At 73.0% G+C, this 57,671-nt stretch carries 45 protein-coding genes and 1 riboswitch (2 of these 46 cut by a window edge); of the genes, 20 read left to right on the forward strand and 25 right to left on the reverse strand.

The features are described from left to right. From OG737_RS23110 to OG737_RS23125, 4 genes are all read left to right on the forward strand, one after another. On the forward strand, nucleotides 1-1,292 hold the 3' portion of the coding sequence (locus OG737_RS23110) for an ATP-binding cassette domain-containing protein (protein ID WP_405921924.1). It extends 511 nt beyond the left edge of the window; 1,292 of the gene's 1,803 nt are visible here — the last part of the coding sequence; its start codon lies beyond the left edge, outside the window; its stop codon occupies nucleotides 1,290-1,292. A gap of 136 nt (nucleotides 1,293-1,428) precedes the next feature. Continuing rightward, the gene (locus tag OG737_RS23115) at nucleotides 1,429-2,370 is read left to right on the forward strand and encodes a FadR/GntR family transcriptional regulator (protein WP_328928032.1); all 942 of its coding nucleotides are present in this window, start codon (nucleotides 1,429-1,431) and stop codon (nucleotides 2,368-2,370) included. Nucleotides 2,371-2,725: 355 nt separating this feature from the next. After that, nucleotides 2,726-4,327 carry an RNA polymerase sigma factor gene (locus OG737_RS23120; RefSeq protein WP_328928033.1) on the forward strand — a complete coding sequence of 534 codons (1,602 nt, stop codon included), beginning with the start codon at nucleotides 2,726-2,728 and terminating at the stop codon, nucleotides 4,325-4,327. 110 nt (nucleotides 4,328-4,437) lie between these two features. Further along, entirely contained in the window at nucleotides 4,438-5,364 is a 927-nt protein-coding gene (locus tag OG737_RS23125) for a serine protease (RefSeq protein ID WP_328928034.1), read from the forward strand. A 120-nt stretch (nucleotides 5,365-5,484) separates the two neighbouring features. On the opposite strand, the gene OG737_RS23130 is transcribed toward OG737_RS23125, so the two are convergent. Further along, nucleotides 5,485-5,721, reverse strand: coding sequence for a hypothetical protein (locus tag OG737_RS23130; RefSeq protein ID WP_215019552.1), 237 nt, complete (start codon nucleotides 5,719-5,721; stop codon nucleotides 5,485-5,487). Nucleotides 5,722-6,168: 447 nt separating this feature from the next. Here OG737_RS23130 and OG737_RS23135 point away from each other — a divergent pair, with 447 nt between their 5' ends. The 3 genes from OG737_RS23135 (at nucleotide 6,169) to OG737_RS23145 (ending at nucleotide 10,519) form a co-directional block, all read left to right on the forward strand. Beyond that, nucleotides 6,169-8,289 carry a DNA topoisomerase IV subunit B gene (locus tag OG737_RS23135; protein WP_328928035.1) on the forward strand — a complete coding sequence of 707 codons (2,121 nt, stop codon included), beginning with the start codon at nucleotides 6,169-6,171 and terminating at the stop codon, nucleotides 8,287-8,289. 155 nt (nucleotides 8,290-8,444) lie between these two features. Next, nucleotides 8,445-8,930 (forward strand): DUF485 domain-containing protein, encoded by a 486-nt coding sequence (locus tag OG737_RS23140; RefSeq protein WP_328928036.1) that lies wholly within the window; start codon nucleotides 8,445-8,447, stop codon nucleotides 8,928-8,930. Beyond that, nucleotides 8,927-10,519: a cation acetate symporter gene (locus OG737_RS23145; protein ID WP_405921925.1), complete on the forward strand. Its 1,593-nt coding sequence runs from the start codon at nucleotides 8,927-8,929 to the stop codon at nucleotides 10,517-10,519. Before OG737_RS23140 ends, OG737_RS23145 begins: the two co-directional genes overlap by 4 nt. 6 nt (nucleotides 10,520-10,525) lie before the next feature. On the opposite strand, the gene OG737_RS23150 is transcribed toward OG737_RS23145, so the two are convergent. The 3 genes from OG737_RS23150 to OG737_RS23160 all read right to left on the reverse strand — a co-directional run bounded on the left by OG737_RS23150 (nucleotide 10,526) and on the right by OG737_RS23160 (nucleotide 14,222). Then, complete coding sequence (locus tag OG737_RS23150; RefSeq protein WP_405678192.1) at nucleotides 10,526-11,224, reverse strand: response regulator; 699 nt, start codon at nucleotides 11,222-11,224, stop codon at nucleotides 10,526-10,528. Next, complete coding sequence (locus OG737_RS23155) at nucleotides 11,221-12,822, reverse strand: ATP-binding protein (RefSeq protein WP_405921926.1); 1,602 nt, start codon at nucleotides 12,820-12,822, stop codon at nucleotides 11,221-11,223. The genes OG737_RS23150 and OG737_RS23155 overlap by 4 nt, the downstream gene beginning before the upstream one ends. A gap of 176 nt (nucleotides 12,823-12,998) precedes the next feature. After that, the gene (locus tag OG737_RS23160) at nucleotides 12,999-14,222 is read right to left on the reverse strand and encodes a citrate synthase (protein WP_328928040.1); all 1,224 of its coding nucleotides are present in this window, start codon (nucleotides 14,220-14,222) and stop codon (nucleotides 12,999-13,001) included. Nucleotides 14,223-14,292: 70 nt separating this feature from the next. Between OG737_RS23160 and OG737_RS23165 the strand changes: the two genes are divergently transcribed. Beyond that, a complete protein-coding gene (locus OG737_RS23165; protein ID WP_405921927.1) occupies nucleotides 14,293-15,459 on the forward strand; it encodes a citrate synthase/methylcitrate synthase in 1,167 nt (388 codons plus the stop codon). Nucleotides 15,460-15,483: 24 nt separating this feature from the next. Then, nucleotides 15,484-16,593 (forward strand): CobW family GTP-binding protein, encoded by a 1,110-nt coding sequence (locus OG737_RS23170; RefSeq protein ID WP_405678187.1) that lies wholly within the window; start codon nucleotides 15,484-15,486, stop codon nucleotides 16,591-16,593. On the opposite strand, the gene OG737_RS23175 is transcribed toward OG737_RS23170, so the two are convergent. After that, complete coding sequence (locus OG737_RS23175; RefSeq protein ID WP_405678185.1) at nucleotides 16,590-18,644, reverse strand: restriction endonuclease; 2,055 nt, start codon at nucleotides 18,642-18,644, stop codon at nucleotides 16,590-16,592. The two genes, OG737_RS23170 and OG737_RS23175, sit on opposite strands and share 4 nt — an antisense overlap. 108 nt (nucleotides 18,645-18,752) lie before the next feature. Continuing rightward, nucleotides 18,753-21,206: a DNA topoisomerase (ATP-hydrolyzing) subunit A gene (locus OG737_RS23180; RefSeq protein WP_405921928.1), complete on the reverse strand. Its 2,454-nt coding sequence runs from the start codon at nucleotides 21,204-21,206 to the stop codon at nucleotides 18,753-18,755. Between the two features lie 190 nt (nucleotides 21,207-21,396). On the opposite strand from OG737_RS23180, the gene OG737_RS23185 reads away from it, so the two are divergent. The 4 genes from OG737_RS23185 (at nucleotide 21,397) to OG737_RS23200 (ending at nucleotide 26,186) form a co-directional block, all read left to right on the forward strand. Then, entirely contained in the window at nucleotides 21,397-22,758 is a 1,362-nt protein-coding gene (locus OG737_RS23185; RefSeq protein ID WP_328928045.1) for a pitrilysin family protein, read from the forward strand. Nucleotides 22,759-22,778: 20 nt separating this feature from the next. Beyond that, nucleotides 22,779-24,146 carry a pitrilysin family protein gene (locus tag OG737_RS23190; protein ID WP_328930454.1) on the forward strand — a complete coding sequence of 456 codons (1,368 nt, stop codon included), beginning with the start codon at nucleotides 22,779-22,781 and terminating at the stop codon, nucleotides 24,144-24,146. 204 nt (nucleotides 24,147-24,350) lie between these two features. Continuing rightward, a riboswitch (cyclic di-AMP (ydaO/yuaA leader) is annotated at nucleotides 24,351-24,509 on the forward strand. Between the two features lie 13 nt (nucleotides 24,510-24,522). Next, complete coding sequence (locus tag OG737_RS23195) at nucleotides 24,523-25,326, forward strand: M23 family metallopeptidase (protein WP_328928046.1); 804 nt, start codon at nucleotides 24,523-24,525, stop codon at nucleotides 25,324-25,326. A 182-nt stretch (nucleotides 25,327-25,508) separates the two neighbouring features. Further along, nucleotides 25,509-26,186 (forward strand): GntR family transcriptional regulator, encoded by a 678-nt coding sequence (locus tag OG737_RS23200; protein WP_328928047.1) that lies wholly within the window; start codon nucleotides 25,509-25,511, stop codon nucleotides 26,184-26,186. Between the two features lie 340 nt (nucleotides 26,187-26,526). Here the strand turns inward: OG737_RS23200 and OG737_RS23205 are convergent, their stop codons facing one another. Next, entirely contained in the window at nucleotides 26,527-26,808 is a 282-nt protein-coding gene (locus OG737_RS23205; protein WP_328928048.1) for an HPr family phosphocarrier protein, read from the reverse strand. Nucleotides 26,809-26,992: 184 nt separating this feature from the next. Here OG737_RS23205 and OG737_RS23210 point away from each other — a divergent pair, with 184 nt between their 5' ends. The 6 genes from OG737_RS23210 (at nucleotide 26,993) to OG737_RS23235 (ending at nucleotide 34,608) form a co-directional block, all read left to right on the forward strand. Then, entirely contained in the window at nucleotides 26,993-29,788 is a 2,796-nt protein-coding gene (locus tag OG737_RS23210) for a GNAT family N-acetyltransferase (RefSeq protein WP_328928049.1), read from the forward strand. A gap of 50 nt (nucleotides 29,789-29,838) precedes the next feature. Further along, nucleotides 29,839-30,441, forward strand: coding sequence for a DUF5998 family protein (locus OG737_RS23215; protein ID WP_328928050.1), 603 nt, complete (start codon nucleotides 29,839-29,841; stop codon nucleotides 30,439-30,441). Further along, nucleotides 30,441-31,646, forward strand: a complete 1,206-nt coding sequence (locus OG737_RS23220) for a nucleotide pyrophosphatase/phosphodiesterase family protein (RefSeq protein ID WP_328928051.1) — start codon at nucleotides 30,441-30,443, stop codon at nucleotides 31,644-31,646. The genes OG737_RS23215 and OG737_RS23220 overlap by 1 nt, the downstream gene beginning before the upstream one ends. A gap of 58 nt (nucleotides 31,647-31,704) precedes the next feature. Continuing rightward, entirely contained in the window at nucleotides 31,705-32,355 is a 651-nt protein-coding gene (locus OG737_RS23225) for a thymidine kinase (protein WP_328928052.1), read from the forward strand. A 499-nt stretch (nucleotides 32,356-32,854) separates the two neighbouring features. Beyond that, nucleotides 32,855-33,007, forward strand: a complete 153-nt coding sequence (locus OG737_RS23230) for a hypothetical protein (protein ID WP_328928053.1) — start codon at nucleotides 32,855-32,857, stop codon at nucleotides 33,005-33,007. Nucleotides 33,008-33,126: 119 nt separating this feature from the next. Beyond that, nucleotides 33,127-34,608 (forward strand): UDP-N-acetylmuramoyl-L-alanyl-D-glutamate--2,6-diaminopimelate ligase, encoded by a 1,482-nt coding sequence (locus OG737_RS23235; protein WP_405921929.1) that lies wholly within the window; start codon nucleotides 33,127-33,129, stop codon nucleotides 34,606-34,608. A gap of 88 nt (nucleotides 34,609-34,696) precedes the next feature. Here OG737_RS23235 and OG737_RS23240 read toward each other — a convergent pair whose 3' ends face one another. The 17 genes from OG737_RS23240 to OG737_RS23320 all read right to left on the reverse strand — a co-directional run bounded on the left by OG737_RS23240 (nucleotide 34,697) and on the right by OG737_RS23320 (nucleotide 55,319). Next, nucleotides 34,697-35,944, reverse strand: coding sequence for an NADase-type glycan-binding domain-containing protein (locus OG737_RS23240; RefSeq protein ID WP_405921930.1), 1,248 nt, complete (start codon nucleotides 35,942-35,944; stop codon nucleotides 34,697-34,699). Between the two features lie 41 nt (nucleotides 35,945-35,985). After that, nucleotides 35,986-36,558: a phage tail protein gene (locus OG737_RS23245; RefSeq protein ID WP_405921931.1), complete on the reverse strand. Its 573-nt coding sequence runs from the start codon at nucleotides 36,556-36,558 to the stop codon at nucleotides 35,986-35,988. Beyond that, nucleotides 36,555-38,519 carry a putative baseplate assembly protein gene (locus OG737_RS23250; protein WP_405921932.1) on the reverse strand — a complete coding sequence of 655 codons (1,965 nt, stop codon included), beginning with the start codon at nucleotides 38,517-38,519 and terminating at the stop codon, nucleotides 36,555-36,557. The genes OG737_RS23245 and OG737_RS23250 overlap by 4 nt, the downstream gene beginning before the upstream one ends. Then, nucleotides 38,519-38,941: a GPW/gp25 family protein gene (locus OG737_RS23255; RefSeq protein WP_190184825.1), complete on the reverse strand. Its 423-nt coding sequence runs from the start codon at nucleotides 38,939-38,941 to the stop codon at nucleotides 38,519-38,521. The genes OG737_RS23250 and OG737_RS23255 overlap by 1 nt, the downstream gene beginning before the upstream one ends. After that, the gene (locus OG737_RS23260; RefSeq protein ID WP_328928058.1) at nucleotides 38,941-39,258 is read right to left on the reverse strand and encodes a PAAR domain-containing protein; all 318 of its coding nucleotides are present in this window, start codon (nucleotides 39,256-39,258) and stop codon (nucleotides 38,941-38,943) included. Before OG737_RS23260 ends, OG737_RS23255 begins: the two co-directional genes overlap by 1 nt. 60 nt (nucleotides 39,259-39,318) lie before the next feature. Then, complete coding sequence (locus OG737_RS23265; RefSeq protein ID WP_328928059.1) at nucleotides 39,319-41,136, reverse strand: VgrG-related protein; 1,818 nt, start codon at nucleotides 41,134-41,136, stop codon at nucleotides 39,319-39,321. Continuing rightward, a complete protein-coding gene (locus OG737_RS23270) occupies nucleotides 41,133-41,858 on the reverse strand; it encodes a LysM peptidoglycan-binding domain-containing protein (RefSeq protein WP_328928060.1) in 726 nt (241 codons plus the stop codon). The genes OG737_RS23265 and OG737_RS23270 overlap by 4 nt, the downstream gene beginning before the upstream one ends. A 60-nt stretch (nucleotides 41,859-41,918) precedes the next feature. Further along, the gene (locus OG737_RS23275) at nucleotides 41,919-42,344 is read right to left on the reverse strand and encodes a phage tail protein (RefSeq protein WP_030664136.1); all 426 of its coding nucleotides are present in this window, start codon (nucleotides 42,342-42,344) and stop codon (nucleotides 41,919-41,921) included. Nucleotides 42,345-42,378: 34 nt separating this feature from the next. Next, complete coding sequence (locus OG737_RS23280; protein WP_405921933.1) at nucleotides 42,379-45,630, reverse strand: hypothetical protein; 3,252 nt, start codon at nucleotides 45,628-45,630, stop codon at nucleotides 42,379-42,381. Between the two features lie 4 nt (nucleotides 45,631-45,634). Then, complete coding sequence (locus tag OG737_RS23285; protein ID WP_328928062.1) at nucleotides 45,635-45,793, reverse strand: DUF6760 family protein; 159 nt, start codon at nucleotides 45,791-45,793, stop codon at nucleotides 45,635-45,637. After that, entirely contained in the window at nucleotides 45,790-46,287 is a 498-nt protein-coding gene (locus tag OG737_RS23290; protein WP_328928063.1) for a hypothetical protein, read from the reverse strand. Before OG737_RS23290 ends, OG737_RS23285 begins: the two co-directional genes overlap by 4 nt. Then, on the reverse strand, nucleotides 46,284-46,724 hold the full coding sequence (locus OG737_RS23295; RefSeq protein WP_388557119.1) for a phage tail protein: 441 nt from the start codon (nucleotides 46,722-46,724) through the stop codon (nucleotides 46,284-46,286). Before OG737_RS23295 ends, OG737_RS23290 begins: the two co-directional genes overlap by 4 nt. 41 nt (nucleotides 46,725-46,765) lie before the next feature. Continuing rightward, a complete protein-coding gene (locus tag OG737_RS23300; RefSeq protein ID WP_328928065.1) occupies nucleotides 46,766-48,331 on the reverse strand; it encodes a phage tail sheath family protein in 1,566 nt (521 codons plus the stop codon). Between the two features lie 165 nt (nucleotides 48,332-48,496). Continuing rightward, complete coding sequence (locus OG737_RS23305) at nucleotides 48,497-50,602, reverse strand: ATP-binding protein (protein ID WP_405921934.1); 2,106 nt, start codon at nucleotides 50,600-50,602, stop codon at nucleotides 48,497-48,499. Continuing rightward, nucleotides 50,599-51,303, reverse strand: coding sequence for a DUF4255 domain-containing protein (locus OG737_RS23310; RefSeq protein ID WP_328928066.1), 705 nt, complete (start codon nucleotides 51,301-51,303; stop codon nucleotides 50,599-50,601). The genes OG737_RS23305 and OG737_RS23310 overlap by 4 nt, the downstream gene beginning before the upstream one ends. Next, nucleotides 51,300-54,467 carry a hypothetical protein gene (locus OG737_RS23315; protein ID WP_405921935.1) on the reverse strand — a complete coding sequence of 1,056 codons (3,168 nt, stop codon included), beginning with the start codon at nucleotides 54,465-54,467 and terminating at the stop codon, nucleotides 51,300-51,302. Before OG737_RS23315 ends, OG737_RS23310 begins: the two co-directional genes overlap by 4 nt. A 180-nt stretch (nucleotides 54,468-54,647) precedes the next feature. After that, entirely contained in the window at nucleotides 54,648-55,319 is a 672-nt protein-coding gene (locus OG737_RS23320; protein WP_328928068.1) for a response regulator transcription factor, read from the reverse strand. Between the two features lie 168 nt (nucleotides 55,320-55,487). Here OG737_RS23320 and OG737_RS23325 point away from each other — a divergent pair, with 168 nt between their 5' ends. Next, nucleotides 55,488-56,843 carry a hydrolytic protein gene (locus OG737_RS23325; protein WP_328928069.1) on the forward strand — a complete coding sequence of 452 codons (1,356 nt, stop codon included), beginning with the start codon at nucleotides 55,488-55,490 and terminating at the stop codon, nucleotides 56,841-56,843. 221 nt (nucleotides 56,844-57,064) lie between these two features. Here OG737_RS23325 and OG737_RS23330 read toward each other — a convergent pair whose 3' ends face one another. Then, on the reverse strand, nucleotides 57,065-57,671 hold the final stretch of the coding sequence (locus OG737_RS23330) for a DUF4157 domain-containing protein (RefSeq protein ID WP_405678165.1). The gene runs 1,451 nt beyond the window's last position; the window shows 607 of its 2,058 coding nt (coding positions 1,452-2,058); its start codon lies off the right edge, out of view — the gene reads right to left on this strand; the stop codon is at nucleotides 57,065-57,067.

Consider the following 57,671-nt stretch of genomic DNA (forward strand, 5'->3'; position numbering starts at 1 on the left):
TGCGCGGCCACGCCTCGCTCGGCGGAGCGGTGCTCTTCACCACCGACGACGCCAAAGAGGCGGCCCGCAGCGCCGACCGGGTCGTCAGCATCGAGGCGGGCCGCCTCGTCGCCGACCAGGACGCCGCGGAGTTCGCCCGGACCCGGCTGCGGCCGCGCGTCGCCGTGCGCACCCCGCACGCTGCCCGGCTGGCCGACGTGCTGGGCCGGGAGGCCCGGGCGGCCCAGCGTGCCATGGAGATCGTGGCGGAGAGCGGCAGCCGCCTGTCGGTGTACGGCAGCAACTGTGCCGAGGTCGGCGAGGCGGCGTTCCGGCACGGGGTGCTCGTCCACCAGCTCGCCGACGAGACCGGAGACGCAGGCGCTCCCACGCCGCCCGTCCCGCGCGCCCGCGCCGAGGCCGCCGGAGCCCAGCCCGCCTCCGCCTCCGGCGAAGCCCCGGGCGAGGTGTCTGACGAGCCCCCCGGCGGACGGCCGCCGCGCGCCCGGTCCGGGCGGCCCGCATCCGCGGTGCGCCGCGTCGGCGGACCACTGCGGCCGCTGCGCTACGAGCTGCTCCGGGTCTTCGGGACCGCCACCCCCGCCCTCACCACCGCGCTCGTCGTCGCCGTCTCCGTCCTGACCACCCTGGTGCTGGCCCGGGCCGGGCACACCCCGCAGAACCGGCTGCTCGCCGCATGGCCCGAGCAGCTGCCGCTACCGCCCGCGGCCCTCGGCGCCGGCCTGCTCGGCGCCCTGGCCTTCGGCGAGGAGTACCGCTACCCCGCGCTCGCCGCCGATCGGGGCACCGTGCCCCGCCGGATGGGACTCCTCGCGGCCAAGCTCGGCGTCTGCGCCCTGCTCGCGCTGCTGCTGGGCGCCCTCGTGGTGGTGGCCGACGCCGGCGCCCTGGCGCTCGTCTTCGACAGCGGCCCGCTGCGCACCCCGGCGCGATGGCTCTCCCCGGCCGTGAGCTGGGCCGGGCTGCTCATCGGCTGCGCCTGGGCCGGCGTACTTGCCTCCGGTGTCTTCCGGTCCGCCACCGCAGGCCTGGCCGCGGTGCTCGCCGTACCGGTGATGGTGGTGCCGCTGGTGCGCAAGGTACTGGAAGGCCCCTCCGCGTACCCGGTCACCGGACTCGGGCCCCGGCTGCGGGCTCTCACCCGGGTGCAGTGGCCGCCCGAGGCGGACCGCCTGATCCTGGGGGCCTTGCGGGTGATGGCCCAACCCGTCGGCACCGCCCTGGTGTTGTCGCTGATGGTCCTGTTGTGCGCCTATGGGTTCACCGGACTGCGCAGCAGGGTCCGTTGGTGATCGTTTCGGTGCGTACCGGGCCCGGACGGGACCGTTGAAGTCCGCGTCGCGTGACGCGGACCGCAACTCCCCGCAAAAGGCCCGGTTCTTTACGATAAGTCGTCAATTGAGTAGGTGGCACCGATCACCCTTTCGTGTGCTTTTCACCAAAGACCTCAAGGGCGATCGAGGCGCGGCCGACAAAGGATTCGTGAGTACCCTTGCGCACACCATGATGACCGCCGCCCGCCATGCCGACTCCGGCCTCGCCGGCCCGGGCGAACTCGACCGCTACCCCTACGCGGAGGCCCCCGGGCCCGACCGCGTCGGAGCGCCCCGCTGGGACGGCGCCGACGTCGAGTTGAGCCGGGTCGGCCGCCGCGCGGCAGGCAGCCGCGGCCGCGGACTGCACGGCCAACTCGTCCAGCAGCTCGGCCAGATGATCGTCTCCGGCGATCTCGGAGCGGACCGCCCGCTGGTCCCCGAGGAGATCGGCCAGCGCTTCGAGGTCTCCCGCACCGTCGTCCGCGAATCGCTGCGGGTCCTGGAGGCCAAGGGTCTCGTCAGCGCCCGCCCGAACGTCGGCACGCGGGTCCGTCCGGTCGCCGACTGGAACCTCCTCGACCCCGACATCATCGAATGGCGCGCCTTCGGCCCCCAGCGCGACGACCAGCGCCGCGAGCTCGGGGAGCTCCGGTTGACCATCGAGCCGCTCGCCGCCCGCCTCGCCGCCGGTCACGGCCGCCCGGACATCCAGCAGCGCCTCGCCGACATGGTCGAGATCATGGGCCACGCCCTCGGCCAGGGGGACTCGATCACCTTCGCCCGCGCCGACAACGAGTTCCACGCACTCCTCATCCAGGTCGCCGGCAACCGGATGCTGGAGCACCTCTCCGGCATCGTCTCCGCCGCGCTCCAGGTCTCCGGCAGCCCGGTCACCGCCTGCGACCGCCCGAGTGAGGCCTGCGTCGCGCACCACGCGCGGATGGTCGAGGCCCTCGCCGCGGGTGACGCGACGGGCGCCGAGAACGCCATGCGTCAGCTCTTGACGGTGCATCCGGAGGTCGAGCGCGTGGTCCCCGCCCCGCGCGAGCACTGACGGGCGGACGCGCGGGGGCGCGGGGGTGCACGACGTGTCGCCGGACCCCGTCGGGTCCGGCGACACGGGGATGCGGCGCCCCGTTCCGGCCCCGCCGGAACCATGCGTATGACCCTATGACCGGCATTGGCTCATACGGGGTGTGACTCGGGCCACGAAGATTGGGCGTAACGCTCCGCGACGTCACGCGATGACCTAAGAGGTGATGGCCGACGGAGGGAAGACAGCAGCCCTTGCGGGTGCTGTGCAGCTCCCCGGCCCCTGCCCGCGCCCCCGGCCCATCCCCAGTCGGTGGTCGTCGGCTCCGGTCCAGCACCAGGCCGGGGTCGGAAGCCGTTCCCATCGTTCCGAGAGGTTGTTCGTGTCGGCCAGCACATCCCGTACGCTCCCGCCGGAGATCGCCGATTCCGAGTCTGTGATGGCGCTCATCGAGCGGGGCAAGGCCGAGGGGCAGATCGCCGGCGATGACGTGCGTCGGGCCTTCGAGGCTGACCAGATTCCTGCGACCCAGTGGAAGAATGTTCTGCGCAGCCTCAACCAGATCCTCGAGGAAGAGGGTGTGACGCTGATGGTCAGTGCCGCGGAGTCGCCCAAGCGCACCACCCGCAAGAGCGTCGCAGCGAAGAGCCCGGCCAAGCGGACCGCCACCGAGCCGGTGGCCAAGAAGACGGCGGCGAAGACGACGGCAGCGCAGCCCGTGGCCACCGCGGACGCCGCGGCCCCGGCGGCCGGGACGGCGGACCCGGAGATCGCGGACGCCCTCGCGCAGGAGCCCGGAACGGAGCCCGCCGCGAAGAAGACGGCGGCGAAGAAGACGGCGGCCAAGAAGGCCGCGCCCGCCAAGAAGGCCGCCGCCAAGAAGACGGCGGCGAAGAAGACCGCCTCCAAGAAGGACGCCGACGCGGCCGGTGACGAGGAGACCCCGGACGAGGGTCCCGACGCCGTCAAGGCCGAGGCCGACGAAGAGGAGGAGGGCGGCGAGAACAAGGGCTTCGTCATCTCCGACGACGAGGACGACGCCCCCGCTCAGCAGGTGGTCGTCGCCGGCGCCACCGCCGACCCGGTCAAGGACTACCTCAAGCAGATCGGCAAGGTCCCCCTCCTCAACGCCGAGCAGGAGGTCGAGCTCGCCAAGCGCATCGAGGCGGGTCTGTTCGCCGAGGACAAGCTGGCGAACTCCGACAAGCTGGCGCCCAAGCTCAAGCGCGAGCTGGAGATCATCGCCGAGGACGGCCGCCGCGCGAAGAACCACCTGCTGGAGGCCAACCTCCGCCTCGTGGTCTCCCTCGCCAAGCGCTACACCGGCCGCGGCATGCTCTTCCTGGACCTGATCCAGGAGGGCAACCTGGGCCTGATCCGCGCCGTCGAGAAGTTCGACTACACCAAGGGCTACAAGTTCTCCACCTACGCGACGTGGTGGATCCGGCAGGCGATCACCCGCGCCATGGCCGACCAGGCCCGCACCATCCGCATCCCGGTGCACATGGTCGAGGTCATCAACAAGCTCGCCCGCGTCCAGCGCCAGATGCTCCAGGACCTGGGCCGCGAGCCCACCCCGGAGGAGCTGGCCAAGGAACTCGACATGACCCCCGAGAAGGTCATCGAGGTCCAGAAGTACGGCCGCGAGCCGATCTCCCTGCACACCCCGCTCGGCGAGGACGGCGACAGCGAGTTCGGCGACCTGATCGAGGACTCCGAGGCCGTCGTCCCGGCCGACGCCGTGAGCTTCACGCTCCTGCAGGAGCAGCTGCACTCGGTGCTAGACACCCTGAGCGAGCGCGAGGCCGGCGTGGTGTCGATGCGCTTCGGCCTCACGGACGGCCAGCCCAAGACCCTCGACGAGATCGGCAAGGTCTACGGGGTCACCCGTGAGCGGATCCGCCAGATCGAGTCGAAGACGATGTCGAAGCTGCGCCACCCGTCCCGCTCCCAGGTGCTGCGCGACTACCTCGACTGACCGGCAGAGGGTCCGGCGGCGATGCCGACGGCGGTGGCCGCGCGGGTGCGCACGGCCACCAGGCATCCCACTCTGGGTGGAGTCATGCACACTCGGAGTCAGGAGGCCTCATGCGTCGTCCCTTTGCCCGTGCTCTGGCGGGAGCGCTGACCCTGGCGGCGGGAGCGGCCGCGGCCCCGCTGGCCCAGGTGCCGCAGGCGGCCGCGGACAGCGTGGTGATCGGCGGGAAGCCGGTGAAGGTGGCCGACAGTCCCTGGGTCGTGGCCCTCGCCAGCCGTGACCGGTTCGGGGGTACGCGGGGCGGGCAGTTCTGCGGGGGCGTCATCGTGGCACCGGCGAAGGTGCTGACCGCCGCCCACTGCCTGGGGCACGAGGTGCTGGGCGGCCCCGTCGAGTCGGTCGAGGACTTCCGGGTGATCGCCGGGCGTACGGAGCTGCGGGCGACCGACGGCCAGGAGATCGCGGTGCGCTCGGCCCGGGTGAACCCGGACTACGACCCGCGCAGCAACGCCGGGGACCTAGCCGTACTGGAACTCGCCGAAGCCGTGCCGGCGCACTACGTACTCCCCATGGCGGGAGCGGGGCACCCCGCCTACGAGGCGGGGACCGAGGCGGCCGTGTACGGCTGGGGCGACACCAGCGGATTCGGTGACTACGCGTACGCGCTGCGCGCCGCTCCGGTGACCGTTCTGTCGGACGAGGTCTGCGGGCGGGCCTACCCCGGGGACGCCGACGGGCAGTACCGCGCGGATTCCATGGTGTGCGCGGGCGACGACGGGGGCGGCAAGGACGCCTGCCAGGGCGACAGCGGGGGACCGCTGGTGGCGCAGGGGCGGCTCATCGGCCTGGTGTCGTGGGGACGCGGCTGCGGGCGCGCCGACAGCCCGGGGGTGTACACGCGGATTGCGCCGTTCGCCGACTTCGTGACAGGCCCGCAGAGGGCCGCGCAGCCCGCGAAGGCCCAGGATGTCGCGGTCGGCACCCGGAGGGCGTACGAGGCGGGTGCAGGGCCCGTGCAGGGGCCTCGCACGCAGTAGCCCCCGTACCGGCTCCGGGTGTGGACATGAGGACGGGCGGCATCCCTGGGTCGCAGGGGTGCCGCCCGTCGACCGGCCTGGCCGGTCCTGGCTCGTCGGATGCGAGGTGCAGGCCTTGTGTCAGCGGTCCTCGGGTTCGGCGGCATTGGCAGCCGGAGCGGACGTGAGCCGCTCGGTTTCATCCTGTATTTCTGCGGCGATCTTCTTGAGTTCCGGCTCGAACTTGCGACCGTGGTGGGCGCAGAAGAGCAGTTCACCGCCGCTCAGCAGGACGACGCGCAGATATGCCTGGGCGCCGCAACGGTCGCATCGGTCAGCGGCCGTCAGCGGGGTCGCGGGTGTCAGAACAGTAGTCACGTCGCCTCTTCTCTAGCTCGACGAGCTGTCGTACCAGGGTCAACATCCAACCAGGCCGAAAACGTTCCCGCTCGCGGCTTTTCCTCGAAACTTCCTTCCGAAGCTGGCCGGCTGCTGCCGGTTGGCGGCGAAGGAGCCGTATTGCGTTGCTTTACGGTTTCGCGTTGTCAGTCGTTCGCTTGTTGCAGTTCCATCCTCCCCGGCGTGAGTGCCAGGTTGTTCATGAGGACGTGCCCGAACCCTAAATGGTTCATGCCTGGAAGGGAACGTGATGTTTGCTTCACCCCCCGGGGGGATCGAACATCCGTGCGGATCTGGACTAGGCTGAGGAACGCGCGAGGGTGGCGTTGCATCGGCTCTACCTGGCCTCGGTACCCTTCGACCGGCAACCGAGCCACCCCTGCGCCCGACCGGGCCAGAAAAGAAATTCAGCGAGGAGCGAACTGCGTGACCGCCGACACGTCCGTGCCTTCCAGCGCGCTGCTGTCCGGAGCAGACCGGGACGGTTCCAACTACACCGCGCGGCACCTGCTCGTCCTCGAAGGGCTGGAGGCCGTCCGCAAGCGCCCCGGCATGTATATCGGCTCGACCGACAGCCGGGGCCTCATGCACTGCCTCTGGGAGATCATCGACAATTCCGTCGACGAGGCCCTGGGCGGCTACTGCGACCACATCGAGGTGATCCTCCACGAGGACTCCTCCGTGGAGGTCCGCGATAACGGCCGCGGCATCCCCGTGGACGTCGAGCCCAAGACCGGCCTGTCCGGCGTCGAGGTCGTCATGACCAAGCTGCACGCCGGCGGAAAGTTCGGCGGCGGCTCGTACGCGGCCTCAGGCGGCCTGCACGGCGTGGGCGCCTCCGTGGTCAACGCCCTCTCCGCCCGCCTGGACGTCGAGGTCGACCGGGGCAGCTCCACCCACGCCATCAGCTTCCGCCGCGGCGTCCCCGGGATGTTCACCGAGCAGGGCCCCGACAGCCCCTTCGACCCCGCCAACGGCCTGCGCAAGGTCAAGCGCATCGCCAAGGGGAAGACCGGCACCCGCGTCCGCTACTGGGCCGACCGCCAGATCTTCCTCAAGGACGCCCGGCTCGGCCTGGAGACGCTCTACCAGCGCGCCCGCCAGACCGCCTTCCTCGTCCCCGGCCTGACCCTGGTCGTCCGCGACGAGCGGGGCATCGACGGCGCCGGCAAGACCGAGGAGACCTTCCGTTTCGACGGCGGCATCAGCGAGTTCTGCGAGTACCTCGCCCAGGACAAGGCCGTCTGCGACGTGCTGCGCCTGACCGGCACGGGCACCTTCAAGGAGACCGTCCCGGTCCTCGACGACCGCGGCCACATGACCCCCACCGAGGTCACCCGTGAGCTCGGCGTGGACATCGCCCTGCGCTGGGGTACGGGGTACGAGACCAACGTCAAGTCCTTCGTGAACATCATCGCCACCCCCAAGGGCGGCACCCACGTCTCCGGCTTCGAGCGCTCGGTCGCCAAGACCGTCAACGAGGTGCTGCGCTCGGCCAAGCTGCTGCGAGTCGCCGAGGACGACGTGGTCAAGGACGACGCGATGGAGGGCATGACGGCCGTCGTCACCGTCCGCCTCGCCGAGCCGCAGTTCGAGGGCCAGACCAAGGAGGTGCTCGGCACCTCGGCGGCCACCAGGATCGTCGCCGCCGTGGTCGCCAAGGAGCTCAAGGCCTTCCTGACCTCCACCAAGCGGGACGACAAGCAGCAGGCCCGCTCCGTGATGGAGAAGATCGTCGCGGCCGCCCGGACCCGGATCGCGGCCCGCCAGCACAAGGAGGCGCAGCGCCGCAAGACCGCGCTGGAGTCTTCCTCGCTCCCCGCCAAGCTGGCCGACTGCCGTAGCGACGACGTGGAGCGCAGCGAGCTCTTCATCGTCGAGGGCGACTCCGCCCTCGGCACCGCCAAGCTCGCCCGGAATTCGGAATTCCAGGCGCTCCTGCCGATCCGCGGCAAGATCCTCAATGTCCAGAAGTCGTCGGTCTCGGACATGCTCAAGAACGCCGAGTGCGGGGCGATCATCCAGGTCATAGGAGCCGGCTCGGGCCGGACCTTCGACATCGACGCGGCCCGGTACGGAAAGATCGTCCTGCTCGTCGACGCCGATGTGGACGGCGCGCACATCCGCTGCCTGCTGCTGACCCTGTTCCAGCGGTACATGCGCCCGATGGTCGAGGCGGGCCGGGTCTTCGCGGCGGTGCCGCCGCTGCACCGGATCGAGCTGGTCCAGCCGAAGAAGGGCCAGGACAAGTACGTCTACACGTACTCGGACAACGAACTGCGCCAGACCCTGCTGGAGTACCAGCGCAAGAACATCCGGTACAAGGACTCGATCCAGCGGTACAAGGGCCTCGGCGAGATGGACGCGGACCAGCTGGCGGAGACCACCATGGACCCCCGCTTCCGCACCCTGCGCAGGATCAACATCGGCGACCTGGACTCGGCCGAGACGGTCTTCGACCTGCTCATGGGCAATGAGGTGGCCCCGCGCAAGGAGTTCATCACGAGCTCCGCGGCCACCCTGGACCGCTCGCGCATCGACGCCTGAGCGGGCAGGAGGCCCGTCCGGTTCCACGGCATACCGGTGCTCTTCGTTCCATCACCTGAAGGAGTGAAGAGCACCGGGACATCAGTCCGGAAAGCGACCATTGAGCCCATCCTTGGGGGCGCGCGGCCAATGCGGCAGCGGACAAGGAGAGTTCGGTGGACAAGCACGATGGTCGTGATACCGGAACGATCCGGTTGGACGACCCCTGGTACGACGCGCTGGCCGTCGGCTGGGGCGAGGGTGAGGAAACGGCCCCGCCGCGCCCGGCCTTCGGCGACCGCCCCGCGCCAGGCGCATCCGACATCTACCTCGAAGTGCAGCGCAGCGCAGCATTCCAGGAGGTCCGCAGCCGCTACCGCAGGTTCGTCGTCCCCGCGACCGCCGGCTTCTTCCTCTGGTACGTCGCCTACGTGGTCGCCGCCACCGCGGCGCCCGGCCTCATGGCCCGGCCCGTGGCGGGCGCGGTCAACGTGGCCATGCTGGCGGGGCTCGCCCAGTTCCTCAGCACCTTCCTGCTGACCTGGGCCTACGCCCGCCACGCGCGGCTGCGCCGGGACCGGGCCGCGCTGGACCTGCGCTGGACCGTCTTCGAGCAGGAGCGCGACCAGGTGCGGAACCGGGCGAGGGAGGCCGGCCGGTGACCACGGAACACCAGGCCCTCGCGCTGGTCCTGTTCAGTGTCTTCATCGCGGTGACCCTGGGCATCACCACCTGGGTCAGCCGGAACCGGCACGGGTCGGCCGAGGAGTTCTACGCGGGCGGGCGGCTGTTCTCCCCCCTGGAGAACGGTTTCGCTATCGCGGGCGACTACATGTCCGCCGCCTCCTTCCTCGGCATTTCGGGGTTGATCGCCCTCTTCGGCTACGACGGCCTGCTGTACTCGGTGGGGTTCCTCGTCGCCTGGCTGGTGGTGCTGTTCCTGGTCGCCGAACTGGTCCGCAACTGCGGGCGCTTCACCCTCGCCGACGTGGTCGCCGCCCGGATGAGCGAGCGGCCGGTGCGCATCGCGGCGGGCACCTCGTCGGTGGTCGTCTCCGTGCTCTACCTCGTCGCGCAGATGGTCGGCGCGGGCAGTCTGGTCGCCCTGCTCCTCGGCAATTCGAGCGCCGCGGCCCGGACGCTCACCGTGGTCGGCGTCGGCGCCCTGATGGTGGTCTACGTGTCCTTCGGGGGGATGCGGGCCACGACCTGGATCCAGATCGTGAAGGCCGTGCTGCTGATGGGCGGGGCGATCACGCTGACCGTGCTCGTCCTCCTGCGCTTCCACGGGAACTTCGACCAGCTGCTCACGACCGCCGCCGGCCGGAGCGGGCACGGCCTGCGGTTCCTGAGTCCCGGCCTCAAGTACGGCGGGGGCTGGACCGCCCGCGTGGACTTCATGAGCCTCGGTCTCGCACTGGTCCTGGGCACCGCCGGACTGCCGCACATCCTGTCGCGCTTCTACACCGTGCCCACCGCGCGGGCGGCGCGCCGCTCGGTGGTGTGGGCGATCGCGCTGATCGGCGGCTTCTACCTGATGACCATCGTGCTCGGCTTCGGGGCGGCGGCGCTCCTGGGCCCCGACGAGGTGCGGGCTTCCAACGCCTCCGGGAACACGGCCGTTCCGCTGCTCGCCGCCTTCCTCGGCGGCGGCGCCGACTCGGCGGGGGGCGCGGTGCTGTTCGCGTTCGTGGCCGCCATCGCCTTCGCCACGATCCTTGCGGTCGTCGCCGGGATCACCCTGGCCTCGTCGGCCTCCGTCGCCCACGACCTCTACGCCTCCCTCAAGAGGCGCCACGCCAGGCAGCGCAGCGAGGTCTCCGTGGCCCGGGCCGCGGCCGTCGGCATCGGGGCGGTGGCGATCGCCCTGGGGCTGCTCGCCCAGGACCTCAATGTGGCGTTCCTGGTGGGCCTGGCCTTCGCGGTGGCCGCCTCGGCCAATCTGCCGGTGCTGCTGTACTCGCTGTTCTGGCGCGGCTTCACCACGCGGGGAGCCGTCTGGTCGGTGTACGGCGGCCTGATCCCGGCGGTGCTGCTGGTCGTCCTCTCGCCGGTGGTGTCGGGGAGCCCCGAATCGCTCTTCCCGGGCGTGGACTTCCAGTACTTCCCGCTGCAGAACCCGGGCATCGTCTCCATTCCGCTGGGCTTCCTGGCGGGCTGGCTGGGTACCGTCACCTCCGTCGAGGAGGCCGACGAGCGCAAGCACGCGGAGACCGAGGTGCGCTCGCTGACCGGCGCCGGAGCGGTGTGAGCCCGTTCAGGACCCGTCCGACGGGAGCCAGGTGTAGCGGTGCTCGGGGCGGCCGGTCTCGCCGTAGCGCAGGGCCAGGCTGACGCGCCCGGAGCGTTCGAGGAGCTTGAGGTAGCGCTGGGCGGTCTGGCGGCTGATGCCCGCGCGGTCGGCGATCTGCTGGGTGGACAGCGGGCCGTCGGCGGAGCGCAGGACCTGGCGGACCAGTTCCGCGGTGGTGGGCGAGTGGCCTTTGGGCAGGTCGTTCGGGGATCCGGCGGCGGCGAGGGCGCCGAAGATCCGGTCCACCTCGGCCTGTTCGGCCTCGCCGCCCGTCTCCAGGGTGCGGCGCAGCGTTCCGTACGCCTCCAGCTTCGTGCGCAGGCCGGCGAAGGTGAAGGGCTTGACCAGGTACTGGAGGGCGCCGAGGCGCATGGCGGCCTGGACGGTGGCCAGGTCGCGCGCGGCCGTGACCATGATCACGTCGGTGCGGTGGCCGAGCTGGCGCAGGCGGCGCACCAGATCGAGGCCGTTCTCGTCCGGGAGGTAGTGGTCGAGGAGGATCAGGTCCACCGGGCGGGAGGTGAGGAAGTCGAGGGCCTCGGCCGCCGAATGGGCCTGCGCCGTCACCTGGAATCCGGGAACCTTCGCCACGTACGCCGCGTTGATCCGGGCAACACGCATGTCGTCGTCGACGACCAATACGTGGATCGGGGTCTCGTTCATCGCAGGGCCTCCGGGAGTACGACGGAGAACTCCGCCCCTCCGTCCGCTGTCTCGCCGGCCCGGGCGCTGCCGCCCTGCCGCTCCGCGAGGCGGCGTACGAGGGCGAGGCCCAGCCCGCGCTCGCGGTGGGCCTTGGGCTGCTTGGTCGACCAGCCTTCCGTGAAGATCTCCTCGCGGCGCGCGGCAGGGACCCCGGGGCCGCTGTCGCGCACGAGGAGCACGGCCGTGCGTCCTTCGGCGCGCAGCTCCACCTCGACCAGGGGCGCCGTCGAACCGGCCGCGGCGTCCAGGGCGTTGTCCACCAGGTTGCCGAGGATCGTGACGAGGCCGCCCGGGTCCACGACCCGGTCGGGCAGGAGCGTGGCCGAGGCCAGCCGCAGGGGGACGCCTCGCTCCGCGGCCACCGTCGCCTTGCCTACGAGGAGGGCCGCCAGCAGCGGGTCGTGGACCTTCTCGGTGACCTGTTCGGCGGTGGTGCGGTGCACCCCGACGACCTCGGTCACGAACTCCACCGCCTCCTCGTGCAGGCCCAGCTCCAGCAGGCCGAGGAGGGTGTGGAGGCGGTTGGCGTGTTCGTGGTCCTGGGCGCGAAGGGCGTCGATCAGGCCCCGGGTGGAGTCGAGCTCGCGTCCCAGGTGCTCCAGTTCGGTGCGGTCGCGCAGGGTGGCGACGGCGCCGCCGTCCTCGGTGGGCATCCGGTTCGCGACCAGGACCCGCGGGCCCTGGACGGTGACCAGGTCCCGGCCGGTGACGCGGCCCGACAGGACGTCGGCGGTGCGCCCGGCGCCGAGTACGTCGTCCAGCGGGCGTCCGGCGAGGGAGCCGGCACAGTCCGCCGTGAGGCCGAGCAGCCGGTGGGCCTCGTCGTTGACCAGCCGGACCCGGCCCTCCCGGTCGAGAGCGATCACGCCTTCGCGGATGGAGTGCAGCATCGCCTCGCGTTCGGCGAGCAGCCCGGCGATGTCGGAGAAGGCCAGGTCGCGGGTCTGCCGATGGATCCTGCGGGACAGCAGGTAGGCGGCGAGGGCGCCCGCGGCCAGCGCACCGCCCGCGTAGGCGAGCAGGCCCGGGATGGCGCCGAGCAGCCGGTCGCGGACACTGTCGTAGGCGATGCCGACCGATACCGCGCCGACGATCTCGCCGTCGGCGGCCAGGAGCGGGACCTTGCCGCGGGCCGAGCGGCCCAGGGTGCCCTCGTCGATCTCCATGACCTCGCGTCCGGCCAGGGCGTCGCTGGGGTCGGTGGAGACGGGCAGCCCGATCCGTCCGGGGCTGGGATGCGACCGCCGGATGCCGTTCAGATCGATGACGACCACGTACTCGGCGCCCGTGGCCCGGCGGATCCGCTCGGCCGAGGACTGTACGGGGCTGTCGGCGGAAGCGCGGGAATCCAGGAGGTCTGCGGCCAGCGAGGGGTCGGCCGCGGCGCTCTGCGCGATGGCCAGGGCGCGCCGCATGGCCTGGTCGTCGAGCTGCGTGCTCAGCGGAGCCAGGAACAGCCCGGTGGCCAGCGTGACGACCCCGCCTGCGATGGCCAGCTGGGTCAGCAGGATCTGCGAGACGGCCCGTCTGGGCAGCCCGAGGCGCCGAGCGCTCATGAGGAGGAACCGCATGAGCAGCAACGGTAGGTCGGCTCCGGCAAAAGCGGAATCTGTATCGTGCACGCGAAACGCTTGCGTTATTTGTGTCGGCTTGCGTAAGTGAGTGACAGTGGCATGGACGTGCGGTCAGGGCACTCGCTGCGCCATGCCCCCGGTGGATCTGGGCCAGCCCGTCACGGCATCGGCTGCGGCGGGCGCGGCCCCTGGTATTCGCCGCTCGGCCGCATCCGCAGGGGCCGCTCCTGGTACTCCTCCAGCGCGTGCGCGATCCAGCCCGCCGTGCGCGCCACCGCGAAGACCGTTTCGCCGGCCTCCGCCTCCATCCCGCACGACACCGTCAGCACCGCCAGCGCGAGGTCCACGTTGGCGTGCAGCCCGCCCTGCCGCGCCATCACCGCGGACACCTCGCGCGCCGCGGCCAGTGCGGGGCCCGCATGCGCCAGGCCTTCCAGCCGCCCGAACAGCGCCGCCGCGCGGGGGTCCTCGCCCCGGTACAGCCGGTGGCCGAGCCCCGGCACCCGGCGCCCCGCCCGCAGGTACTCCGCCACCACCGGGGCGGCTCCGCCCCGCTCCAGGACCTCCACCAGCATCCGGTGCGCCAGCCGCCCGGCCGCGCCGTGCAGCGGTCCCTCCAGCGCGCCGAGTCCGGCCGATACCGCCGCGTACGGATGGGCCCGCGCCGACGCGGCCACCCGTACCGCCAGGGTGGAGGCGGCCAGATCATGGTCGGCGAGGAGCCCCAGCGCCAGGTCCAGGACGGCCAGTGCGTCCGGGTCCGGCTCCCGCTCGGTCAGCCGCGCCCACAGTTGCCGGGCCGTCCGGCCGTCGCCGGCCCACGGGGCGGGCCCGACCACGGGCAGGGCGCCGACCAGCGTGGGGATGAGGCAGCGCGCGGAGCCGAGTACGGCTTCCTCCGAAAGGTCGAAGCGCAGGGGATCGGCCACCGCGGCGGCGGCGACCGCCACCCGCAGCCGGTCCACGGGACCGCTGTGTGCCGGCAGGGCGGCCACCGCCCGCCGCGCCGCGGCGAGCGGCTCCGGGGGAGCGGTGAACCGGGCCCCGCGCGGGAGCGTTCCGGTCCAGAGCCACTCCGCGACCTCTTCGAAGGCGTACCGCGAGGCCAGTTCCACGGCGTCCACGCCCCGGAAGTAGTAGCGGTCCGGCTCGATCAGCGTGAGGGCCGTCCGTACGGCGAGCTCCCCGGCCGGGGCCGCCGCCTCCCGCCGACTGCGCCGGGCCAGCTCCTCCACCTCGCGCGCGTCGAAGCTGCTGCCGCGCCCGACCGGGTCCCGTCGGCTCGTGAGCTGGCCCCGGCTGACGTAGGCGTACACGGTCGCGGGCTTCACCCCGAGCAGCTCGGCGGCCTGCCGGGTGGTGAGCCGTCGCTCTTCGTTCATGCACGCCACCCTACATATGTTGATTCAATCAAGATTGACAATGATTCCATCAATCATCGATGGTCGATGCATGAACACCACCGACACCACCGTCGAAGCACCCCGCGGTCTCGCGGGAGTCGTGGTCACCGAGACCGAGCTCGGTGACGTCCGGGGACGCGAGGGCTTCTACCACTACCGCCAGTACTCGGCCGTCGAGCTCGCCGGGAGCCGAAGCTTCGAGGACGTGTGGCACCTGATGTTCCGCGGCGCCCTGCCCGTGGACACCGCCGAGCGCGCCGCCTTCGCCGCCGAGACCGCACCGCTGCGCCGGCTCCCCGACGCGGTGAGGGACGCCCTGCCCGCCCTCGCCCGGGCCACCGCGCTCTCCGGACCCCTCGCCGGACTGCGCACCGGGCTCTCGCTGCTCGGCGCCTCCGCGGGATTCCGCCCGGTCTACGACCTCGACCCCGTCCGCCGGGCCGCCGACGCGCTGGCCGCCTGCGCCGCCGTACCGACCCTGCTCACCGCGCTGCACAGGCTGGGCCAGGGCCTGGAGCCCGTCGAGCCGCGCGATGACCTTCCGTACGCCGCCAACTACCTCTACATGCTGACCGGGCAGGAGCCCGACCCGGTCAAGGCCCGCGCGGTCGAGCGGTATCTGATCTCCACCATCGACCACGGCTTCAACGCCTCGACCTTCACCGCCCGCGTCATCGCCTCCACGGGCGCGGACGTCGCGGCCTGCCTGACCGGGGCGATCGGCGCGCTCTCCGGCCCGCTGCACGGCGGCGCCCCGAGCCGGGCCCTGGACACCCTCGACGCCATCGGCACGGCGGACCGGATCGGACCGTGGATCCGCGAGCGGGTCCTGGCGGGTGACCGGATCATGGGCTTCGGCCACCCCGTCTACCGCACCGAGGATCCCCGCTCGCGCATGCTGCGCGACATCGCCCGCGGGTTCGGCGGCCCTCTCGTGGACCTCGCCGTCGAGGTCGAGCGGCAGGTCGAGGAGATTCTCGCCGAGCTCAAGCCGGGCCGCGAACTGCACACCAACGTGGAGTTCTACGCGGGCGTGGTCATGGAACTGTGCGGGCTCCCGCGCGAGATGTTCACCCCGACCTTCTGCGCGGCCCGAGTGGTCGGCTGGAGTGCCAACATCCTGGAACAGGCCGCCGACTCGAAGATCATCCGCCCGGCAGCCCGGTACGCCGGACCGCCCGCGCCGCAGCCGGTGCCGGTGCCGCCGCTCGGCTGACGGAGTCTGGCTACGATCGGCCGGGTGAACAGCAGGCAGCCCATCCCCGTCGTCGTCCTCGCCGGATTCCTCGGATCCGGCAAGACCACCGTCCTCAACCACCTCCTCGCCCACCGCGGGGGCACCCGGATCGGAGTCGTCGTCAACGACTTCGGTTCGATCGAGGTCGACGCCATGTCGGTGGCCGGCCAGCTCGGCGACTCGATGGTCTCCCTCGGCGGCGGCTGCCTGTGCTGCGCCGTCGACGGCAGCGAGCTCGACGCGTACCTGGAGAAGCTCGCCGCGCCCGTCCACCGCATCGACGTGATCGTCATCGAGGCGAGCGGGCTGGCCGAGCCCCAGGAGATGGTCCGGATGCTCGTGGCCAACGAGAATCCGGGCGTCCGCTACGGAGGCATGGTCGAGGTCGTGGACGCGGCGGAGTTCGACGCGACCCGGACCCGGCACCCGGAGACCGACCGCCACCTCGCCGTCGCGGACCTGGTCGTGCTCAACAAGACCGACCGGGTGGACGCCGCCGAGCGGGCCCGGATCGAGAAGGAGCTCGCCGCGCTCTGCGCCCCCGGCATTCCGGTCGTGGGCGCCGACCACGGGCGGATCGACCCGGAACTGCTCTTCGACCGGCGGCCCTGGACCGAGACCCGCGGGCAGCTCTCCTTCGAGGACCTGCTCGCGGAAGCCGAGGACCACGGTGACGACCACGAAGTCGGCCACGAAGTCGGTCAGGGCCACAGCGGCCACGCGCACGCGGCGTACGAAAGCGTCGAGTTCGTCTCCGAGCAGGCTCTGTCACCGCGCCGGTTCATCGACTTCCTCGACCGCCGCCCCGCCGGGCTCTACCGGATCAAGGGCTTCGTCTACTTCGGCGTGCCCGGGCACCAGGAGCGGTACGAGGTCCACGCGGTCGGCCGCTTCCTCCGCTTCGCCCCGCAGCCCTGGGGGCGGGGCGAGGCACGCCTGACGCAGCTGGTCCTGATCGGCTCCGGCACCGACGGGCCGGGCCTGCTGAGCGAACTGGAGGCCTGCCGCGAACCGGCCCCGCACGAGGCGCGCCCCGAGAGCATGTGGGGCGTACTGCGGTACGTGGCCAGGCCCGCGGACCCGGAGGCCGAGGCCACCGAAGCCGTTCTCTAGGCGACCTCCACGCCGTACTCCCGCAGCAGGTCCTCCAGCCCGCCCCGGTAGCCCTTGCCGCCGATCACGAAGTCCCAGTCACCGTTCGCCCGGCGCCGGAAGGACCCGAGCACCAGCGCGGTCTCGCCGGCCCGGCCGTCGGAGACCTCCAGCTGCCCGGCCTCCGCACCGGCCGCGTCCAGGAGCCGGATCCGGGCCTCGGTGAAACCGGCCAGGTCGGCGTGCGGATCGGCCTCCGGGTCGATCGCGGCCACCAGGACCAGGCGGTCGGCCGCCTGCGGAAGCGCCTCGAAGGCGACCTCCAGCGCCGCCTTGTCGGGCGCCGCGTGGGCGCGGGTCCGTACCGAACCGTCGGGTGTCCGCGGATTGTTGAAGAAGACGAAGTGGTCCTCGCTCAGCACCCGGTTGCCCGTGCAGACCAGCGCGCACACGTCGAGCGCGACCGAGCCCGTCCAGGACATGCCCAGCACGTTGTGGTCCGCCGAAGGGGCGGGCTCGGGCGTTCGCCGCGTCGGGACGCCCGCGGTGGCACCGTCTCCCAGACGCCCCCGCAACCCGTACTGGTGAAGCAGCTCCACGAGCTTGTCGCCGGGAACCAACTCCAGGGGCTTGCCGTTGGCAAAGGTGTACGACCCCGGCCCGAAGGACGCGGTGGTGACCAGCACCCCCTTGTTCGCCCCCTTGTCCTGGACCGTCCCGTACAGGTCCCGTACCGCCGTCGGCGGCACGGTGTTGCGGTAGCGCTTGACCTGCACCACGATCCGTCCGCCCCGGATCGGGGCCGGGTCCAGCGCCTCGACGTCCACCCCGCCGTCGCCCGACCGCTGGGTGGTCACCGCTTCCATGCCCATCGCCCGGAAGAGCTCGGCGACCAGGTTCTCGAAGGCGATCGGGTCCATCGAGAAGAGATCGGGCTCGTCCTCGTCGCCGCCCGCGTGCCCGCCGTGGCTGACGACGCCGCCGCCGACCTCGTCGGGCCTGCGCCCGGGGCGTACCGCGGTCAGCTGGTCGGGCCGCGCCGACAGCTGCCCGCGCAAGCCCTCCACCAGGCAGTCCACCGCGCTGACCTGCTCCAGCCGCAGGCCCTCGAAGGCGGGCCGGGCCACCGGCACCGTGGCGAGGACGATCTGTGCCTCGCGACCCGTCACCGGATCGTGGTCGTCCACGAAACCGTTGACGACCACCGAGTCCAGCGCCCCGAACTCGTCCGCGGCGTAGAGTTCACGCACCACCAGCAGCACGCACTGCGCCAGCAGGTCCCGGTACAGCGCCCGCCGCTGCGTGGCCGGGCGGGCCGTTTCCTTGTCCTGGCCCGTACTCGGCATGTACCGCACCGACTTGTTCTCCGGCACCACCGCGTACGGCGGCAGCTCCCAGTCCAGCACCAACTGGCGAGCACCAGGGTCGTACGCTGCCGTCACCTGCCTCGGCAGCGCCTCGGGCCAGGCCGTCGAGGCGTACAGGGCGGCCGAGAAGTACTCCACCACGGCCTCGGCGTCGCCCACGCGCAGCCTCCCGCCGAGCTCGCTCAGCCCGCTGTTGTGCGCGCGGATCCCGGCCAGCTGCTCCGCGGCCCAGACGTCGTACTGCTGCCGGTACGCCGCCAACTGGCGCTGCCGCTGGGCCTCCGCCGCGTTCGCGGCCTGCCAGGCCTGCGTGTACCGGGCGTGCGCTTCGCGCTCGGCCTGCACCCGCCGGTTCGAGCCGAGTGTCCAGCCTGAGCTCTGCTGGAACTGGATCAGCTGCGGCATCGGCACGGGGTGCGCCAGGGTGCCCGGGTCGAAAGGTTCGAGCCGCTCGGACCGGACCAGCTCGGCCATCCGGAACGCCGGCGCCCGGCACCCCGTGGCCAGCAGGCTCTGCAGGGCGGCGACTTCCGCCTCGATGTGTTCCGTACGCCGTCGGGCCTCGGCCTCGCGGTACTGCCGGTCGGCGGCCTGCTGTTGGCGCCGCCGGCGCTCCGCCTCGCGCTGCTGGATCAACTGCGTCTGCTGTATCCGGCGCTGAGCCTCCGCCCAGTCCCCGATCACTCCGCCCGAGCGACGACTCATCAGCTCTGTTCTCCCGCCCCACCCGCCAGTGCCAAGAGGGAAAACACTAGTCGCCATTCAGGTGGTACGTCCCCCGTTGGGCGTACCACCTGAATGGCGTCGTACGTCCTACAGGGCGGCTCCCGCCAGCGCCGCGACGGCCGCGGGCAGCGCGGCCCCCGAGCCGTCCCGGCGCGGGTCCACGGCCGGCAGCTCGGCCGGAGTGCCGTTCGCCGACGCGGCCCGGATCGGGGAATTGCCCGCCCAGGCCAGTACCAGTACGTCCTCGCCCTTCAGGAACCGCTGGCAGCGCACGCCACCGGTGGCCCGGCCCTTGCGCGGGTACTGGTCGAAGGGGGTCAGCTTCGCGGACAGCACCGAGTCGTCCAGCGTCCCGTGCGAGCCCGCGACCGTGAACACCATCGCGTCCCGGGCCGGGTCGACGGCCGAGAAGTGGATCACCTTGGCGTTCTCGGAGAGCTTGATGCCCGCCATACCGCCCGCCGGGCGGCCCTGCGGGCGCACCTGGCCCGCCGGGTAGCGCAGCAGCTGGGCGTCGTCGGTGAGGAAGACCAGGTCCTCCTCACCCGTGCGCAGCTCGACCGCGCCGACGATCCGGTCGCCGTCCTTGAGGGTGATGACCTCCAGCTCGTCCTTGTTGGCCGGGTAGTCCGGCACGACGCGCTTGACGACGCCCTGCTCGGTGCCGAGCGCCAGGCCCTGCGATGACTCGTCCAGCGAGGTCAGGCAGATCACCTTCTCGTCCGCCTCCAGGCCGGTCAGGAACTCCGTGATCGGGGCTCCGCCCGCCAGGGCCGGTGCGGTCGCGGTGTCCGGCAGCTGCGGCAGGTCGATCACGGACAGCCGGAGCAGGCGCCCCGCTGAGGTCACCACGCCCACCTCGGCCCGCGCCGTCGCCAGTACCTGCGAGGCGATGAGGTCGTGCTTGGCGCGCTTGCCGTCGGCCTCCGCCAGCGGCTCACCGGTCACGGTGCGGGCCAGCAGGCCCGTCGAGGACAGCAGCACGCGGCAGGGGTCGTCCGCGACCTCCAGCGGAACCGCCGCGACCGCCGTGCCCGCCGACTCCAGCAGGACCGTACGCCGCTCGGTGCCGAACTTCTTCGCGACCGCCGCCAGTTCCGCCGAGACGAGCTTGCGCAGCTCGGCGTCGGACTCCAGGATCCCGGTCAGCTCGTCGATCTCGCCGGTCAGCCGGTCGCGCTCGGACTCCAGCTCGATCCGGTCGAACTTGGTGAGCCGGCGCAGCGGGGTGTCCAGGATGTACTGGGTCTGGATCTCGCTCAGCGAGAACCGCTCCATCAGCCGGGCCTTGGCCTGCGCGGAGTTCTCGCTGTCCCGGATGAGCCGGATGACCTCGTCGATGTCGATGAGCGCCACCAGGAGGCCCTCGACCAGGTGCAGGCGGTCGCGGCGCTTGGTGCGGCGGAACTCGCTGCGCCGCCGGACGACCTCGAAGCGGTGGTCCAGGTAGACCTCCAGCAGCTCCTTGAGGCCGAGCGTCAGCGGCTGCCCGTCCACGAGGGCCACGTTGTTGATGCCGAAGGACTCCTCCATCGGCGTCAGCTTGTACAGCTGCTCCAGGACGGCCTCCGGGTGGAAGCCGTTCTTGATCTCGATGACCAGGCGCAGGCCGTGCGAGCGGTCGGTGAGGTCCTTGACGTCCGCGATGCCCTGGAGCTTCTTCGAACCGACCAGGTCCTTGATCTTCGCGATGACCTTCTCGGGGCCGACCGTGAAGGGCAGTTCCGTGACGACGAGGCCCTTGCGGCGCGCCGTCACGTTCTCCACCGCCACCGTCGCGCGGATCTTGAAGGTGCCGCGGCCGTTCGCGTAGGCGTCCTTGATGCCCGAGAGCCCGACGATCCGGCCGCCCGTGGGCAGGTCGGGACCCGGCACGAAGCGCATCAGCGCCTCCAGGTCCGCGTGCGGGTAGCGGATCAGGTGGCGGGCGGCCGCGATGACCTCGCCGAGGTTGTGCGGAGGCATGTTGGTGGCCATGCCGACCGCGATCCCGGACGCGCCGTTGACCAGCAGGTTCGGGTACGCGGCGGGCAGCGCGACCGGCTCCCGCTCCTGGCCGTCGTAGTTGGCGGTGAAGTCGACGGTGTCCTCGTCGATCGACTCCGTCATCAGCGACGTGGCGTCGGCCATCTTGCACTCGGTGTAACGCATCGCGGCCGGCGGGTCGTCGTTGCCGAGCGAACCGAAGTTGCCGTGGCCGTCGACCAGCGGCAGCCGCATCGAGAAGGGCTGGGCCATGCGCACGAGGGCGTCGTAGATCGACGCGTCACCGTGCGGGTGGAGCTTGCCCATGACCTCGCCGACGACGCGGGCGCACTTCACGTACCCGCGGTCGGGGCGCAGACCCATCTCGTTCATCTGGTACACGATGCGGCGGTGCACCGGCTTCATGCCGTCCCGGGCGTCGGGCAGGGCACGGGAGTAGATCACCGAGTACGCGTACTCGAGGAAGGAGCCCTGCATTTCGTCGACGACGTCGATGTCGAGGATCCTCTCCTCGAAATCCTCCGGCGGCGGGGTCTTCGTGCTGCGGCGGGCCATCGCTGCGCGGCTCCTTAACCAAGAATGAGTGTGCTGGGGGTCTGACGCGGACCATTGTGGCCCGAGGCACCGACAACGCCGACTCCGACCCAGGGTGTGACCCGGGAACTTATCCGGCGGCCGACGCGCTTGCATACAGTGGCAGGTCTGACAGAAATCTCTGCATCGCGATCGAAGGGACCACATGCCCATGGGTCACACGGCCACAGCCCAGGCCGGCTCCGGCGGCCTGACAGCAACCGAACACCGGCTGGCCAACGGCTTGCGCGTGGTGCTTTCCGAGGACCACCTGACCCCGGTCGCCGCGGTCTGCCTCTGGTACGACGTCGGCTCGCGCCACGAAGTCAAGGGGCGAACCGGCCTGGCTCACCTCTTCGAGCACCTGATGTTCCAGGGCTCGGCGAGCGTACCGGGCAACGGGCACTTCGAGCTGGTCCAGGGCGCCGGCGGCTCCCTGAACGGCACCACCAGCTTCGAGCGCACCAACTACTTCGAGACGATGCCGACCCACCAGCTGGAGCTCGCGCTGTGGCTGGAGGCGGACCGCATGGGCTCGCTGCTGGCCGCCCTGGACGACGAGTCCATGGAGAACCAGCGCGACGTCGTCAAGAACGAGCGCCGCCAGCGGTACGACAACGTCCCGTACGGCACGGCCTTCGAGAAGCTGACCGCCCTCGCGTACCCCGAGGGCCACCCGTACCACCACACGCCGATCGGCTCCATGGCCGATCTGGACGCCGCGTCCCTGGAGGACGCGCGCGCCTTCTTCCGTACGTACTACGCGCCCAACAACGCGGTGCTGTCGGTGGTCGGCGACATCGACCCGGCGCGCACGCTCGACTGGATCGAGAAGTACTTCGGCACCATCCCCGCGCACGACGGCAAGCAGCCGCCCCGTGACGGCTCGCTGCCCGACGTCATCGGCCGGGAGCTGCGCGAGGAGATCGTCGAGGAGGTCCCGGCGCGTGCCCTGATGGCCGCCTACCGGCTCCCGCACGACGGCACCCGCGAGTGCGACGCCGCCGACGTGGCGCTGACCGTCCTCGGCGGCGGCGAGTCCTCGAGGCTCCACAACCGCCTGGTACGCCGCGACCAGACGGCCGTCGCGGCCGGCTTCGGCATGCTGCGCCTGGCCGGCGCGCCCTCCCTGGGCTGGCTGGACGTCAAGACCTCCGGCGGCGTCGAGGTGCCCGACATCGAAGCGGCCGTGGACGAGGAGCTCGCGCGGTTCGCCGCCGAGGGCCCGACGGCCGAGGAGATGGAGCGCGCCCAGGCGCAGCTGGAGCGGGAGTGGCTGGACCGGCTGAGCACGGTCGCGGGCCGCGCCGACGAACTGTGCCGCTTCGCGGTGCTCTTCGGCGACCCGCAGCTGGCCCTGACCGCCGTCCAGCGCGTCCTCGCCGTCACCGCCGAGGAAGTGCAGGCCGTGGCCGCGGCCCGGCTGCGCCCGGACAACCGTGCCGTGTTGGTCTACGAGCCGATCGGCGCGGACGCCGACGCCGACGAGTCCGACGAGAACGACGCGAACGAGAACGAAGGGGCGGAGCAGTGAGCGACACCGCAGCCGTCACGATGACCTTCCACCCGCGCCCGCAGGCCGGTGAACCGCAGCCGTGGGCCTTCCCGGCCCCCGACCGCTCGGTCCTGGCCAACGGCCTGACCCTGCTGCGCTGCCACCGCCCGGGCCAGCAGGTGATCGCGGTCGAGGTCAACCTCGCCGCCCCGCTGGACGCCGAGCCCGAGGGCCTGGACGGCGTGGCCACCATCATGGCCCGCGCCCTGTCCGAGGGCACCGACAAGCACTCCGCCGAGGAGTTCGCGGCCGAGCTGGAGCGCTGCGGCGCCACCCTCGACGCGCACGCCGACCACCCGGGCCTGCGGGTCTCCCTGGAGGTCCCGGCCTCCCGGCTGCCCAAGGCGCTCGGCCTGCTCGCCGAGGCCCTGCGCGCGCCGGCCTTCGCCGATGCCGAGGTCGACCGCCTGGTGCGCAACCGGCTCGACGAGATCCCGCACGAGCTGGCCAATCCGCAGCGCCGCGCCGCCAAGCAGCTCTCCAAGGAGCTGTTCCCGGCCTCCCTGCGGATGTCCCGCCCGCGCCAGGGCACCGAGGAGACGGTCGCGCGGATCGACTCCGCGGCCGTACGCGCCTTCTACGAGGCCCACGTACGCCCCGCCACGGCCACCGCGGTGGTCGTCGGCGACCTGACCGGCATCGACCTGGACGCCGTTGTCGCGGACACCCTGGGCGCCTGGACGGGCGGTACCGCCGAGCCCCTCCCGGTGCCGCCGGTGACCGCCGACGACACCGGCCGCGTGGTCATCGTGGACCGGCCCGGCGCGGTCCAGACGCAGCTGCTGATCGGCCGGATCGGGCCGGACCGGCACGAGCGGGTCTGGGCGGCCCAGGTGCTCGGCACCTACTGCCTGGGCGGCACGCTGACCTCCCGCCTGGACAAGGTGCTGCGCGAGGAGAAGGGGTACACCTACGGCGTGCGCTCCTTCGGCCAGGTGCTGCGCTCGACCGCCGACGGCAAGGGCGCCTCGATGCTCGCCATCAGCGGCTCCGTGGACACCCCGAACACCGGCCCGGCGCTGGAGGACCTCTGGGAGGTGCTGCGCACCCTCGCGGAGGGCGGCCTGACCGATGCCGAACGGGACGTGGCGGTGCAGAACTTGGTGGGCGTGGCCCCGCTGAAGTTCGAGACGGCGGCCTCGGTCGCCGGAACCCTCGCGGACCAGGTCGAGCAGGAGCTGCCGGACGACTACCAGGCGCAGTTGTACGCGCAGCTGGCCGAAACCGGGACGGTGGAGGCGACTTCGGCGGTCGTGAAGGCCTTCCCGGCGGACCGGCTGGTCACCATCCTGGTCGGCGACGCCGCGCAGATCGAGGCGCCGGTGCGCGCCCTCGGGATCGGCGAGGTGAGCGTCGTCACCAACTGACGGCGGCAGTCGGTCGACTGGCCGATTCACGCAGGGCCCTGGCGGGCTTGTCCGCCAGGGCCCTTTTGTCCGTTTGGTGGTGAGGTTGCTTTTATGTGGTGTGGCGTACGCAACAAAAAGGCGTGTCTGTTTGGCGATTGACTGATGATCCGCCTAGCGTCACTCGTGCTGTCCGTCAGTCGTACCCGTCGCATCCGCGGCACCGGGCAGCGATCGCCGAGTCCCCGTCAGGCGCGAGCCTGGGGAGCCGGGGACCCACATGTGTCCCTGGGGTGAATCGGACCGCCTCGCCAGAGGGGGCCCGTAGGAGACCTTCCTGCTCCGAACCCGTCAGCTAACCCGGTAGGCGAGAAGGAAGGAAAGGATCAACCCCTTCATGGCGTTTGGCAGTCGTCCCGCCGGCTCCGGTAAGCACCGTGGTTCCAGCCGTCTGAGCCGCAAGACCGCCGGCTACGCCGGCATAGCCGCCCTCGCCACCACTGGTGTCGTCGGCTCCCTCGCCGCTCCGGCCTTCGCCGCGGACAACAGCGACCACCAGTCGCCCCAGGACAACGCTCTCGGCGCCGTGGTCGTCGCCGAGGACCTCCAGGACGACATCCAGGACCAGGCCGCGTCCCAGCACCGCGCTGCCGAGCACGCGGCCGCCCAGGCTCAGGCCGAGGCCGACGCCAAGCAGCGGGCCGCCGAGGCCAAGCGCTTCGCCGAGGCCAAGGCGAAGGCCGAGCGCGAAGCCGCCGAGCGCGCGGCCCGCGAGGAGGAGCGCAAGCGCCTCAACACCTTCGTCGCACCGGTCGACGGCTCGTACGTCAGCACGCAGTACAAGGCGGGCGGCGGCATGTGGTCCTCCGGCAGCCACACCGGCATCGACTTCCACGCCGCCTCCGGCACCACCGTCCACGCGGTCGGCGCGGGCGTCGTGGTCGAGGCCGGCTGGGGCGGCGCGTACGGCAACAACGTCGTCATCAAGCACAACGACGGTACGTACACCCAGTACGGGCACATGTCCTCGCTGAGCGTTTCCGTCGGCGAGCAGGTCACCCCCGGCCAGCAGATCGGCCTGTCGGGCTCCACCGGCAACTCCAGCGGCCCGCACCTGCACTTCGAGGCCCGCACCGGCTCGCAGTACGGCTCGGACATCGACCCGATCGCGTACCTGCGCTCGCACGACGTCAGCCTCTGACGCGCACCGCACCGCTTCACCGAAGGCCCCGGCTCCCCGAGCCGGGGCCTTCGCGCTGCTCCGGCGGGCAAATGTTTCGCATTTCCGAGCGCTCTCGGAAATTATCGTGTGTTGCAATAGAGTCGAGTTGCGCACATGCGCGTCCAATGAGCGTGGCAGTCAGAAATAGCGGAGGTTCGGTCTTGCGTATTCCTGCGCACGCGGTATGCACGGCAATCCGCGACGACATCGTCTCCGGGGTCTTCGAACCTGGCGGCAGGCTGACCGAGGAAGTGCTGGCCCGCCGGTACGGAGTCTCGCGCGTCCCGGTCCGCGAGGCGCTGCGGACCCTGGAGTCCGAGGGGTTCGTGACCACGCGGCGCCACGCGGGCGCCTGTGTGGCCGAGCCGACCGAGCAGGAGGCCGCCGACCTCCTGGAGGTGCGGATGCTGCTGGAGCCCCTGGCGGCCGCCAGGGCGGCCCGGCGGCGCACCGAGGCCCACCTCAAGGTGCTGCGCGGGCTGGTCAGGCTGGGCCAGGAGCGGGCCAGGCGGGGCCAGGGCGAGGATCTGCGGTCCCTGGGCGGCTGGTTCCACGAGACGCTCGCGCAGGCCTCCGGGAGTCCCGGGCTGGTCGCCCTGCTCACGCAGATGCGGCACAAGGTGGCGTGGATGTACGTGGTGGAGGCGCCGGCCCGGCCGGTGGAGTCATGGGCGGAGCACGGGGCGATCGTGGACGCGGTGGCGCGCGGGGACGCGGAGCGGGCCCGGGCGCTGACGGCGGTCCACGCCGACCGGGCGACGGCCGCGCACCGGCCGCGGCTCCGGCCGACGGTGAGCACTTCGCAACCTTCCGTAAACATGGCGAGCGGCCGGCATTAACAGGGCCCGTATACAAAGGGACGTATCCGGGCGCCGCTGCCGGGATTTCCGGGGTGCGTGAATTTGTTGCGCGCCGAATTCCCGTGGAGTCGGATTCCCGCGCCGGCGCATTTCCGGGCTGCCGCATTTCCGGGCTGCCGCATTTTCGTGGCGCCGAATTCGCCGTGCCCGCAGCGCTGCCGTGTTTTCGCGTGCCGTATTCCGTGAAGCCGGGGGGAACCGGGTGAAGCCGGATGGAGCTGGGCGGAGCTGGGTGGACCCGCGAACGCCGGAGCCGCGGCCCCGGGGTGGTGGGGGCCGCGGCTCCGGCGGGTGTACCGCGTGGGTCGAACCCGAAGGGTCAGACGGTCTCGGGGAGCTCCTCGAGACCCTCGGCGACCAGCTTCGCGAGGCGGTCCAGTGCGACCTCCGCGCCGTCGGCCTCGGAGGCGAGGACGATCTCCTCGCCGCCCTGGGCGCCCAGGCCCAGAACCGCCAGCATGGAAGCGGCGTTGACGGGGTCGCCGCCGGCCTTGGCGATGGTCACCGGGACGCCGGAAGCGGTCGTCGCGCGGACGAAGATCGAGGCGGGACGAGCGTGCAGGCCCTCGGCCCAGCCGACGTTGACGCGGCGCTCTGCCATGGTGATGCCCTTCAGGTTCTTACGGTTGTCTAGACCAGTCTCTCACGACGCCCGGAATGCTCCGACCGGCCTTCGGCTCGGATCTCCCGCCGTTCGGCCTCCCCCAGCTTGCACCGTTTTGCCCCAGCCTGCCTAATGCGCCGCGCGAGCGCTGCCGGGCCGTTCCCGGCCGTAAGGTAGGCCCATGACCACCGAGTCGGACCCCTCGTACCCGGCCCACTGGGAAGCGGACGTCGTCCTGCGTGACGGCGGCACCGCCCGGATCAGGCCCATCACCACCGCGGACGCGGGCCGGCTGGTCAGCTTCTACGAGCAGGTCTCCGACGAGTCGAAGTACTACCGCTTCTTCGCTCCCTACCCCCGGCTCTCCGACCGCGACGTGCACCGGTTCACGCATCACGACTACGTGGACCGGGTCGGCCTCGCGGCGACCATCGGCGGGGAGTTCATCGGCACCGTCCGCTACGACCGCATCGGCTCCGACGGCCGGCCCGCCACCGCCCCCGCCGACGAGGCCGAGGTCGCCTTCCTCGTCCAGGACGCCCACCAGGGCCGCGGAGTGGCCTCCGCGCTGCTCGAACACATCGGCGCGGTGGCCCGCGAGCGCGGCATCCGCCGGTTCGCCGCCGAGGTGCTGCCCGCCAACAGCAAGATGATCAAGGTGTTCACGGACGTCGGCTACCAGCAGAAGCGCAGCTTCGAGGACGGTTCCGTCCACCTCACCCTCGACCTCGAACCCACCGCCGAGTCCCTCGCCGTGCAGCGCGCCCGCGAACAGCGCGCCGAGGCCCGCTCGGTGCAGCGGCTGCTGGCCCCCGGCTCGGTCGCGGTGATCGGAGTCAGCCGCTCCGGCGCGGGCGTGGGCGCCGCCGCGCTGCGCAACCTGCGCGACAGCGGCTTCCACGGCCACCTCTACGCCGTCAACGAGGAGGTCGCCCTCGACCTGCTCGACGGCGTGCGGGCCTACCGCACGATCGACGCCATCGGCGCCCCCGTCGACCTCGCGGTGATCGCGGTTCCGGCGGACCGGGTGCCCGAGGCCGTGGCGGCCTGCGGCGAACACGGGGTACAGGGGCTCGTGGTGCTGTCCGCCGGATACGGGGAGAGCGGCCCGGCCGGACTCGCCCGCCAGCGCGAACTGGTGCGCCAGGTGCGCTCGTACGGGATGCGGCTCATCGGTCCGAACGCCTACGGGGTGATCAACACCGCGCCCGAGGTGGAGCTCAACGCCTCGCTGACGCCCGCGCCGATGCCGATGCGGGGCCGGATCGGCCTGTTCACGCAGTCGGGGGCGATCGGGATCGCACTGCTCTCCGCCCTGCTCCGGCGCGGCGAGGGCCTGTCCTCCTTCGTCTCCGCGGGGAACCGGGCGGACGTTTCCGGCAACGACATCCTTCAGTACTGGTACGACGACGAGGCGACCGACGTCGCCCTGATGTACCTGGAAACCCTCGGCAACCCGCGGAAGTTCACCCGCCTCGCCCGCCGGACCGCAGCCGAGAAGCCGGTGGTCGTCGCCAGGGGCGGCCGCCACACCCCGGCGGGGCACGTGGTCCCGGGCACCCGGCTGCCCGACGCCACCGTCTCCGACCTGCTGCGGCAGGCGGGCGTGATCCGGGTCGACACGGTGACGGAGCTGGTGGACGTCGGCCTCCTGCTGGCCGCGCAGCCGCTGCCCGCCGGGCCCCGGATCGCGATCCTCGGCAACTCCGAGTCCCTCGGGGTCCTCACGTACGACGCCTGCCTGGCCCAGGGGCTGCGGCCGCTGCCGCCGCTCGACCTGACGACGGCTGCCTCGCCCGAGGACTTCCGCGCGGCGCTGGTCTCGGCGCTGGCCTCCGACGACTGCGACGCGGTGGTGGTCACCGCCATCCCCTGGGTGAGCGAGCACGCGCTCGCCGACGACCTGGCCGATTCCCTGCGCGAGGCCGTGGCCGAGGTGCCGGGCAAGCCCGTGGCCGTGGTGCACGTGGAGCTCGGCGAACTGGTGGACGCGCTGTCCGCCACGCGGGGCCCCGCACCCGCCGCGCCCCTGCCCGAACCGGGGCTCCGCCCCCGGCCCGGCGCCGGGCCCAGCGCCGGGGCCGTCGGCGGGGCCGGCACCGCGGGGGACCGGATCCCCAGCTATCCCGCCGCCGAGCGGGCCGTACGCGCCATCGCCGAAGCCGTCCGGTACGGACAGTGGCGGCGGGCCAGCGCCGAGGCCGGCCACGTCCCCGAGTACGAGGACATCGACGAGCCCGGCGCCGCCGCCCAGCTGGCCCGGCTGCTGGCCGACGTCGACGGCGGAGCCGTGCTCACCCTGGCCGAGTGGGACGCCCGCGAGCTCCTCGGGCGGTACGGGATCCGCGTCATCCACGCCCTGCCGGCGCCCAGCCCCGACGCGGCCGTCCGGGCCGCCGGGGTACTCGGATACCCGGTCGCCCTCAAGACCACCGCCCCGCACCTGCGCCACCGCGCCGACCTGGGCGGCGTACGGCTCGACCTCAGGAACGAGGCCGAGCTGAGGCTCTCGTACGAGGACCTCACCGGCCTGCTGGGCAAGCCCTCGGAGCTCCAGCCGGTGGTCCAGGCGATGGTGCCCCGCGGGGTCGACACGGTCGTCCGTTCCGTCATCGACCCGGCCGCGGGCGCCGTCCTCTCCTTCGGGCTCGCCGGCGTCGCCTCCGAGCTGCTCGGGGACACCGCCCACCGCCTGGTCCCGGCCACCGACCGGGACGCCGCCGGGCTGATCCGGTCCATCCGGACCGCACCCCTCCTGTTCGGCTGGCGGGGCAGCGCCGCCGTCGACACCCCCGCCCTGGAGGAGCTGCTCCTGCGCCTGTCCCGCCTCGTGGACGACCACCCCGAGGTGATCGACGTCTCCCTGGAGCCCGTGGTCGTCGCCACCGAGGGACTGTCCGTACTCAGCGCCACCGTCCGCGTCGCGCACCCGCCCGCCCGCGGCGACCTCGGACCGCGGACCCTCCCCAGTTACTGAGCGCGTACGGAGAGGCCGGGGCGCCCCGTGCGGGCCTTAGGATGGACCTCATGGCGAAATCCGGTACGACGACCCAGGGGCTGCGCACGGCGATCGAGCGCAGCGGCTACTACCCGGCCCTCGTGGCCGAGGCCGTGGAGGCCGCGGTGGGCGGCGAGCCGATTTCGTCGTACCTGGTCCACCAGGAGACGACCTTCGACTCCAACGAGGTGCGCCGCCACGTCACCGTGCTGGTCCTGACCGGAAACCGCTTCATCGTCAGCCACACCGACGAGCAGGCCGCCGACGCCGGGTCCCCGTCCCCGTACGCGACCACCTCCACCGAGTCGGTCAAGCTCTCCAGCATCTCCTCCGTGGTCCTCAGCCGCGTCGTCGCGAACCCGGAGTCCTACACCCCCGGCACCCTGCCCCGCGAGGTCGTCCTGACCATCGGCTGGGGCGCGGTCTCCCGGATCGACCTGGAGCCGGCCGCCTGCGGCGACCCGAACTGCGACTCCGACCACGGCTACACCGGCAACTCCACCGCCGACGACCTCAGCCTGCGGGTCAGCGAGGCGGGCGACGGCCCGGAGGCGGTGCGCCAGACCCTGGTCTTCGCGCAGGCGCTCAGCGAGGCAACGGCGGCCACCTCCACGTCCACCTCCGCCCGCTGATGGCGTACCCCGCCGCGCAGAACTGGGCGGACGAGCCGGAGCTGCTGGATCTCGCGGCCGCCCCCGTCCCCGAGTACGGCGCCGGCTCGCTCGCCGACCTGCTGCCCACCCTCGTGGCCGGCCAGGGCGTCCCCGGTTTCACCGCCTCCATCGCGGAGCTGACCCCGGCCGACCGGAACTGCGTCTTCCTGGTCGACGGCATGGGCTGGGAGCAGATCAAGGCCCACCCGGACGAGGCTCCGTACCTCACCTCCCTGCTCGCGGGCTCGCGCGGCGGCACCGGCCGCCCGATCACCGCGGGCTTCCCGGCGACCACCGCCACCTCGCTGGCCTCGGTGGGCACCGGCCTGCCGCCCGCCCGCCACGGCCTGCCCGGCTACGCCGTGCGCAACCCGGCCACCGGCGAGCTGATGAACCAGCTCCGCTGGCAGCCGTGGACCGCGCCCAAGCCCTGGCAGCCGTACCCGACCGTCTTCCAGCTGGCCGACAAGGCCGGGGTGCACACCGCCCAGGTGTCCTCGCCCGCGTTCCAGACCACCCCGCTCACCAAGATCGCGCTGTCCGGCGGCACCTTCCACGGCCGGATGACCGGCGAGGACCGGATGGACCTCGCGGCGATCCAGCTCGCGGCCGGCGACCGCTCGCTCGTGTACACGTACTTCAGCGAGCTCGACGGGGCCGGCCACCGCCACGGCGTGGACTCCGACGCCTGGCGCGGCCAGCTGATGCTGGTCGACCGGCTCGTGCAGCGCCTCGCCGAGCAACTGCCGCCGCGTACCGCCCTGTACGTGACCGCGGACCACGGCATGGTCGACGTCCCCTTCGACGAGGACTCCCGGATCGACTTCGACGAGGACTGGGAGCTGGGCGCGGGCGTGGCCCTGCTCGGCGGCGAGGGCCGGGCCCGGCACGTGTACGCCGTGCCGGGGGCCGGGGCCGACGTGCTGACCGTGTGGCGCGAGGTGCTCGGCGACCGGTTCTGGGTCGCGAGCCGTGAAGAGGCCCTGGAACTGGGCTGGTTCGGGCCGCCGGGGGAGTGCGACGAGCGCGTGCTCGGCCGGATCGGGGACGTCGTGGCCGCCGCCCAGGCGGATGTCGCGATCACCGCCTCGCGCAACGAGCCCAACGAGTCCGCCCTCGTCGGAATGCACGGCTCCATGACCGCGGCCGAGCAGCTCGTCCCGCTGCTCGAAATCCGCACCTGACCGACGCTCCTCCCTGCCTCCCCCTCCTGCCCACGACCGGAAAGGTCCCGTACTTCCCATGCCCGAGCTGGTGTTCTTCTCCGGAACGATGGACTGCGGAAAGAGCACTCTGGCGCTCCAGATCGCCCACAACCGTGACGCGCGGGGGCTCCAGGGCGTGATCTTCACCCGTGACGACCGGGCGGGCGAGGGCAAGCTGTCCTCGCGGCTCGGCCTGGTGACGGAGGCGGTCGAGGCGCCGGAGGGAATGGACCTGTACGCGTACCTGGTCGCCCAGCTCTCCAAGGGCGGCAAGGCGGACTACGTGATCGTGGACGAGGCGCAGTTCCTGGCGCCCGAGCAGATCGACCAGCTCGCCCGGATCGTCGACGACCTCGACATGGACGTCTTCGCCTTCGGCATCACCACGGACTTCCGCACCAAGCTCTTCCCCGGCTCGCAGCGGCTGATCGAGCTGGCGGACCGCCTCGAGCAGCTCCAGGTCGAGGCCCTGTGCTGGTGCGGCGCCCGCGCCACGCACAACGCCCGTACGGTGGGCGGGGAGATGGTCGTCGAGGGCGCGCAGGTCGTGGTCGGCGACGTGAACCGCCCGGCGGAGGAGATCGGCTACGAGGTCCTGTGCCGCCGCCACCACCGCCGCCGCATGACCTCGGCCGCGGCCCAGGCGGGCGCCCTCTCCCCGGACGTCCTCCCGGTCAACCACGCCTGACGGGTCCCGGATGCCGCGCCTGCGGAACGGTGAGGTCGTGGACACCGCAGGTAACGGGCTTCGGATCCGCCCTCCTGGAGCCGGTCGCTCCAGGAGGGCGACGGGGCGGGATCAGCTGCGTTCCGACAGGGCGTTCGTGTCGTGCCTCTGGGCTGCCCCCACTTCAATTTGATGATCGCCGATGCGTAGGTGCAGGGCCGCTTCGTATACGTAGAACACCACCAGTAGGTCACCCAGCCTGCCGTAGTGCCCAGTTGGGCTCGGCGCGCACTGTGGTGCGGGTCGGTATCCGCCGTGGACGTCCAGTGATCCTGTGGCTGGTTCGAATCGGGCGCTCTGGTCCGTGCGCGCCAGGACGAGCGCCGCCCCACCTGAGCCATCGCCTCCCGCCATGCATCCACGTACGGGGACGGCTGGTCGCCGTCGTAGACGGACCGGTGGCCTTCGCGCGCCAGCAGTGGTGAACCCCGGGCCGCTGGGTGGGCCGTACACTCGGCCCATGGGTCGCACACGTTCCTCGAGGCAGTGCCTGCAGCAGGCCGCCTCCGGTATGCGCCCGGCCGCCGGGGTTCCGACCGTCGTCGACCCGGCCGGCGCGGCCCTCGCCGTACCGTCCAAGACGCGCCGTACGGCCCTGCACGGCCACGGCTAGCGCTTCGCGCCTCCGGCCCCTCTGCTCCACATCACCACAGCAGCTTCCCGGCATGCCGCCGGCGCTGCCGCCTGGCTACGGCCGCACGCCCGGGCCCGAGCCCCCTCGAAGGGATCATTGTGAAGCTGAGCGAATTGCTGGCCGGGCAGGAGCACCACGTCCTCCAGGGTGATCCGGACACGACGCTGATCACCGCGGGAACCACCTTCGACGCCGACCGGGTGATGCCGGGCTCGCTCTTCATCGCCGTACCCGGACACCGGGAGGGCGGCCCCGGCTCCGTCTCGCCCGCCCTGGCCCGGGGTGCCGCCGCCGTACTCGTCGACGGCAGTGAACCCGCCCTGCCGGCCGCGGGATGGCCCCCCGGCACTTGCGCCGTCCGGGTACCCGACACGCGGACGGCCGCCGCGGTGGTGACCTCCCGCTACTTCGGCGAGCCCGGGCGGCAGATGGACATGGTGGCGATCACTGGCACCAACGGGAAGACCTCCGTCTCGTACATGGTCGAGTCCGTCCTGCGGATCGCCGAGGGCTCCAGGGTGGGGGTGATCGGAACCGCCGGAAGCAGGATCGGCGATGAGCCGATCCCCATGCCGCCATCGGTGCTGACCACGCCGGAATCTCCCGACCTGCAGTACCTACTGGGGTACATGCGCGACCGCGGGGCCGCCGGCGTGGTGCTGGAAGCCACCTCGATGGCGCTGCTGACGCACCGGGTGGACCGTACGTTCATCGACGTCGGGGTCTTCACCAACCTCACGCAGGACCATCTGGACGACCACGGGACGATGGCGGACTACCGGGACGCCAAGCTGCGGCTCTTCCAGGGACTGTGCCGGCGTGCGGTGGTCAACGCCGACGATCCGGTGGGCGCGTCCATCGTGTCGATGATGCCGGGTGCGGTGACCACGTACGCCCTGGACCGCCCGGCTCACTACCGGGCCACCGACCTCGTGGTGAGTGCCTCGGGTACGCGGTTCACGCTCCACCACGACGGACGTGCCTACCCGGCCTCGATCCCGGTCCCCGGCCGGTTCTCGGTGGCCAACGCGCTGGCCACGGTGGCGGCCTGCCATGTGCTGAGGCACGAGCTGGGCCCCCTGGTCGACGCGCTCGACCGGATGCCGCCGGTCCCGGGCCGACTGGAACGCTTCCGGACCCCGCTGGGCACGTCGGTGATCGTGGACTACGCCCACTCGCCGGACTCCCTGGACAAGGTCCTGACCACCATCCGGGGTTTCGCCCGCGGCCGGGTGATCACGGTCTTCGGCTGCGGCGGGGACCGCGACACCACCAAACGGGCCGAGATGGGCCAGATCGCCGGGACCCATTCCGACCTTTGCGTCCTGACCTCGGACAACCCCCGCAACGAGGACCCCGAGGCCATCCTGGACCAGGTCTCCCCGGGCCTCACGGCGACCGGCACCCCCTTCCGGCGCTACACCGACCGCCGCCAGGCGATCGCCTTCGCCCTGTCCGCGGCGGGCCCCGACGACACGGTCCTGATCGCCGGCAAGGGCAGCGAACCACACCAGATCGTCGGCGAGGAGCTGCTGCCCTTCAGCGATATGGCCACGGTGCGCGAACTGGCCCAGACCTAGGTCGTCTGCGGTACCAGGCGACGCGGCCCAGGCGGGCGCCCTCTCCCCGGACGTCCTCCCGGTCAACCACGCCTGACCGGCCGGGCGGTCAGCTGCGCTGGAAGAACTCCACCTCCGCCAGGGCGACATGGCGGTCCGGGGCCGACCCGGCGGGTGCGTCGAGGGTCAGGCGGATCGCCGTGACGTCGCTGATGCCGGTGGGGAACGTCTGTGGACCGGGTTTGTCGCTCAGGGTGAGCTGCTTGCGGACCTTCTGGCCGTCCTGTGCCGTCACTTCCATGTCGATCTGGAGCGCCCGCCCCTGGTTCGCGTACTCCTCGGGTGAGGACGAGGCGCCGTTGGTGATGATCACGTCGACCAGGCGGAACGGCTTGGCGAAGGTGTACGTCGCCGAGGCACCGGGGCCGGGCACGCCCCAGTAGCGGTTGCTGAGCCCGTCCGTGCTGTGGCTCACCGGGTGCCCGGGCAGCTCGGCGCTCGCCTCGACGCGGGTCGGGGTCACCGCCTTGGCCTTGCCGAGCTTGTCCCGGGTGTCCTCGATCAGGTGGCGTCCGGCCGGCAGCATCAGGAAGCCGGCCGCGCACAGGGCCAGCACCACGGCCAGGATCACCAGGAAGCGCACCATCCGGCCCGACCCCGCCCGCGTGCGGCGGCGCAGCGGCCAGATCGTCCGCCACCACGGCAGGGGAGCTGGTGCGGCGCCGCTTGTCAGCGGCGCCGCGCAGCGGCGGCAGAAGCGGCGGTCCGACGGGTTGGGCGTGCCGCAGGAGGGACACGGCACCCCGGCCACGTCGTCGCTCACCACAGGGGCACGCACGACCGGGCGCGGCGCGACGGCCTTCGCGGGCCGCACGGGCTGCGGGGACGCCGATGCCTGCGGCGCGACGGCCTCGGGGGCGACGGCCTCGGGGACGGCGGCCTGGGGGACGGCGGGTGGCCGAGCGGCGGGCGCCGTTCCGGGTCGGGTCCGGTCCTCCCCGCCCGCCGCACGGGCCGTCGGGAGCGGTGTCCGCGGCGGATCAGGCTCCGACGGGGAGGGGGCTGCCCCCGAGGGCGCGGGCGGGGCGGACGGCGTGGACGGGGCGGAGGGCGCGGACGGCGCGGACTGTGCGCCGACGGGCGCGGGCGGGGCCGGCTCCGCTGCCGAGGGGGCGGGCGGGCCGCCCTCCGCGGCAGCGGGCGGCCGGGAGTCCACCCGTTCGGGAACCGCGTCCCCCGCACCCGCAGGAGGGGCAGCCGGGGCGGTGTTCGGGGTCGTCCCTGCCGCACCCCGCGCGGGGGTGGAGTCCGACCAGCCCAGGTAGGCGCCGCAGTTGCCGCAGAAATCGTCCGTCACGCCGTTGGACGCACCGCACACGGGACACGCACGCAATGCCATCAGCTCCCTTCACCTGCGGGCGGCCCGGGCAGGACCTCCACCCGGCAGACCGTATGAACCGGGCACAGGGTGCGGACGAGCGAGCGGACCCGGTCCACGTCCACCTCGTACGCCTCTCCCGTGCCGCGCGGCCACACCCGTACCAGGACCTCGCCGGCCGGGGGAGGCGGCGGCTCGGCACCGGCCGTACGGGACCAGGTGGCTGTGCCGTCCCCGCTGACCTCGGCGGACACGCCCAGCACCAGGCGCAGGGCCTCGGTCAGGCCGCGCCGGGTGCCGCGCCACCGGTGCAGTTCCACCGCGCGTGCCACCGCCTCGCGCCGCAGTGCGGTCGGCCAGTCGGGGTCGTCCGCGCCGCCGACCCAGGAGGCCAGCCAGGACAGGAAGTCGGCCGGGGCCAGCCGCGGGTCGAAGTACGAGGGCAGGTTGTCGAGGGTCGTGAACACCGGGGCCAGGACCGTGTCCAGCCCGGCCGTGAACCGCTGGGCGAAGTCGTCGTCGGCGTACAGCGCGGGCAGCTGCTCGCCGATCGGGTGCCTGCTGGGCAGGCCGGGGACGGCGGCCCGGCTCATCCGCGCGCCCCCGGCTCCGGCGCCGTCACGACCACCTGGTGCTGGTAGGAGAAGACCAGCGTGCCCGCGCCGATGTCGATGCGGTCGACCGGGGCGCCGCGCCGCCCGGTGATCGGGTCGGCGGCGAACATGCGGATCTCCTCCACCAGGACGTCCCCGATGGCGCGTTGCAGTACGCCGAACACCTCGCCGTACTGGACGGGCCGCCCGAACGGCCAGCCGGTTCCGTCGGGCCCGCCGTGCAGCGGGTTGAGGTGCCGGAACAGCGCGGCGAGCGCCGCGTCGCGCACCCGGTCGGCGTCCCCAGCGGGCGCCGACAGCCGGGCGACCACGGTGACGCCCTGGTAGACGGGCGGTTCCACGACGAGGCTGGTGCCGATCAGGCGCCGTTCGTCGAGGCTCGTGGTGATCGCGGTGAGGACCTGGTCGGAAGGGATCAGCTGCTCGAAGCGGATCCGGTCGCCCTCGTCGGCGACCGCGTCCGGCACCACCAGGACCCGTACCGCGCCCGCGCCGCCGCCGTCCGTGGCGGGCATGCAGCGGACCCGGCGCACCGAGGGCGCCGCCCGGCGGGCGATGATCTCGTAGTCCTCGGCGGTCACCGCGCGCTCCTGCATGCGCAGCGCCTCCGGGGCCCGCAGCTTGGCGTTGTCGATCGTCTCCCCGGCGACACCGCCGCGCGCCGCCTCCCGGTTGGTGACCCGGGCGACGTACGGGACGGAGCTGCGCAGTACGGAGATCGCGCCGCGCGAGACGTTGCCCGCCGGGCCGCCGCCCGTGCGGTAGCGGGCCACGCGGACCTGGGAGCCCTTGGGCGGTACGGCGCCGCAGGGGCGCAGGGTGCCGTCGGCCTCGCGCAGCACCGGCGGGAAGGAGAACTCGCCGGTGGTGGCGTCCACACGGACGTGCCGGTCGTCGGGCCCCGAGCGGCCGAAGTGCTCCACCACGTCCCAGCGCTGCCAGCCCTCGGGGGAGGACACCTCCACCACCGGGGGCTCCCCGTCGAGCAGCACGGGCGGGCGGCCGAGGCGGAAGCTCTGCCCCGCCACGCCCTCCGACGCGCCGAGCGGTACGTAGGCCACCCGCTCGGCGTGCTCCACGGTCATGGTGCCGCCGACGGTGAAGACGGCGGCCTCGCGCACGGTCGGTGACTCCGAGTAGAACGGCTGGCCGGGCTCGGGCTCGGTGACCCGGCAGCGCAGCCAGCCCGCGCGGGTACCGCTGATCACCGACGCGGTGTGCCCGGCCGGTACGTACACGATGATCTCGCCGGGCCGGTTCAGGCCGCCGGTGCTGTCGGAGTCCGTCGCGCAGCGCTGCCACCGGCCGCCGTCCCACGCCTCCCACACCAGCGGGGGCTGGCGCGGGTCGACACCGACGCCCTCGACGCGGCTGTCCAGGCGCACCGCGACCACGCAGCGCGGCACCGCCGTCGGCAGGCCGAAGAGCAGGGCGTCGCCGGGCTCGGGCGTCGCCTGGAAGCACGGTATGTCGCGGCCCTCGGCGAGCGCGCCGGTCCGGTCGGCCGGCTCACCGGTGCGGGGCGCGGCGACCAGCCGCGTCAACTCGCTGGGCACGATCCGCAGATCGTCGGTGGTGGCGAAGACCACGGCCTCCTCGGTCTCGCCGGCCGCGGTCGTCACCTCGGTGCCCGCGGGCAGCGTCACCGTGTCGGGCTGCGGGGCGGACAGCCAGAAGTCGACGTCGGCGGTGGCGGCCGAGGGCGGGTACAGCTGGATGCCCAACAGGTCGAGGAACGCCAGGTAGTTCTTGTCCGGGACCCGGTTCAGCCGGTACAGCAGCTGGTCCACGAGGTAGGCGAACGTCTCGATGAGGGTGACGCCCGGGTCGGAGACGTTGTGGTCGGTCCACTCCGGGGCGCGCTGCTGCACGTACCGCTTCGCCTCGTCGACGAGCTGCTGGAACCGTCGGTCGTCCAGGTTGGGGGAGGGCAGGGCCATCAGTCCGCGACCATTTCCTCGGCCCCCTCCTCGGAGGGGATCGTGTAGAAGGGGAAGACCAGGTTGCGCCGGTCGTTGGTGGTGCGCACCGTGTAGTGCACATCGATGTAGAGGGTGCCCGCCTCGACGGCGTCGAAGGCCACGACGACCTCGTCGACCGCGATCCTGGGCTCCCACCGTTCCAGTGCCTCGCGCACCTGCTGGGCGACCCGGCCGGCGGTGTCGCCGTCGCCGGGGGCGAAGACGTACTCGTGGATGCCGCAGCCGAATTCGGGCCGCATCGGCCGTTCGCCGGGCGCGGTGCCCAGCACCAGGCGGATGGCCTCCTCCAGCTCGCGCTCCCGCTCGACCATGGCTATCCCGCCGGTCGGTCCGACCCGCAGGGGGAAGGCCCAGCCGCGCCCGATGAACCGTTCGCTCATCACACGCCCCCGATCAGGACGTTCGGGGCGCCGGTCAGGACCATCGCGCCGCACGCGGTCTGGTCGCGCGCCCGCGCGGCGGGCAGCCCGCCGATGAGCACCGCGCCCGCGGTGAGGGCGGCCGGGTTGGGCATGATCACGTTGGCCGGGCCCATGGCCGCGTGCGGCGGGACCACGCAGACGTGCAGGCTGCCCACGACGGCGGCGGGACGGCCGCCGATCAGCACCGTCGCCACCGCCGCGGCGGCCCCGGGCGGCGGTGTGGCGAGCCGACCACCGTGGTTGGTGGGGTCGCCGGTACGGGCTGCGGCTGGCATCGGGTGCTCCTCGGGGAAGGCGGTCGTGGTGCAAGGGGCATGGGCATGCGGGTACGGGGCTCAGTTGATCCGGATGAGCCGGGCCTTGAGGACGGCGAGCAGGCCGCCGTTGACGGTGACGTCCGTGGTGCCGTTCACCTTGACCGACCGGCCGCCGATGCTGACCCCGGCGGTGCCGTCGATGTCCACCTGGCGGCCGGACACCTTCACGGTGCCCTTCCGGGCGTCCAGCGTGATGCCGCTCTTGTCCAGCAGGACCGAGGTCAGGGGACGGCCCCGGCCCGCGTACACGGTGAGCTCGATCCGGTCCCGCCGGTCGTCCATGCGTACTTCGAGCCGTTCGTCCCCGGTCACCAGCCGCAGCCCGGAGGGGCCGGGCGCCGCCGCGTCCAGCAGTTCCACGCGGTGGCCCGAACGCGACACGATCGAGCGGCGGTTGACCTTGCCGCTGGTCTTGTCGATCAGCGGCACGTCGTGCGGTGAGGGTTTGTCCACGCCGTTGTAGAGCCCGCCGATGACGTACGGGCTGTCGAGCAGGCCCTGCTCGAACCCGACCAGCACCTCGTCGTTGACCTCGGGGCTCACCACCCCGCCGCCGCCCTTGCCGCCCCACTGGACGGTGCGCACCCAGTCCGTGACGTAGGTGTCGTCCAGCCAGGGCAACTTCAGCCGCACCGCGCCGCGTTCGGAGCCGTTCGGTTCGCGCACGTCCGTCACCACGCCGATCGCAAGGCCGGGGATGCGCGGCCCGCGACCCGGCGCGTTGGCGCCGGTCACGAGGCCGGTCAGGGAGCGGTCCGGGCTGGCGCTGACCCACACGGTCGTGCGGAAGCCGCCGTGCGGCTCCAGGACGTGCTGCACGGCCGTGGCCGTGTACCGGCCGGAGAACGCCTGCCCGACGTTGCCGAGGGCCACCGGCTTGCCGGCCCGCAGCAGCGGGTTCCCCTCGGCCACCGCCTCCAACTCGCCGAAACCGGCGCTGATCTGGGCCGCCGCCGCCTTCGCGACCGCCGTCGTCTCGGCCTGCGTGCGGTAGGGGGTGTCGGTGACGGACACGGCCGCCGCCCCGAACCGGGCGGCGGTCTGCGGGCCGAGGCCCGGAACCACCGTGTCGCTGACCACGGACGGGTGTTCGGCGACGAGCGGCCGCTTCGTGGTCACGTCCCAGCCGCGTACCTGCACCTTCGAGGCGCCGTCGGCTGCCGACAGCGCGGCCCGCAGGGCGAGGAGGTTCCGCCCGTACTCCAGGACCATCGGGTCGCGCACCGCCGACGTCGACGGGGCGGGCGCCCCCGACGCCTTCACGGGCCGGGTGAACTGGAGCAGCCCCTTGTCGTCGACGCGCACCTGCGCGCCGCTCTCGCCGGCGAGGTACTGGAGGAAGTCCCAGTCGGAGACGTTCGCCTGGGACAGCTGCTTGTACGTGACCGGAGCGGCCTCCACCTTCCCGACGGCGAGTCCGGCTCCGGCCGCCACCTTGCGGACGATGGCGGCGGTCGTCATGTTCCGGTACGCCACGACCTTGCGGCCGCGCTGGAGCCGGTGCGCCTTGGAATAGGCGCGTACGACGGTGAACGAGCCGGTGCGGTCCCGGTCGATCTCCAGGGCCGTGACCTCGCCGTTGAACAGCCGTTCCCGCGTCTGCCCCTTCGCGGTAGCCACCGACACCCGCAGCGGGGTGCCGATGGTGATGCCGGTGGCGCGCAGGAACTCGTGGTCGGGGTCGCGGTAGGTGAGCACCGCGGTGTCGGGCAGGCCCACGTTCTCGTCCACCACGCAGCTCACCAGTTGCGCCGCCCAGGTCTGCGGCAGTTCGCCGGGGGCCTCTACGATCGGGTCGGCCGCGAACGACCGGCCTCCGGGTTCGGACCCGCTCACCGCTGTTCCTCCTCGCCGTGCTGGTCCCGCGTGCCCGGCACCACGAGCTCGGTGCCGGGGACGAGTGCCATCGGGTCGTCTATGCCGTTGGCCTCGGCGATGGCCCGCCAGGCCGTCGCGTCGCCGTATTCGCGCCAGGCCAGCATGGCCAGACTGTCGCCCGCCACCACGGTGTGGGTGCTGCGGGCGGTGCGTGAGCCGGAGGTCGGGTTCTGGCCGGGCGGGTCGACGCTCGCCTCCTCGATGGACAGCGAGCAGGTGGCCCGCAGCGGCTTGCCGTCCACGTCGAAGAGCGTGTACGACACCGACAGGTTCGACAGGACCCCGTCGAACGACGTCGTCCGCGCGCTGCCCCACTCGAAGCGCACCCAGGGGCTCGCCGGCTTCTTGCGGCCGAGGCTGGCCGGGGTCGGCACGCACGCCTTCATCAGCTTCTCCACCGCCTGCTCCACCGAGTTGTCGTGTTTGGCGGTGGCGTCCAGGAACACTTCGAGGCTCAGGGTGCGCGGGCCGCTGCCCACGAACTCGGGCAGCGCCGACTGACCCGCCATCCGGGACGGGGACCGCCGCCACTCGGTGGTCTTGCCCAGCTGCAGCTTCGAGGGGTTGAACTGGAGGTCGAGCCGGGCGATCGTCCCGCCGGGCTTGGCCCCGACCGAGGCCGGGGGCTCTTTGAGGGTGAGCTGGGCCCTGGCGCGGCTGGCGCGTGCCGAAGAGGCCATGCCGTGGACTTCCTTCCGGAGCGGCGAGGACGAGGACGAGGAGCAGGTGGTGACGGTGGGTCAGGAGGGCAGCAGGCCCGCGTGGGCGATCTCCAGGGTCTCCACCGCCGCCGCGGAGTTGGCGGGGTCGAAGGACGGCCCCTGCCAGCGCACCGGGACGATCCCGAACACCTGCCAGCTGATGATCCGGCTCAGGTCGGGCCGCAGTGCCACGATCTCGCCGTCCTTCGGTTCGACCCGCCGCAGCGTCTCGTCCAGCCAACGGCCGATCTTCGCCGTGTCGGCCGTGACGGGCCGGGTGAGGGTGATGTTCGACCAGGTCACGCGCCCGGGCAGCTGCCAGGTGAAGCCGTTGTTGCCGCCCTCGGCGTAGCTCTCCATCTCGACCTCGGCGCCCATGCCGGAGCAGGTGTGGAAGGCGCCCAGGTCGTTGCCGCCGATCGCCAGCCGGAAGAACACGCTTGTCGCGAAGATGTTGTCGGTCATCGGTCCGTCGTCCGTTTCTCGTTCGTACGTGTTCTCAGCGGCGCCCGTCGAAGGGCCTGCCCGCGCGTTCCCGGCCGCGCCGCAGCTCGGTGCGCAGGAGGCGGGCGACCGGATCGAGCAGACGCCGTGCCAGGTCGTCCAGGTCGAGGTCGCCGCCGTGCGGCACCGCGTCGCGTGCACCCTCGGGCCGGCCGGCCGCGGCGGTCTTGCCTGCGCCGATCGGAGCGGGGTCGGTCCGACCGGGGTTGCTCTGACCGGGGTTGGTCCGACCGCTGTTGGTCGTGGTCCCGCCCGTGTCCCGCTGTACCGCAGGCGGGCCGCTCGCCGGTGGCGCGGGGCCGGTCGCCACCGGGGCGACGACGGGGGCCGGTGTCCTGGGGCGTACGACGGGTACGGTCCCGGCCGCCGACGCGGCCGGGGACGGCTGGACCACGAGCGGTGGTGCGTACGGGCCGGTCACGGGCAGGGGAGCGGCCGCGGCGGAGGCCGCCCCGGACGACGCGGATGCCGGGCGCACGGCGCGCACGGGACGCGGGCCGTGGCCAGGGGGTACGGGGGCGGGGGCGTGCGGCGCGGGTGTCGGCGAGGCCGCTGCCCGTGGCCCGTCCGCGGCTCGCTGGATCTGCGGCGGTGCGGTGGACGGGCTGGACGGGGTGGACGGCGCGGACCAGCGGGCCGGGACCACAGGGCGGCCTGCCGGGCGGGGGGCGGGGGCGGCCGTGCCTCCGGGGCCTCCCATGTCACCGGTGCCGAGGGTCAGCGGCCGTGCCGCCAGGAGCTGGAGGGTGCGGGGCGCGTACGGCGCGGCCGTCGCGGTGTCGGCGCGCTCGTGGTGCGGGGTTCCGCTCCGGTCGGCGACGGCACGTGCCACGACGAGCGGGACCGGGCCGATGCCCTTGCCCTGCGGGGTGGCGGTGGCCCGCTGGACGAGCGGGGGAGTACCGGCCGGGCCGCCGGCGGCCGCGGAGGGTACGGCGGTACGGCGCTGCACGTCGCCGGCGCCCAGCACAGGCGCGTGGACGGACGGCGCCTGGGGCCGCGCGGCGCGGGACCGGGAGGAGACGGACGTGGGCACGGCGGCGCTCGGTGGCAGCGAGGGCAGGGGCGCCCCCAGGCCGGTGCGTACGCGCGGCGCAGACCGTTCCGGCCGTTCCGGGGCGGGGTCCGGCCGGCCGGTCGGTTCTGCCTGGCGCTGCACCGTGGGCATGGCGGGTGCGGTTGCCGGTGCGGGCGCCGATGCCGGTGTGGGTCCTGGGGCCGCTGTGGCCGTGGGCGGTAGTTCGGTGAGGGGCGCGCCGAGAGGTGGGCGCGTCTGCGGGGGTGCGGGTTCGGCCTGGCGCTGCACCGTGGGCATGGCAGGGGAGGCGGCGGGTGCGGCGGCGGTGACGGGGGTCGTTGTGGCGGTGGGCGGCAGTTCGGTCAGCGGCGCGCCGAGCGGTGCGCGTGTGCGTGCCCGCTGCACCGGCGTCTGCGGGGGCGTGGGTTCCGTTTGGCGCTGCACCGTGGGCATGGCGGGAGCGGGCGCCGATGCCTGGGTTGCCGTGGTCTGGGGCGGCAGTTCGGTCAGCGGCGCACCGAGCGGGGCGCGGGTCTGCGGGGGTGTGGGTTCTGCCTGGCGCTGCACCGTGGGCATGGCGGGGGCCGATGCGGGCGCGGGGACGGGGGTCGCTGTGGCGGTGGCGGGGGGCGGCAGTTCGGTCAGCGGTGTGCCGAGCGGTGCGCGGGTCTGCGCACGCTGTACGGGCGTTTCCGAGCCGGCCCCGGGCAGGACGGGGGCGGTGTCCGGCGCCTCGGGGGGACGTACGGCGGACACGCGTCGCCGGGGCGTGGCCGGGACCCGGGCGACGGTCAGCGTACGGCCGACGGCGCGCGGCCGGACCACGGTGGTACGGGTGGTGCCGCGGGCCTCCGGGGCGGGCGACTCCTCACCCGTGCGACCGGGATGGGCATCCGAGGCCGCCCGTACGGGCGTGGACCCGGTGGCGCGGGCAGGTGCGCCGGACCCGGATGCGCGCGCCGCGGCGCGCTGGACGGGAGGACCGGACGGGGACGTCGTCCGGGCCGCCGGGGCACCTTCGGCGGACGCCCCGGGGACCACCGCGATGCGGCGGACCAGCGGGAACCGCGCAGGCGTCGCCGTACGGTCGGCATCGGCAGGGGACACTGCGGCCCGCTGCACGGCGGGAGCGGGCGCCCCCAGCACGGCCGCGGAGTGCGTGGACGTGAGGCCTCGGGTGGCGGCCCCGGCCTCCCCCGACGTCCCGGCATCCGGCCGGACCGTGCCCGCAGCGCCACGTGCGAGGGCACGCGCGACGACGGGGCCGGGCGCGCCGGCACCGGCGTCCTTGGCCCGGGCCCGCGCGCGGTCGCTGCCGCGGGACGGCGCCACGGCGTCCGCCGCGGTCGGGTTCCCGCCCGATGCGGACGCCTCCGGATCCGCGGCCGGGCCGCGCGAGCCCGAGGACGGAGCGCCCGCGTCGCCACGGGCGGTGGTACGCGCGACGACCGGACCCGGTGCGGACCGGTCCGTGCCCGAGTGCTTCGGGCCGGGCGGCGTCGTGCCCGAGGACGGGGCGCCCGAGGACGGGGCGCCCGAGGACGGGGCGCCCGAGGACGGGGCGCCCGAGGACGGGGCGCCCGAGGACGGGGCGCCCGCGCGGCCACGGGCGGTGGTACGCGCGACCACCGGACCCGGTGTGCCGGGCTCCGCGCCGCGGGTCGGGGGTACGGCGTCCGGTGCGGACCGGTCCGTGCCCGACTGGTTCGGGCCGGGCGCCGTCATGCCCGACGACGGGGCGCCGGGTCGCGTACGGCGCGAGATCTGCGGGGTGTCGCGCCGCCGCGACGGCGCTCCCGGAGCCGACGGCCGCACCGGCTGCGTCTGCCCGGCCGGCTCCTCCGCGCCGGGCTCGGTGCGCAGCGCCCGCAGGAGCAGGGGGCCGCCGCCGCTGTGGGTGGGGCGGGCGGTGGCGGAGCGGGCGACCCCGCGTACGAGACCGGCCGGGGCGGACGGCAGCAGGGCGTGGGCGAGCCCCGTGTCGAAGGACGGGTCGCGCCACGCGGCCAGGCCGGAGCGGAAGGCGAGCCCGTCACTGACGCCCATCGGCGCGCGCGACACGGTCAGTTCGGGCGGCGAGGTCATGCGCCAGCCGCCGTCCCAGTCGCCGGGCACGGCGACGTCCCGTGCGGCAGCCGTGTTCTGGTCCGCCGCCGCCGCCGGCGGCGCCAGCGCGGCCGCGGTGTCCGGCACGGCGGCACGCCGACGCAGCCTGTCCCGCCATGCCATCTGTTCAACCACCTTCGTTCACACGGGTGTTGATACGAGCTATCTCGGTGACCCAGTTCTGGCGCTCGCCGTGGGTCAGGTCGAGGATCTCGTCGCGCTGCCAGTGGAAGTGGTAGGCGATGTACGCGATCTCCTCCCGGAGCCGGGGGAGGGCGTACGTCACGATTCCCCCAGGCGCCCACCGGAGAGGTCGACCTCGAAGCCGCCGTCGCAGTGCGGGCAGGTGACCGCCGCGCGGGTGTGGCCCTCGCTGTTGACGCGCCGGTAGAAGTCCTGGAGGAACGCGACGTCGGTCGCGTACATCCGCTCGACGACCCCGGCGTGCACGTCGGTGATGGTGCCGAGCCGGGTGATCACCTGGCTCAGCAGCACCACGCTCAGGTACGCCGGGTTCTCCTTGACCCGCAGGTCGATCTGCGGGCGGAGCTCGTCGCGCGCGGTGGCCAGGCGCATCGCACCGTGCCGGTGCACGGTGCCCGCCTCGTCCACGTACCCGCGCGGCAGCTCGAACTCGAACTCCGTGCGCAGCCCGTGGTCCTCGCGAGGGGCCGGAGCGGCGGCGGCCGGGGGTGCCGCCGCCTGCTCCGGGGTCTGGGCGGGCGCCGTGACCTGGAGGATCTCCTCCAGGCTGCCCGCGGTCACCGTGCGGCGCCTCATTCGACGATGATCTCCTCGAACACGATGGTCACGGACTCGGTGGCCGCCGCGGACTCGCCGGCCTTGAGGGAGGGGCCCTCCCACTTGGAGGCCCAGCCCTGCATCAGCTGGATGCGGCGGACGGTCGATCCGGTGGAGTCCTTGATCTCGATGGTGAGGTTCTGCCGCGCGGTGTCGACGGCGCCGTTGTTCAGCGTCTCCTTGATCCACTTGGTGAACTCGCTGCTCTTGTCGAGTCCCCGGGTGATCGTCACCTCGCCCGCCTGGCGTGCGCCGGGCTGCTTGCGGATGATCTGCTTGCCCTCCGCGCTGACCTGGCGGACCTCGACGACCTCTTCCTCGACGGTCAGACCGCTGATCTCCTGGATCGACTCGACCAGGTAGCCACCGAGCTGTACGCCGAAGATGTGGGTGGAAAGAGCATCGCCCTCTGCCATGACTGTCCTTCACCTTTCCTTGCTGCTGCTGCCCCGGAGGGTCACTCGTCGATGAGGCTGGTGCTGTCGGAGAACTGGGCCAGCCGGAACACCACGAACTCGGCGGGCTTGACGGGCGACACACCGATCTCGCAGACCACGCGGCCCTGGTCGATCGACTCCTGCGGGTTGTTGTCCCGGTCGCACTTGACGTAGAACGCCTCCGCCGCCGTGCGGCCGAACAGGGCGCCGCGGCGCCACTCCTCGGTCAGGAACGCGGTGACGTTGCGCCGGATGCTCGACCAGAGCCGGTCGTCGTTGGGTTCGAAGACCACCCACTGGGTGCCCAGGAGGATGGACTCCTCCAGGTAGTTGAAGAGGCGGCGCACGTTCAGGTAGCGCCAGGCCGGGTCGGAGGAGAGGGTGCGCGCGCCCCAGATCCGGATGCCCCGGCCGGGGAAGGCCCGTACGCAGTTCACGCCGATCGGGTTGAGCAGGTCCTGCTCGCCCTTGCTCAGGCGCAGTTCCAGGTCCACCGCGCCGCGGATCACCTCGTTGGCGGGGGCCTTGTGCACACCGCGCTCGGCATCGCTGCGCGCCCACACACCGGCGATGTGACCGCTCGGCGGGACGGTCGTGTTGTGCCCGGCGGCCGGGTCGAAGACCCGCACCCACGGGTAGTAGAGGGTGGCATAGCGGGAGTCGTAGCCCGCCTCGTCGTTGCGCCAGGTGCGCACCTGCTGCGCGGAGAGCCCGGGCGGGGTGTCCAGCACGGCCACCCGGTCGCCCATCTGCTCGCAGTGCGAGATCACCGCGAGCTGCACGGTGCGCACGCCCTCGGCGTCGATGTCGCCGCGCTGGTAGGCGCTCATCAGGTCCGGCACGGCGACCATCGTGATCTCGTCGATGGTCTCGAGGCCGGCGAATCCGGTGCGGGCGGCCGCGTCGCCGACGTACTCGGCCGGGTCGAGCCGGGACACGGTGCCGTTGCCGGTCGCGGCGGGCACGGCGGCCGGGGCGTCGGGCAGGGCCAGGGTCTGGCCGGCGGGCCGGGTCTGGGCGGCGGAGCGCTGCTCCGTGACCTCGATCAGCTTCGAGGCGCGCGCCTGGGTGACGAGGTAGCCCTTGACGTTCTTGCGGGCGGAGACCTCGAAGGTCTCGGCGACCTGCTCGCCCTGGCGGACCAGGAGCTTGAAGCGGTCCTCGGGCGGGTTCTCCCCGTCCGCGTCGGCGATCTCCACGGACACGCCGGTGACGCCCGGCCGCGCCGTGATCAGGAAGCCGCCGAGCTCGACGGGCTGCGCCGCGCGGGGCTGGGGGACCGCTCCCGCGGTGGCCGGTGCGGCGGAGGCGTCGTCACGGTCGGATCCGCCGACGCGGACGACGTACGCGGCGCCGCCGCCGTTGGCGAAGTACCCGTAGACCGCGTGGGGCAGGTAGGTGCCCTCGGTGAAGCCCCCGAAGTGCTGGCTGTACTGGTCCCAGCTGGTGACCAGCGTCGGCTCGTGGAAGGGTCCGCTCTGGGCGAACCCGACGAACGCGGCGACGGCGGTGCCGACCCCTTCGATCGGGCGAGCACCGGACTGCACCTCCTCCACGTACACGCCCGGGGTGAGGTACGTCGGCATGCTCGCTCCTTCGTCACGGCTTGGCAATCAGGTCTGGTCACAGCCTTTCCGGCTGCCGCCGCCGGCGGCAGGGGCGTTCGGACCTGGCCAGGGGCAAGTGCGCTGCCCTTGCGGTCGCCCCCGCCGGACCGGCCAGGCAGCCCGCCCGGCACGCCGCGGCCCAGGTCACACGTCCGTGATCCGGCCCAGGTACGGCCCGAACTCGCTCTCCAGGAGCAGGCGGCCGAGCTTGCGGTACTCCTGGGCGACGGCCGTCACCACCTGGGGCATGGTCAGCGGCTCACCCGATGCGGCCGCGGAGTAGGCGGCGGTCACCGCGCAGGCCCGGATCGAGCCTCCGGCGAGTTCGAACCGGTCCGCACAGAAGCCGAGATCGAGGTCGTCGGTCCGGGGCAGCCGGTCGCCCAGGCACCGCTCCCACAGGGCCAGGCGCTGGGCGGCGTCGGGCACCGGGAAGTCCGCGACCACGTCCAGGCGGCGGGTGAACGCCTCGTCGAGGTTGGCCCGCAGGTTGGTGGTCAGGATGGCGATGCCGTCGAAGGACTCCATCCGCTGGAGCAGGTACGCCGACTCCATGTTGGCGTGCTTGTCGTGGGAGTCCTTCACCTCCGAGCGCTTGCCGAAGATCGCGTCGGCCTCGTCGAAGAGCAGCACCGCGTTGACGGCCGACGCCTCGGTGAAGATCCGCTCCAGGTTCTTCTCGGTCTCGCCGACGTACTTGTCGACGACCGTGGACAGGTCCACCACGTACAGGTCCATGCCCAGGTCGGCCGCCACGACCTCGGCGGACATGGTCTTGCCGGTGCCGGAGGAACCCGCGAACAGCGCGATCACCCCGCGCCCGCGCCCGCCGCCGGGCCGCATGCCCCACTGCCCGAGGACCTGGTCGCGGTGGCGCGCGCGCACCGCGAGTTCACGCAGCCGACGGTGGGTGGGGGCGGGCAGCACCAGGTCGTCCCAGCCCACCGCGGGCTCCACCCGGCGGGCGAGGCGGGCCAGGCCCGCGCCGTTCTGGGCCCGTACCGCGGTACGCAGGTCGTCGGGGTCGACCGGGCGGCCGTCGAGCGCGGCGGTGCGCGACGCGGCGTCGGCGGCCCGCCGAAGCTGCCCGGCGTCGAGGCGGTGCGCGGCCACGGACCGGGCGAGCGCGTCGGCCTCGCCGGTGTCCCCGCGTTCGCCGGCGGCCCGCTCCAGCGCGTGGCGCCAGCGCACGGCCTGCCGGTCGGGGGAGGGGGCCGCCACCGTCACGGTGACGGGGGTGGCGGCCGCCCAGGCGGGTTCCCAGCCGCTCGTACCGTGCGTGAACAGGGGGATGCCGCGCAGCGCCGTGCACAGAGTGCGCAGGACGTGGGCCCGCTCATCGGGTTTGTCGGGCAGTTCCTCCAGCGGCCCGAGCAGCACACCGGCGCCCAGCAGGCGGGCCTCGCGGGCGGCGGCGCGGGCGAGTGCGGGCAGGGCGCGGGTGTGGTGGGTCAGTGCCGCCGGGTCGAGGACCAGGGGGCGCAGTCCGCAGGCGTGCAGTGCGGCGGCGGCCAGGCCCTCGGGGTCGCCGCCGCGGGTCCGCAGGTGGACGTGGCCGGTGCCGCTCGTGGCCGCGGCGGCGGCCCGGTTCAGTTCGTCGGGGTCGACGGCCGGGTCGTCGGCGGCCTCGCCGAGCACCTCGGCCAGACGCGGATCGGGCGCGGCGTCGCCGAGCAGGTGGGCGGTGACCCGGTCCGGGACGGCCAGCACCCGGGACAGGGGCGGCCGTTCGGCCTCCGTGACCTCCAGCAGACCGCCCGCGACGAGCGGTGCGCCGGGGGAGAGCCGGAACCGGGCGGCCGCGACCCGGCTGCGTCCGCACAGTTCGAGGGCGAGTCCGACGGTCGGCCGACGCCGTGTCAGGTCGTCGTTGAGGTAGCCGTAGAGCCGTTCGAAGCGGGCGTCCAGGTCCGGCGCCAGGGCGACCAGGAGCAGGTCCACGTCCAGCGGATCCAGCCCGAAGCGCGTCGCGAGGACGTCGAGCGGCGAGCCGGGCGGAGGGCCGCCCGGTGCGAGCGCGGGCAGGCCCGGCCCGTGCTCCTCGTCCAGGATCTGGGCGACCCCCTCGGGAGTGAAGTACTGGCCCCGGTAGGGGTCGTCCAGGTCGGGGTCGACGGCGCGCCGGAGCGCCACGGCCAGCCGTACCCGCTCCTCGACGAGCCGGAGCCGCGTCCACAGGTACGGGACCTCGTCGGCGCCGGCCGGGTCCGGTGCCGTGTCCGGTGCCGGGGGCTGGAGGGTGTGCGTCACGGCTGCCGTTCTCCTCGTCGGCGGCGGGCGGGAGCCTTGGGCCGTTCCCGTGAGCCGCCGAAGCCTTCCGGCCCCGGTGCGCCCAGCTCGACGTAGCGCAGCCGGCGCGGGCTCCCGTCCTCGCCCGGTCCGGCCTGCGGTACGGAGTTCACCACGAGGCCCTCGGTGACGGGCGGGGCCGTGACCTTGCTGATGCCTGCCAGCGGCGCCTTCACGCGCAGCCCGAGGGACGGCTTCAGCTCGCCGCCCAGCGCCGACCACACGTCGGAGGCGGCCGGCGCGTCCATTCCGGTGCCGCCCGCGTCCACGTCCACGATCAGGCCGAGCTCGGCGAGCGTGCCGGTCAGCAGGCGCGGGGGCAGCGTGTCGGTGGACACGAGGCAGGAGAGCACCTGGGAGAGCAGCCGGTGCTCGTCCTGCGGTCTGCTCGCCCAGGCGGTGACCAGGTACGTCAGCTCGAACCAGCGTGGCGGGGTGCGGCGCGCGACGACGAACCCGTCCGCGTCGTACACCTCGCCCGCACCGCTGCCGCGCCGGGTCGGGTCCTCCCTGATGTCGTACAGGAACACGCAGACCGTGGGCGCGCTGCGGCGTGCCGCCCAGTCACTGGTCGGCGCGTCGAACACGACCTCGACGCCCGACGCCTCCAGGCCGGATTCCGCCAGCAGCCGCCGCAGCCCCTCGTCGACCTCGTGGATCACCGGCGGGTCACCTCGTCGGGCGGCTGCACCGTGCCGTTGACCACGAGGAAGTCGGTCTGCACCGGGGAGAAGCCGGGGCCGCTCGCGGTGATGACACGGGGGCCGGTCTGGTCCTTGGCGAGGATCAGCAGCTGCCCGATGAACGTGCCGTCGGACCGGGGGAAGGTCGGTGCCGCCGCGGCCGTGATGCCCGGCTTCCAGGTGAACCGCACGGGCACGCCGGGCGGGAAGTCCTCGCCGCGTACCGAGGTGACGAAGCCGGGCCTGCCGATCGGCGGCACGGCGACGATGCGCGGCTGGAGGATGCGCAGCTGCTGCTGGGCGCTGTTGTCGCCGGGGTCGGCGTCCGTGCCGGTCGTGGTCAGGCTGCCGGTCACGAGGCCGGTGAGCGCCTTGTCGGGGTTGAGGACGACCCGCAGGACGGTCCGGGCGCCCGGAGCCAGGTCCGGCAGTGCGCACTCCCAGTTCTGGTCGCAGCCCGGCGGCGGCCCGGCGTGGGGCACGCCCTGCGGGAGGCCGATGCGCAGACGCAGGCCGGTGGCCAGGGCGTTGCGGCCGTTGCGGACGGTGTACGTGACCACGACGCGGCCGCCGACGTAGCCGGGGTTCGGCTGCGCCGTGACGCTCACCCCGGGGCCGGCCGGGGGTGCGGGCGGTTCCGGCTGCGGCGTGGGCGTCGTGGGCGGGGTGGTCGGCGGGGCCGGGGTCGGCGTCGGCGGGGTGGGCGTCGGCTTCGGGGGTACGGGTGCCTCGTGCACCGGCACCACGGTCCGCCCGGTGTTGTCGCTGGGCCGGGGGTCGAGGACGCTGCCGGTGACCGACCAGTCCACCGGCTGGTCGCCCGGGGTGACGCCGGCGAGGGTGACGGTCACCGGGACGGTGGTGCCGGGGGGCACCACGCCCAGGGCGCAGGTCAGGGCCGCGGCGTCGCAGGTGGCGCGGGGTGCGGTGAGCGCGGTGACGTTCACGCCGAGCGGGGGCGCGACGGTCAGCCGGGTGCCGGGTGAGGCCGCCGGGCCGTGGTTGACGACGTCCACCCGGACGGTGGCCGAGCCGCCGACGGTCAGCGGCGCGGCCTTCTCGGGTGCGCGCACCGCGAGGTCCACCGACTGCTGCACGCTCGGTTCCTTCTGCCGGCCCGGCAGGCCGGTGACGAGCAGGTTGTGGGCGCCGGTCGCCACGTCCACCAGCTTCAGCTTCTCCGGGCTGTTGGCGGCCCGGTCGCCGCGGGCACTGAGCACCAGGCTCTTGCCGTCGGCGGTCCAGGCCGCGTCGCGGGGCTGGAACGGTCCCTTGGCGGTGGGTTCGGGCAGTTCCCGGCCGCAGGCCCCCGACAGGTCGCGGGCGGAGTCGGGCAGCAGGACCCGGCAGGTGCCGCCCGCCGGAGAGACGAGCAGGATGCCGCTGCGCTCGTCGACGCGGCCTCCGCCGTTCTTGCGGTTGAAGGCGATGGTGGCGCCGTCCGGCGAGAACGCCGGGCTGTCGTCGATGACGTCGCAGGCACCGGGACAGTTGGTCGCGCTCAGGTCGCGCTGCTGGTCCAGGCGGTCCACGGGCACGGTCCAGATGTGCTTGTTGCCTCCGCGGCCGTTGATCACGAGGTTGCGGGTGAAGGCCAGCGTCGTGCCGTCGGAGGACCACGTGGGCTGGGCGTCGCCGCCCCGGGCCTGGCCCGCGGGCGGGGTGATCTCGCCACGGATCGCACCGGTGGCGGCGTCCGCGATCAGGATGCGCGCGGGGCCCGCGGCATCGCCGACGCCGCCGGGCGAGGTCCGGGTGAAGGCCAGGAACCTGCCGTCGGGGGAGAACGTCGGGTCGGTGTCCCAGTCCTTGGGGCCGCGGCCCGCGAGCGGCAGGGGCGCCTCGTGGGTACCGTCGGCGTCCGCGATCCAGATCCGTTCGATCCGGGCGTCGGGCTTGCCCTCGAAGCGCGTCACCACGATCCTGCGCCCGTCGGGCGTGTAGTTCTGCCGCTCGGTCCACGGGTCGTACCCGGCGGCGGGCTGGAACAGCGGGTCCTTGGCCGGGTCGGTGTTGGTGTCGGCCGCCGGGTCCTCGTCGAGGATGGTCAGGTTGAGGTCGCGGGGGTCGGAGCCGTCCATCCGGGCGTCCTGCAGGGTCACCGCGTGCGGCCCGGCCGCCGAGATCCGCTCGACCACGATGCCGCCGCCGGTCAGCGGACCGAGCCAGGTGGCCGGGCCGACCTCGCGGTTCTCGCTGAGCTCCACCTTGGGCGGGTCCGCCGAGTGCGCGGGCACCCGGAAGACGTGCTCCCAGTCGCCCTTGCAGTCACAGGTGCGGTCGGGGCTGAGGAAGAGCAAGCCGTTCCCGTCGGGCAGCCACGCTGCCCCGTGGGTACGCCAGCCCGCCTGGGCGCCGGCCAGCAGCGGGCCGTCGCCGCGCCCGTCGGTCCAGCGCAGGCGGGGCCCGGACGGTCCGGTGGCGGTGTAGGCGATCACGTCCCGGTTGGCCTTGTCGTCCACCGGGTTCCACACCGGTTCGGTGGCCGTGCCGTTGGCGGGGTCGGTGACGCGGGTGGCGCCGCCGCCCCGCAGGGGGCGTACGTAGACCTGTCGGCCGACGGCCCGGTCGCCGTCGGAGGAGTACGCCAGGCGTCCGCCGTCCGGCGAGACCGTCGGGTGCTCCTCGTTCGCGGGGGTGTCGGTCAGCCGGGTGAGGCCGGTGCCGTCGGTGCGCACCAGCCACAGGTCGCGCTGGACGCCACCGGACGCGGCGGGCTGGACCGAGTCGAAGACGACCGAACGGCCGTCCGGGGTCAGCCGGGGGTTCGCCACGTCCAGGCCGCTGGTCAGACGGCGCACCGAGCCGTCCGCGGACCGCAGGTAGACCTGCGGGGCCCGCTCGTCGCGGCGGCTGGCGAAGACCAACTGGTCGCCCTGCGCGGCGGGCTGGAGGTCCTGGTGCACCGGGCCCTCGCCGAACAGCGGGGTGCTGGACGTGTCGCTCGCCACCCGGCCCAGACTGCGGTGGCGCGTACCGGCGTACGCGACCCGGCTGTCCCCGGCGTCCGCCGCGAGGGTTCGTGCCTCGGCGTCGCCGGGGCCGGAGGCCGCCGTCACCGCGAGCAAGGGGATCAGCAGCAGCAGTGACGCGCCGACTCTCCCCCAGCGGGGTCGCCGACCGCCGGATCCACCCGTGCCCATCAGGGTCCACCTCACCGTCCGGTGCAGCATCTACGTATGACCCCGCCACCCTGCGGCCCCGCGGCGGCGGACCGGCAGGGCCGCGGGGCCGGATCCGGGGGAAGCGCCGGGTGCGCTTTCGGGCAGTGGCGTCCGCGGCCCGCACGTGCGGGCCGCGGGGTACCGGTCCCCGCCGTACGGTCAGATCAGCCCGTTGCGCAGGGCGTAGCCGACCGCATGCGTGCGATTGCGCAGTTGCAGCCGCGTGATGACCTCGTGCAGCACGTTCTTGACGGTCCGTTCGGAGTACGAGGTCTTGCGGGCGATCTCCGCGGTGTCCAGGCCCTCCGACACCAGGCGCAGCATGTCCGCCTCGCGCGGGGTCAGGGTGGACAGGGACACGGCGCGCGGGTCGAGCGCCGAACGCTGCAGGCTGCCGACGTGGTCGAGGAGCTTCGCGAGCAGGTCGCCGGGCAGCACGCCCTCGCCGTTCGCTATCGCCAGGACCAGACGAAGGAGCCGGTCCTGGTCGGCCTCGGAGCGCCGCAGCACCGCGGTGACCCCGGATTCGATGGCGCGCTGCAAGGCGTCCCCGGATTCGAACGTGCCGACCACGAGCCCGGTGCGCGTGTCGGAGCTGAGCCGCAGCCGGTCCAGCAGGGCGGCCGTCTCGTCGTCCACGCTGTCCACGGTCACGAGCGACACCTGCGCGTCGTCGGCGTCGGTGTCGTCGACGAGCTCGATCTCCGGTCGCTGGCGCAGTTGGTGGACGACCCCGACGCGCAGGATCGGGTCCGACGCGTACACGGCCACGGTGACCCGCTGGCCGCCGCCGGGTGAGGAAACGGTTCCGTTGTGCTGAGGCTGGGGCATGTGCGTACCTGTTCCGTGATGCGTATGTGGGATACGGATGTGAGGGAGATGGTCAACAGGTGGTTCAGTAAGAGGAGTTGGGGACAGCCTGCGGGGGCATCGGGGCTGCCCGGGGCGTTGCCCTCGCGCCCGTGGAAGTGGCCGGGGCGCCGCCATTAGCGTCGTGGTGTGACATCCCCAGCAGCCTCTTCCAGCCCTGGCGCTCCCGGCCTCGACATCCCGCGGGTGTCGGTGACGCCGGGCGGTACCGCATCCACCACCCTGACGGTCCGCAACGACGGCGACATCGTCGAGGCGTACCGCCTGGAGGTCGTCGGCGACTGCGCTGCGTGGACCACGGTGGAACCCGAGCGCGTCTCCCTCTACCCCGGCACCTCGGAAACGGTGACGATCCGCCTGGCCCCACCGCGCTCGCCGCAGGTGCGGGCGGGCGATGTGCCGCTCGCCGTGCGCGTGCTGCCCACCGAGCATCCCGAGTCCGTGCGGGTCCCCGAGACCACCGTGCACATCGAGGAGTTCCGGGAACTGCGCGCAGAGAGCGCTCCCAAACGCCGCCGCGGCTGGCTGCGCGGGCGCTATCGACTCGCCGTGCGCAACGAGGGCAACTCCCCGGTACGGCTCGGTTTCACGCCCGCGCAGCCGGGTGAGGAGCTGAAGTTCGACTTCCGCCCCGCCACGTTGAAGCTGGAGCCGGGGGAGTCGGCGGAGGTGGCGCTGCGCGTCCGCACCGGCAAGCCGGTGTGGTTCGGGTCCCCGGTGACCTGGCCGTTCACGGTCGAAGTGGCCGAAACCGGCGACGGGGACGGTGAGGACGGCAAGGAGCAGCCGGAGCCGGACGCCGTGCGGGCCCCGCTGGAGGCGGAGTTCGTCCAGATCCCGATCTTCCCGACGTGGCTGCTCGCGGTACTGGCCGCGCTGCTGGCGCTGCTGCTCGCCTGGTTCATGCTGGTGCGCCCGGCCGTGCGCAGCACGGCCAAGGAGGCCGCCGACGAGGTGGTCCAGAAGAGGCCGACGCCCGGTGCGGACGTGGACGGACAGTCCCCGGGGGCCGGCGGCGCCACCAAGCAGCCGGGCGGCGGAGGCAAGAACCCCCAGCCCGGGGCGGGCACAGGCGGTACGGGGGCCGGGCCCGGATCGGGGTCCGGAGGCGGCGGCGGGGGCGCCGCAGGACAGCAGAGTTCGGCCACCATCGACCTGCAGACCGACGGCGGTCAGACCAAGGCCGGCGCCTACACGGTGCCCGCGGGCAAGGCGTTCGGGATCACGGACATCGTCGTCGCCAACTTCCAGGGCGACGAAGGCGTGGTGACCATCAGCTTCGGCGACCGCAAGATCACGACGATCGCGCTGGAGACGTTCCGCAACCAGGACTATCACTGGGTCACCCCCATCAGCATCGCCGAGAGCCAGACTGTGACCGTCCAGGTGACCTGTGCGAAGCCGGGCACCCCTGCCACCGGGCGTCAGGCGCAGGAGTGCCACGAGGTGCTCAACGTAAGTGGTGTACTGAGCGACCTCCGGTGACCCGAGCGGCACGGCCATAGTCGGTCAGGTTGTACGCCAGGGCAAAGAGGGCCTTTGCCCTGGCGTCCGGAAATCGGCACTCCAGAGGATCGATCGGGCGTTCCCCTCGCAACCGCACGCTTTCGATTCGACAGTGCCAGGACCGGTTAACCCGGGTACGCACGTCACCAGTTGGCGAAACGCCAAACTTGGCTTGAATTGGTCTCTCTGTTTCGGTCCGGTCAGTGCGTGGGGACTCCCACCCGCTGGCCCGATTCCAGGACCACGGTCGCCGCGCCGAGGTCGACCGTGTTCGGCAGCATCGCCTGCGGCCGCACCAGGTCCTTGAGCAGGAAACGCATCAGATCGGCGCCGGACATCGCCTTGAGCCTGTCCGCGAGCTGCGGGTTCACCGCTTCGAGACGCTGGATCTCCACGACGGCCCGCTCCACCAGCCCCGGCACGATGTCCCGGCCCATCAGGGTGTTGGACCGCAGCCGCTCCGAATGGACCTGCTCCTGCGCACCGGATCCGTAGGTCATGGTGCTGTGCTCGTCCGACAGGGCCTGGGTCGTGGAGAACATGATCTGCCCCCTGCGCTCCTGGTTCGACTCGTTGCCCATCACCTCCATGACGGCCTCCATGTCCAGCGAATCGGCCGCCGCCCCCGCGCCGACGTCGAACTTCCGCACCGGCAGCGTGAACTCAGCCGAGAAGGCGTCCTCGCGGGTGTTCAACTTGCTCTCCGTCTGCGCCGGATCCTCGGGCCGCGCGCGCACGGTGGGGTACTCGCGCTGCGCGAAGTCGCTGAGCATCAGCCAGCCCTGGCTCATCAGGGGGGACTCGGTG

Origin of the sequence: Streptomyces sp. NBC_00122 (assembly GCF_045160845.1) — a bacterium.
Classification (GTDB): Bacteria; Actinomycetota; Actinomycetes; order Streptomycetales; family Streptomycetaceae; genus Streptomyces.

Coding starts and splice junctions, on each gene's coding strand:
- OG737_RS23270 (WP_328928060.1), bottom strand. CDS start 41,858: ATGGCCTCTTCGGCACGCGCCAGCCGCGCCAGGGCCCAGCTCACCCTC.
- OG737_RS23300 (WP_328928065.1), bottom strand. CDS start 48,331: ATGCCGACGTACCTCACCCCGGGCGTGTACGTGGAGGAGGTGCAGTCC.
- OG737_RS23295 (WP_388557119.1), bottom strand. CDS start 46,724: ATGGCAGAGGGCGATGCTCTTTCCACCCACATCTTCGGCGTACAGCTC.
- OG737_RS23255 (WP_190184825.1), bottom strand. CDS start 38,941: ATGAGCGAACGGTTCATCGGGCGCGGCTGGGCCTTCCCCCTGCGGGTC.
- OG737_RS23175 (WP_405678185.1), bottom strand. CDS start 18,644: ATGAGTCGTCGCTCGGGCGGAGTGATCGGGGACTGGGCGGAGGCTCAG.
- OG737_RS23195 (WP_328928046.1), top strand. CDS start 24,523: ATGGCGTTTGGCAGTCGTCCCGCCGGCTCCGGTAAGCACCGTGGTTCC.
- OG737_RS23190 (WP_328930454.1), top strand. CDS start 22,779: ATGACCTTCCACCCGCGCCCGCAGGCCGGTGAACCGCAGCCGTGGGCC.
- OG737_RS23220 (WP_328928051.1), top strand. CDS start 30,441: ATGGCGTACCCCGCCGCGCAGAACTGGGCGGACGAGCCGGAGCTGCTG.
- OG737_RS23165 (WP_405921927.1), top strand. CDS start 14,293: ATGAACACCACCGACACCACCGTCGAAGCACCCCGCGGTCTCGCGGGA.
- OG737_RS23315 (WP_405921935.1), bottom strand. CDS start 54,467: ATGGGCACGGGTGGATCCGGCGGTCGGCGACCCCGCTGGGGGAGAGTC.
- OG737_RS23210 (WP_328928049.1), top strand. CDS start 26,993: ATGACCACCGAGTCGGACCCCTCGTACCCGGCCCACTGGGAAGCGGAC.
- OG737_RS23225 (WP_328928052.1), top strand. CDS start 31,705: ATGCCCGAGCTGGTGTTCTTCTCCGGAACGATGGACTGCGGAAAGAGC.
- OG737_RS23180 (WP_405921928.1), bottom strand. CDS start 21,206: ATGGCCCGCCGCAGCACGAAGACCCCGCCGCCGGAGGATTTCGAGGAG.
- OG737_RS23275 (WP_030664136.1), bottom strand. CDS start 42,344: ATGACCGACAACATCTTCGCGACAAGCGTGTTCTTCCGGCTGGCGATC.
- OG737_RS23245 (WP_405921931.1), bottom strand. CDS start 36,558: ATGAGCCGGGCCGCCGTCCCCGGCCTGCCCAGCAGGCACCCGATCGGC.
- OG737_RS23160 (WP_328928040.1), bottom strand. CDS start 14,222: ATGAACGAAGAGCGACGGCTCACCACCCGGCAGGCCGCCGAGCTGCTC.
- OG737_RS23125 (WP_328928034.1), top strand. CDS start 4,438: ATGCGTCGTCCCTTTGCCCGTGCTCTGGCGGGAGCGCTGACCCTGGCG.
- OG737_RS23150 (WP_405678192.1), bottom strand. CDS start 11,224: ATGAACGAGACCCCGATCCACGTATTGGTCGTCGACGACGACATGCGT.
- OG737_RS23215 (WP_328928050.1), top strand. CDS start 29,839: ATGGCGAAATCCGGTACGACGACCCAGGGGCTGCGCACGGCGATCGAG.
- OG737_RS23260 (WP_328928058.1), bottom strand. CDS start 39,258: ATGCCAGCCGCAGCCCGTACCGGCGACCCCACCAACCACGGTGGTCGG.
- OG737_RS23185 (WP_328928045.1), top strand. CDS start 21,397: ATGGGTCACACGGCCACAGCCCAGGCCGGCTCCGGCGGCCTGACAGCA.
- OG737_RS23320 (WP_328928068.1), bottom strand. CDS start 55,319: ATGCCCCAGCCTCAGCACAACGGAACCGTTTCCTCACCCGGCGGCGGC.
- OG737_RS23205 (WP_328928048.1), bottom strand. CDS start 26,808: ATGGCAGAGCGCCGCGTCAACGTCGGCTGGGCCGAGGGCCTGCACGCT.
- OG737_RS23250 (WP_405921932.1), bottom strand. CDS start 38,519: ATGGCCCTGCCCTCCCCCAACCTGGACGACCGACGGTTCCAGCAGCTC.
- OG737_RS23155 (WP_405921926.1), bottom strand. CDS start 12,822: ATGAGCGCTCGGCGCCTCGGGCTGCCCAGACGGGCCGTCTCGCAGATC.
- OG737_RS23280 (WP_405921933.1), bottom strand. CDS start 45,630: ATGGCATGGCGGGACAGGCTGCGTCGGCGTGCCGCCGTGCCGGACACC.
- OG737_RS23290 (WP_328928063.1), bottom strand. CDS start 46,287: ATGAGGCGCCGCACGGTGACCGCGGGCAGCCTGGAGGAGATCCTCCAG.
- OG737_RS23230 (WP_328928053.1), top strand. CDS start 32,855: ATGGGTCGCACACGTTCCTCGAGGCAGTGCCTGCAGCAGGCCGCCTCC.